At 43.7% G+C, this 57,671-nt stretch carries 50 protein-coding genes, 1 tRNA gene and 1 pseudogene (1 of these 52 running past the window's edge); 19 read left to right on the forward strand and 33 right to left on the reverse strand.

From position 1 onward, the window contains the following. Positions 1–432: 432 nt before the first annotated feature. The 3 genes from AAE02nite_RS22935 to cphA all read left to right on the forward strand — a co-directional run bounded on the left by AAE02nite_RS22935 (position 433) and on the right by cphA (position 4,338). Positions 433–503, forward strand: a tRNA-Cys gene (locus AAE02nite_RS22935). Between the two features lie 262 nt (positions 504–765). Next, entirely contained in the window at positions 766–1,644 is an 879-nt protein-coding gene (locus AAE02nite_RS22940) for a cyanophycinase (protein WP_146903902.1), read from the forward strand. Positions 1,645–1,710: 66 nt separating this feature from the next. After that, positions 1,711–4,338, forward strand: coding sequence for a cyanophycin synthetase (gene cphA / locus AAE02nite_RS22945; RefSeq protein WP_146903905.1), 2,628 nt, complete (start codon positions 1,711–1,713; stop codon positions 4,336–4,338). A gap of 125 nt (positions 4,339–4,463) precedes the next feature. Here the strand turns inward: cphA and AAE02nite_RS22950 are convergent, their stop codons facing one another. Further along, positions 4,464–5,405: a DUF8428 domain-containing protein gene (locus AAE02nite_RS22950; protein WP_146903908.1), complete on the reverse strand. Its 942-nt coding sequence runs from the start codon at positions 5,403–5,405 to the stop codon at positions 4,464–4,466. Positions 5,406–5,669: 264 nt separating this feature from the next. On the opposite strand from AAE02nite_RS22950, the gene kdsA reads away from it, so the two are divergent. Next, a complete protein-coding gene (kdsA, locus tag AAE02nite_RS22955) occupies positions 5,670–6,482 on the forward strand; it encodes a 3-deoxy-8-phosphooctulonate synthase (protein ID WP_146903911.1) in 813 nt (270 codons plus the stop codon). A 182-nt stretch (positions 6,483–6,664) separates the two neighbouring features. Here the strand turns inward: kdsA and AAE02nite_RS22960 are convergent, their stop codons facing one another. Beyond that, positions 6,665–7,450, reverse strand: coding sequence for an O-methyltransferase (locus tag AAE02nite_RS22960; RefSeq protein WP_246151224.1), 786 nt, complete (start codon positions 7,448–7,450; stop codon positions 6,665–6,667). Between the two features lie 15 nt (positions 7,451–7,465). Then, positions 7,466–7,852, reverse strand: a complete 387-nt coding sequence (gene apaG / locus AAE02nite_RS22965) for a Co2+/Mg2+ efflux facilitator ApaG/CorD (RefSeq protein ID WP_146903915.1) — start codon at positions 7,850–7,852, stop codon at positions 7,466–7,468. Between the two features lie 112 nt (positions 7,853–7,964). Here apaG and ung point away from each other — a divergent pair, with 112 nt between their 5' ends. Then, positions 7,965–8,627 (forward strand): uracil-DNA glycosylase, encoded by a 663-nt coding sequence (gene ung / locus AAE02nite_RS22970; protein ID WP_146903918.1) that lies wholly within the window; start codon positions 7,965–7,967, stop codon positions 8,625–8,627. A 175-nt stretch (positions 8,628–8,802) separates the two neighbouring features. Here ung and lepB read toward each other — a convergent pair whose 3' ends face one another. From lepB to AAE02nite_RS23000, 6 genes are read right to left on the reverse strand one after another with little or no spacing between them, the layout of a single operon-like run. Further along, positions 8,803–9,906, reverse strand: coding sequence for a signal peptidase I (gene lepB / locus AAE02nite_RS22975; protein WP_146903921.1), 1,104 nt, complete (start codon positions 9,904–9,906; stop codon positions 8,803–8,805). A gap of 26 nt (positions 9,907–9,932) precedes the next feature. Next, positions 9,933–10,652, reverse strand: a complete 720-nt coding sequence (dapB, locus tag AAE02nite_RS22980) for a 4-hydroxy-tetrahydrodipicolinate reductase (RefSeq protein ID WP_146903924.1) — start codon at positions 10,650–10,652, stop codon at positions 9,933–9,935. Continuing rightward, entirely contained in the window at positions 10,652–11,281 is a 630-nt protein-coding gene (locus AAE02nite_RS22985; RefSeq protein WP_146903927.1) for a DUF5683 domain-containing protein, read from the reverse strand. The genes dapB and AAE02nite_RS22985 overlap by 1 nt, the downstream gene beginning before the upstream one ends. Further along, entirely contained in the window at positions 11,278–12,201 is a 924-nt protein-coding gene (locus tag AAE02nite_RS22990) for a ParB/RepB/Spo0J family partition protein (protein WP_146903930.1), read from the reverse strand. Before AAE02nite_RS22990 ends, AAE02nite_RS22985 begins: the two co-directional genes overlap by 4 nt. 11 nt (positions 12,202–12,212) lie before the next feature. Beyond that, on the reverse strand, positions 12,213–12,992 hold the full coding sequence (locus AAE02nite_RS22995; RefSeq protein WP_146903934.1) for a ParA family protein: 780 nt from the start codon (positions 12,990–12,992) through the stop codon (positions 12,213–12,215). Between the two features lie 22 nt (positions 12,993–13,014). After that, positions 13,015–13,698 carry a metal-dependent hydrolase gene (locus AAE02nite_RS23000; protein WP_146903938.1) on the reverse strand — a complete coding sequence of 228 codons (684 nt, stop codon included), beginning with the start codon at positions 13,696–13,698 and terminating at the stop codon, positions 13,015–13,017. Between the two features lie 92 nt (positions 13,699–13,790). On the opposite strand from AAE02nite_RS23000, the gene AAE02nite_RS23005 reads away from it, so the two are divergent. After that, entirely contained in the window at positions 13,791–15,443 is a 1,653-nt protein-coding gene (locus tag AAE02nite_RS23005) for an ABC transporter substrate-binding protein (protein ID WP_146903942.1), read from the forward strand. A 354-nt stretch (positions 15,444–15,797) separates the two neighbouring features. Here the strand turns inward: AAE02nite_RS23005 and AAE02nite_RS23010 are convergent, their stop codons facing one another. The 7 genes from AAE02nite_RS23010 to AAE02nite_RS23040 all read right to left on the reverse strand — a co-directional run bounded on the left by AAE02nite_RS23010 (position 15,798) and on the right by AAE02nite_RS23040 (position 23,719). After that, positions 15,798–16,445: a hypothetical protein gene (locus tag AAE02nite_RS23010; RefSeq protein WP_170252674.1), complete on the reverse strand. Its 648-nt coding sequence runs from the start codon at positions 16,443–16,445 to the stop codon at positions 15,798–15,800. Between the two features lie 75 nt (positions 16,446–16,520). Continuing rightward, complete coding sequence (yidC, locus tag AAE02nite_RS23015) at positions 16,521–18,365, reverse strand: membrane protein insertase YidC (protein WP_146903950.1); 1,845 nt, start codon at positions 18,363–18,365, stop codon at positions 16,521–16,523. Between the two features lie 18 nt (positions 18,366–18,383). Next, positions 18,384–20,012 (reverse strand): CTP synthase, encoded by a 1,629-nt coding sequence (gene pyrG / locus AAE02nite_RS23020; RefSeq protein ID WP_146903953.1) that lies wholly within the window; start codon positions 20,010–20,012, stop codon positions 18,384–18,386. 223 nt (positions 20,013–20,235) lie between these two features. Further along, positions 20,236–21,105 (reverse strand): ATP-grasp domain-containing protein, encoded by an 870-nt coding sequence (locus tag AAE02nite_RS23025; protein WP_146903957.1) that lies wholly within the window; start codon positions 21,103–21,105, stop codon positions 20,236–20,238. Positions 21,106–21,186: 81 nt separating this feature from the next. Then, positions 21,187–21,963: an SDR family oxidoreductase gene (locus AAE02nite_RS23030; RefSeq protein ID WP_146903961.1), complete on the reverse strand. Its 777-nt coding sequence runs from the start codon at positions 21,961–21,963 to the stop codon at positions 21,187–21,189. A 66-nt stretch (positions 21,964–22,029) separates the two neighbouring features. Beyond that, entirely contained in the window at positions 22,030–23,085 is a 1,056-nt protein-coding gene (locus AAE02nite_RS23035; protein ID WP_146903964.1) for a patatin-like phospholipase family protein, read from the reverse strand. A gap of 166 nt (positions 23,086–23,251) precedes the next feature. Beyond that, positions 23,252–23,719, reverse strand: coding sequence for a hypothetical protein (locus AAE02nite_RS23040; RefSeq protein ID WP_146903967.1), 468 nt, complete (start codon positions 23,717–23,719; stop codon positions 23,252–23,254). A 778-nt stretch (positions 23,720–24,497) separates the two neighbouring features. Between AAE02nite_RS23040 and AAE02nite_RS23045 the strand changes: the two genes are divergently transcribed. Together AAE02nite_RS23045 and AAE02nite_RS23050 are read left to right on the forward strand one after the other, a co-directional pair. Further along, entirely contained in the window at positions 24,498–24,965 is a 468-nt protein-coding gene (locus AAE02nite_RS23045) for a helix-turn-helix domain-containing protein (protein WP_146903972.1), read from the forward strand. Further along, on the forward strand, positions 24,956–25,615 hold the full coding sequence (locus AAE02nite_RS23050; RefSeq protein WP_246151225.1) for an IS630 family transposase: 660 nt from the start codon (positions 24,956–24,958) through the stop codon (positions 25,613–25,615). The genes AAE02nite_RS23045 and AAE02nite_RS23050 overlap by 10 nt, the downstream gene beginning before the upstream one ends. A gap of 172 nt (positions 25,616–25,787) precedes the next feature. Here AAE02nite_RS23050 and AAE02nite_RS23055 read toward each other — a convergent pair whose 3' ends face one another. The 8 genes from AAE02nite_RS23055 to AAE02nite_RS23090 form a co-directional block, all read right to left on the reverse strand. After that, on the reverse strand, positions 25,788–27,914 hold the full coding sequence (locus tag AAE02nite_RS23055) for a dipeptidyl-peptidase 3 family protein (RefSeq protein WP_146903979.1): 2,127 nt from the start codon (positions 27,912–27,914) through the stop codon (positions 25,788–25,790). Between the two features lie 35 nt (positions 27,915–27,949). Then, positions 27,950–29,050, reverse strand: a complete 1,101-nt coding sequence (locus AAE02nite_RS23060; protein WP_246151226.1) for an AMP-binding protein — start codon at positions 29,048–29,050, stop codon at positions 27,950–27,952. A gap of 168 nt (positions 29,051–29,218) precedes the next feature. Beyond that, on the reverse strand, positions 29,219–30,043 hold the full coding sequence (gene menB, locus AAE02nite_RS23065; RefSeq protein ID WP_146903985.1) for a 1,4-dihydroxy-2-naphthoyl-CoA synthase: 825 nt from the start codon (positions 30,041–30,043) through the stop codon (positions 29,219–29,221). Positions 30,044–30,238: 195 nt separating this feature from the next. After that, positions 30,239–30,733, reverse strand: coding sequence for a DoxX family protein (locus AAE02nite_RS23070; protein WP_146903988.1), 495 nt, complete (start codon positions 30,731–30,733; stop codon positions 30,239–30,241). 70 nt (positions 30,734–30,803) lie between these two features. Beyond that, positions 30,804–31,241 (reverse strand): DoxX family protein, encoded by a 438-nt coding sequence (locus AAE02nite_RS23075; protein ID WP_146903991.1) that lies wholly within the window; start codon positions 31,239–31,241, stop codon positions 30,804–30,806. Between the two features lie 82 nt (positions 31,242–31,323). Then, a complete protein-coding gene (menD, locus tag AAE02nite_RS23080; protein WP_146903994.1) occupies positions 31,324–33,021 on the reverse strand; it encodes a 2-succinyl-5-enolpyruvyl-6-hydroxy-3-cyclohexene-1-carboxylic-acid synthase in 1,698 nt (565 codons plus the stop codon). Next, positions 33,018–34,232: an isochorismate synthase gene (locus AAE02nite_RS23085; protein ID WP_146903997.1), complete on the reverse strand. Its 1,215-nt coding sequence runs from the start codon at positions 34,230–34,232 to the stop codon at positions 33,018–33,020. The genes menD and AAE02nite_RS23085 overlap by 4 nt, the downstream gene beginning before the upstream one ends. 171 nt (positions 34,233–34,403) lie before the next feature. After that, on the reverse strand, positions 34,404–34,832 hold the full coding sequence (locus AAE02nite_RS23090) for a hotdog fold thioesterase (RefSeq protein WP_146904000.1): 429 nt from the start codon (positions 34,830–34,832) through the stop codon (positions 34,404–34,406). Between the two features lie 56 nt (positions 34,833–34,888). On the opposite strand from AAE02nite_RS23090, the gene AAE02nite_RS23095 reads away from it, so the two are divergent. The 5 genes and pseudogenes from AAE02nite_RS23095 to AAE02nite_RS27055 form a co-directional block, all read left to right on the forward strand. Then, positions 34,889–35,575 carry a histidine phosphatase family protein gene (locus AAE02nite_RS23095; protein WP_307725565.1) on the forward strand — a complete coding sequence of 229 codons (687 nt, stop codon included), beginning with the start codon at positions 34,889–34,891 and terminating at the stop codon, positions 35,573–35,575. A 381-nt stretch (positions 35,576–35,956) separates the two neighbouring features. Then, the gene (locus AAE02nite_RS23100; protein WP_146904003.1) at positions 35,957–37,681 is read left to right on the forward strand and encodes a pyruvate dehydrogenase complex dihydrolipoamide acetyltransferase; all 1,725 of its coding nucleotides are present in this window, start codon (positions 35,957–35,959) and stop codon (positions 37,679–37,681) included. A 328-nt stretch (positions 37,682–38,009) separates the two neighbouring features. Next, on the forward strand, positions 38,010–39,302 hold the full coding sequence (locus AAE02nite_RS23105; protein ID WP_170252675.1) for a serine/threonine-protein kinase: 1,293 nt from the start codon (positions 38,010–38,012) through the stop codon (positions 39,300–39,302). Between the two features lie 188 nt (positions 39,303–39,490). Continuing rightward, the gene (locus AAE02nite_RS23110; RefSeq protein WP_146904009.1) at positions 39,491–39,730 is read left to right on the forward strand and encodes a hypothetical protein; all 240 of its coding nucleotides are present in this window, start codon (positions 39,491–39,493) and stop codon (positions 39,728–39,730) included. Positions 39,731–39,777: 47 nt separating this feature from the next. Next, positions 39,778–40,011 (forward strand): annotated as a pseudogene (locus AAE02nite_RS27055) (type II toxin-antitoxin system RelE/ParE family toxin); the annotation flags it as partial. A gap of 22 nt (positions 40,012–40,033) precedes the next feature. Here AAE02nite_RS27055 and AAE02nite_RS23115 read toward each other — a convergent pair. Then, a complete protein-coding gene (locus tag AAE02nite_RS23115) occupies positions 40,034–40,615 on the reverse strand; it encodes a hypothetical protein (protein ID WP_146904012.1) in 582 nt (193 codons plus the stop codon). Between the two features lie 155 nt (positions 40,616–40,770). On the opposite strand from AAE02nite_RS23115, the gene hslV reads away from it, so the two are divergent. Then, positions 40,771–41,316, forward strand: coding sequence for an ATP-dependent protease subunit HslV (gene hslV / locus AAE02nite_RS23120; protein WP_146904015.1), 546 nt, complete (start codon positions 40,771–40,773; stop codon positions 41,314–41,316). 187 nt (positions 41,317–41,503) lie between these two features. Further along, positions 41,504–42,475: a deoxyhypusine synthase family protein gene (locus tag AAE02nite_RS23125; protein ID WP_146904018.1), complete on the forward strand. Its 972-nt coding sequence runs from the start codon at positions 41,504–41,506 to the stop codon at positions 42,473–42,475. Positions 42,476–42,550: 75 nt separating this feature from the next. Here the strand turns inward: AAE02nite_RS23125 and AAE02nite_RS23130 are convergent, their stop codons facing one another. Beyond that, the gene (locus tag AAE02nite_RS23130) at positions 42,551–43,114 is read right to left on the reverse strand and encodes a 2'-5' RNA ligase family protein (protein WP_146904021.1); all 564 of its coding nucleotides are present in this window, start codon (positions 43,112–43,114) and stop codon (positions 42,551–42,553) included. Between the two features lie 367 nt (positions 43,115–43,481). Here AAE02nite_RS23130 and AAE02nite_RS23135 point away from each other — a divergent pair, with 367 nt between their 5' ends. From AAE02nite_RS23135 to AAE02nite_RS23145, 3 genes are all read left to right on the forward strand, one after another. Further along, positions 43,482–45,425 carry an ABC-F family ATP-binding cassette domain-containing protein gene (locus AAE02nite_RS23135; protein ID WP_146904024.1) on the forward strand — a complete coding sequence of 648 codons (1,944 nt, stop codon included), beginning with the start codon at positions 43,482–43,484 and terminating at the stop codon, positions 45,423–45,425. 15 nt (positions 45,426–45,440) lie between these two features. Beyond that, positions 45,441–46,781, forward strand: a complete 1,341-nt coding sequence (locus tag AAE02nite_RS23140; protein ID WP_246151227.1) for a type IX secretion system plug protein — start codon at positions 45,441–45,443, stop codon at positions 46,779–46,781. 782 nt (positions 46,782–47,563) lie between these two features. Next, a complete protein-coding gene (locus tag AAE02nite_RS23145; RefSeq protein ID WP_146904027.1) occupies positions 47,564–49,315 on the forward strand; it encodes a DEAD/DEAH box helicase in 1,752 nt (583 codons plus the stop codon). A 353-nt stretch (positions 49,316–49,668) separates the two neighbouring features. On the opposite strand, the gene AAE02nite_RS23150 is transcribed toward AAE02nite_RS23145, so the two are convergent. The 7 genes from AAE02nite_RS23150 to AAE02nite_RS23180 form a co-directional block, all read right to left on the reverse strand. Beyond that, complete coding sequence (locus AAE02nite_RS23150) at positions 49,669–50,115, reverse strand: ferritin-like domain-containing protein (RefSeq protein WP_146904031.1); 447 nt, start codon at positions 50,113–50,115, stop codon at positions 49,669–49,671. Positions 50,116–50,227: 112 nt separating this feature from the next. Beyond that, a complete protein-coding gene (locus AAE02nite_RS23155) occupies positions 50,228–51,466 on the reverse strand; it encodes a BaiN/RdsA family NAD(P)/FAD-dependent oxidoreductase (protein WP_146904034.1) in 1,239 nt (412 codons plus the stop codon). Between the two features lie 17 nt (positions 51,467–51,483). Beyond that, complete coding sequence (locus AAE02nite_RS23160) at positions 51,484–52,305, reverse strand: SDR family oxidoreductase (RefSeq protein ID WP_146904037.1); 822 nt, start codon at positions 52,303–52,305, stop codon at positions 51,484–51,486. A 163-nt stretch (positions 52,306–52,468) separates the two neighbouring features. Continuing rightward, positions 52,469–53,824 (reverse strand): 4Fe-4S binding protein, encoded by a 1,356-nt coding sequence (locus AAE02nite_RS23165; protein WP_146904040.1) that lies wholly within the window; start codon positions 53,822–53,824, stop codon positions 52,469–52,471. A gap of 7 nt (positions 53,825–53,831) precedes the next feature. Next, entirely contained in the window at positions 53,832–54,062 is a 231-nt protein-coding gene (locus tag AAE02nite_RS23170; protein ID WP_146904043.1) for a hypothetical protein, read from the reverse strand. 39 nt (positions 54,063–54,101) lie between these two features. After that, on the reverse strand, positions 54,102–55,394 hold the full coding sequence (locus AAE02nite_RS23175; RefSeq protein WP_146904046.1) for an NAD(P)/FAD-dependent oxidoreductase: 1,293 nt from the start codon (positions 55,392–55,394) through the stop codon (positions 54,102–54,104). 183 nt (positions 55,395–55,577) lie between these two features. Continuing rightward, a complete protein-coding gene (locus AAE02nite_RS23180) occupies positions 55,578–55,967 on the reverse strand; it encodes a hypothetical protein (RefSeq protein ID WP_146904049.1) in 390 nt (129 codons plus the stop codon). A gap of 918 nt (positions 55,968–56,885) precedes the next feature. Between AAE02nite_RS23180 and AAE02nite_RS23185 the strand changes: the two genes are divergently transcribed. Beyond that, positions 56,886–57,671, forward strand: partial view of a M3 family metallopeptidase gene (locus tag AAE02nite_RS23185; RefSeq protein ID WP_146904052.1) — the start only. It continues 1,263 nt past the right edge of the window; 786 of the gene's 2,049 nt are visible here — the first part of the coding sequence; the start codon lies at positions 56,886–56,888; its stop codon lies off the right edge, out of view.

A 57,671-nucleotide genomic window follows, 5' to 3' on the forward strand; every position in this document is an offset into this window, starting at 1 on the left:
CGAGTATCTGTTACAAGTTCGTATTCAGCTACTCCCAAACAAAGCCCCTCACTAACATTAGTAAGGGGCTTTTTTGCTTTTGGGGTATGTGTTGATGCGGGTCTGAAAGAAAGTCAGAATAATCATCTTCTTCGCCTTTGGGTTAAATAAATGTATCGGGAAGCCATAAAACTATCTTTGACTGACAACGTAATGGCATGGATTATATTAAGTATTTCGATGTTTCTGCCATAGGTAAACAGAAAACGTTCAAATACAAACTAGAATTAGGTTTTTTTACGGAGTAATATGAAAGGTTGATAATATGCATTTTATAGAATGAGGTTATTATTTTTAGTAACTGTTATTGAAAATTTCTTTCCTTTTTTCTGATTAATCTGCTTTATCGTTTTGGAAGATATTTAAAAATAGTTATGTTTGCACTCGCAATCAGGTAGCGTGGCCGAGTGGCTAGGCAGAGGTCTGCAAAACCTCGTACAGCGGTTCGAATCCGCTCGCTACCTCTTGTTGCTAAGCCCGGCTTTTACAAATGCCGGGCTTTTTTGTTTCTTCATTTTAATGTACGTATTTACACTAATAATAAGTAAATACGTACTTATTGCCGGTGTAAAAACCTAATTACACCGTTCATCATTATTATTCCTTACAAGCTTTCATCCTTTTAAAAAGGCATACGTAATGCATCTAAACTTATGCAATAAGGAGTAGTGCGTTTAGATAAAACCTAATTTCTATAACCACAAGGCCCGTAGTAAATTGATTTTTATGTCCCAAAAGATTGGTAGGATTAAACCCGAAAGAAATGGAGGAATGCGAACTCCCAAAGGAATATTAATTGCTATTGGAGGGAAAGAAGACAAAGGAGATAAAAACAATCCCATACATGAAAGGAATGAACAATTTATTAAACTCGAAATATTAGAGCGATTTACAGTAGAACTTAAAGGGAATAATCCATTGATAGTGGTAATACCTACTGCTTCCACCGTACCGGAAGAGGTGGCTAAAGATTATATAACTGTTTTTGGCAAACTGAACTGTAAAAACGTAAAAGTAGCAGATATCAGATCCCGGGAAGATGCTGTTAAGCAGGAATATATTCAACTGATTAAAGAAGCAGATGGCGTGATGTTTACGGGAGGTGATCAACTTAGGCTTACTTCTATTTTAGGCGGTACCGAATTTCTATCTTTTCTTAAACACCGTTACTTGAAAGAACCAATTGTAATTGCCGGTACAAGTGCCGGGGCGGCCGCCATGTCTTCCGGAATGATTTACGAAGGACAGAAAGATAACGGCATGTTTAAAGGAGATGTACGGTCAACTTCTGGTTTAGAATTTATGAAAAACGCCGCCATTGATACTCATTTTATTGCCCGCGGACGTATGATAAGGATGGCGCATCGGTTGGCTTCAAATCCAGGTTGTATTGGAATTGGTTTAGAAGAAGACACCGGCATAGTAGTGAAAGAAGGGCAGGAAGCCGAGGTAATTGGTAGTGGTTTAATTGTCTTGATGGATGCCAGAGGATGTACAGCCTCGAATATTTATGATATAGAAAATGGGGAGCCGGTTACCTTGAAAAATCTTAAAATAGACCTATTAGGTAAGGGCGATACCTTTACTTTACCCAGTTTTAATTGACACCATTCTTATTAATTATTCCAGTTTTATAAATCAGTAGCTATTAAACATCAACCATACGGATATATGGAAATTGTAGACTTGCGCATCATGCGCGGACCAAATTACTGGTCGGTGGAGCATCCGAAAATTATAGTGATGAAGCTGGACCTTGAAAATTACAAGGAGACTTACACGAACGAAATTCCGGGATTTTTTGTGCGGCTCAAGAAGATGTTTCCGGGCATGCAGGCTCATCGGTCTGCGGAAGGCGTAGAAGGCGGCTTTTTCAGAATCGTCCGGAGAGGCACCAAGCTCAGCCACGTGGTGGAGCATATTGCTCTGGAACTGCAAAACTTATCGGGCATGGATTGTGGTTTTGGCCGCACCATTCCCACTTCGGAAGAAGGAATTGATAACGTTATATTCTCGTACTCAGAAGAACGGGCCGGAGAATATGCCGCTTATGCTGCCGTTAAAATTACCGAGGCATTGGTTAAAGATGCTAAGTATAATTTAAAACGCGATGTAGACCGATTGCATCAAATCCGGGAGGATGAGCATATTGGACCCAGTACTTACTCTATCGTGGCCGAGGCGGTAAGCCGGGGCATACCGTACATCCGACTTGATAAAAATTCCTTAATTCAGTTGGGTTATGGCGTGCATCAGAAACGCATACAAGCTACTATGACCTGCCGGACAGCCGCATTTGCAGTAGAACTGGCTGGCGATAAAAATGCCACCAAGGAAATACTGGCTGAGGCAGGTGTACCGGTACCACAGGGAACCACTGTTTACAATATAGAAGAACTTAAAACTGCTGTCCAGAAATTAGGGTATCCGCTGGTAACAAAGCCCCTGGACGGAAACCATGGTAAAGGCGCCAGTATTAATATCAAAAACTGGAAAGAAGCGCAAAAAGGGTTTTCCGAAGCGGTAAAATATTCTTCCGGTGTTATTGTTGAGCAGTTTATTCAAGGTTTTGATTTCCGGTTGCTGGTAATAAGCAAAAAGTTTGTGGCCGCCGCTAAACGCACGCCCGCCATGGTTACTGGCGACGGTGAATCGACCATTCAGCAGTTAATTGAAAAAGTAAATAAAGACCCGCGGCGGGGCATAGGTCACGAAAAGGAGCTTACCCAAATTAAGGTAGATAAATTTACCCGCGACATATTAAAAGATAAAAACTTAACCTTAAAATCGATACTACCGGCAGGGGAAATTCTATATTTAAAAAGCACCGCTAATATTAGTACCGGCGGAACCGCTACCGATGTAACAGACATTATTGACCCTTACAATGTGTTAATGGCCGAACGGATCGCCGGTATTATTGGCTTGGATATTTGCGGCATAGATGTAATGACTACCGACATTGCCATTCCTTTAAACGAAGCGCGAGGAGCTGTCTTAGAAGTGAATGCGGCTCCGGGTTTCCGGATGCATATTGCCCCCACCGAAGGTTTACCCCGCAATGTGGCAGAGCCGGTCATAAATATGTTATTCCCGCATGGTTGCCCATCCAATATTCCCATTGTAGCTATTACGGGTACCAACGGTAAAACCACCACCACCAGGTTAACGGCCCACATAATTAAATCAAACGGCTACCAGGTAGGTTTTACCACCACCGATGGTATTTACATACAGGATAAGATGCTGGAAAAAGGCGATACCACTGGCGCCCGCAGTACAGCTTTTGTGCTGAAAGACCCTACCGTTAATTTTGCTGTGCTCGAATGTGCCCGTGGGGGTATGCTCCGGTCAGGGTTAGGATTTGAACAATGCGATGTGGGCATTGTAACCAATGTAGCCGCCGACCATTTAGGCTTACGCGATATTAATACATTAGAAGATATGGCTAACGTAAAAGCCGTGGTTCCGAAAACGGTAAAGCCCGATGGCTATGCAGTGCTGAATGCCGACGACGAGTTGGTGTACCAGATGGCAAAAGATTTAGATTGTAAAATTGCTTTCTTTAGCCTGGACGAGAAGAACCCCCGCATTTTAAAGCACATCGGCAAAGGCGGCTTGGCAGCGGTGCTGGAAAACGGATTTATTTCCATTTATAAAAATAGTTATAAAATAAGGGTGGATCGGGTAGCTGATATTCCGCTAACTTTTGGTGGCCGGGCCCGCTTTAATATTGAGAATGTATTAGCCGCAACACTGGCGGCGTATGTGTCGCGTATTCCGGTAGAAGATATAAAAACCTCACTCCGGACTTTTTTACCATCGGCTTCTAAAACTCCGGGCCGCATGAACCTGTTCCGTTTCCCACACTTCGAGGTATTGGTAGATTATGCCCACAATGCGGCGGGCTTAAAAGCCATCGGCGAATTTGTGAATACTTCGGATGCTACCCGTCGGGTCGGAATTATTGCCGGCGTAGGCGACCGGCGCGATGAAGATACGAAAGAATTAGGCAGGCTGGCCGCCGAAATCTTCGACGAAATTATTATCCGGCAAGATAAAGATTTACGGGGCGCTTCTTCGGAACACATAAACCAAATGCTGCAGGATGGCATTAACTCGGTAGACCCCGACAAGCCGGTAATTTATATTCCACAAGAAATGCGGGCGATTGCTCATGCTTTGGAAAATGCTACCCGGGGCACGCTGATAACTATTTTCTCAGAAGATGTGTCGGAAGCCATTAAGTTGGTAGAGAACTTTAAAGTAATTCAGGACCGCCGGGAATTAGTAGATTAATTAATCAGCCTTTTATTACCTATAAAAGAGCTTAGAGAAGATTTTCTACAAAAAGAAAGGCCGAATATTTATCCGGCCTTTCTTTTTATGTGATACAAGTAAGAATCATTAACTATTACTAACCACTATTTTAAAGTAAAAGTAGTTTTACCAATTTGATTCCCATCGGCATATATTTCAACGGTATGCAGGCCTCTTTTGTATTCAGCGCCTTTGGAATAAACAAAAGAAACCGACTGTTGTGAGTTGTCGAATACAATGTCGCGTTTGGCCGTATAAAAAGTTTCTTCGCCGTTTAGCATAAAGGTGCCGGAACCGGTTGATAGGTTATATAAGGCAGAACCATCGGGTTCTATCAGGCGCATTAATATTTCTTTAGTTTCTTTGGCAGCCACTTCGTTTTTACCCAAGTTAAACGATACCCGAATTTTATCAACCTGACGGGCTTTAAATTCATCCTCTTTATCGTCTTTTTCTTTGCCGCGGTTATTAATAATATTTACTTGAATATTCTGCGCTTCGAGGCGTGAGGCCAGGGCTACTTTTTGCGTTAAATCCTGATTGTTCGATTTTAGGGTACTAATCGTATCGGTTAACTGGTTCTGAGTGGTTTTTAAAGTGGTATTTTCCCCAAAAAGCACCTCATTATCTTCTTTCAGCTTAGCAATTTCCTGGTCTTTCTTTTTAAGCTGATTCTCGAGGTTAGCGGCCCGGTCCCGGAATTTACGTTGATCAGCCAAAGAGAAGCTGGTTTTGCGGAAACCCTGCAGTTTAATCAGGTCAGCATTAATCTGGGTAATCTTAGCCTCCAGCGAATCATTGGATAAACCCATCGCCTGTAGTTCTTCGCTCTGCCGTTCAAAGTCGGATTTCAAGGCTTCGTAAACTTTAATCTGGTTTTCTAACTCGCTGTTTTTAACCCTAATAACCTCTTCTTGTTCTTCTACTTTCTGGGTTTTTTGGTGCTGCATATAAAACAGGATACCATTAATAGTAAGTAGAACGACAATCAGACCTACAACCAATAATTTTCGGTTATTATCACGTTCAGGATTATTTTCTGACATTTCTCTGAGTTTAGTTTAACTATTTGGTTTAGATAATATTTATAAAGTACAAAAATATACTTAAAACTTTTAGAGCCAAATTTTTTTATCCTCCGGTTTAAGTTTTAAGTACCGATAATTAGATAAATTTGCTGAATTTGTTTGGTCTTAAAAATAATTTTTGCGCCTGCGAATAAGCAGCGGTTCAAAGTTAGAATTTCCGGCCATAAGGCAAAGCATCAATATTACATTTTAAAATATTTCTTTTAAACACAACGCTAAAATATGATATCTATTCCTAACTTAAACCATAAAAATTCCGGTAATTTCTTCCTGATGGCCGGACCTTGTGCCATCGAAAGTGAAGAAATGGCACTGGAAATTGCTGAAAAGATAAAGAAAATTACCGACCGCCTGCAAATACCCTATATTTTTAAAGGCTCGTACCGGAAAGCCAATCGTTCGCGGATAGATTCTTTTACCGGCATTGGTGACGAAAAAGCGCTGAAAATCTTGCAAAAAGTGGGTGCGGCGTTTGAAGTACCTACCATAACCGATATACACGAAACTGAAGAAGCAGCCATGGCGGCCGAATACGTGGATGTGCTGCAAATACCGGCCTTTTTATGCCGCCAAACCGATTTATTAGTGGCAGCTGCCAAAACCGGTAAAGTGGTAAATGTTAAAAAAGGGCAGTTTCTATCGGGAGAGGCCATGCGCTTTGCCGTGGATAAGATTAAAGATTCCGGCAACAATAATGTTATTTTAACCGATCGGGGAAATTCTTTTGGGTATACCGATTTAGTGGTTGATTTTCGGAATATTGTAGCTATGAAATCTTTTGGTGTGCCCGTAGTAATGGATGTAACCCATTCGTTGCAGCAACCAAACCAGAACTCGGGCGTAACCGGTGGCCGACCCGCTTTAATCCAGACCATAGCCAAAGCTGCCATTGCGGTTGGTGCAGATGGTATATTTATCGAGACGCACCCCGTTCCCAGCCAGGCCAAATCAGATGCCGCCAATATGTTGCCCTTAGACCAATTAGAAGGATTATTAGAAAATCTTATTCGGATCCGCCAAGCAGTTGCTTTATAACTCTCTGTAGGTTAAAAATTAAATATTAAAAATTGAAAGTTAAAACTCTAATTGTTGATAAACGTGGTGGGAAATAGGAAAGGTAAAGCTTTGACAGATTTTACTTTTCTAATTCCTGCCTGAAAATATGAAGGCTTTAACCTTTGACTTTCCGCCTTCCAACCTTCTCAACTTTCAACCTCTCAGTACCAAAGCGTAAAGTGTTGTTTGGGCTGGGCTTTCCGGAAGAAAATTAGGCCAAGCTGGAAGAGATCAATGGAAAGGGTAACAGCCGGGTGGGAGCAAATCTCCTTCCATGCTTTTTCCATTTCGGCTGACCAATAAATATCGTCAAAGACAAAAACAGTGTTTTCGGTATGTTTTTCCAGGCAAAGCTGGAAATAACGGAGGGTGGGTTCATACCGGTGGTTGCCATCGAAATAAACGAAATCAACCTTACCTGTGTCCTGTAAAAATGCGGGCAGGGTTTGGTCTATATTGCCTGTAATCAGGTTAATATTACTTAATTTCAGTTTCCTGAAATTTACCTGGGCTTGTTGGGCAATCTTAGGGCAGCCTTCAAAAGTATAAACGGTACCTTTTGGCCTGGCGGAGGCTAAATATGCGGTAGTCAGGCCAAGGGAAGTGCCCAGCTCTAGCACCTGATTGGGTTGAAAATAATTTACCAACCGAAAAAGTAACTGGGCATATTTTGGCGGTTTAGCAGAAATTTTAGCTAGTTCACTGATTGGTCTGAGATAAGTGGGATTTATTTTGGAGCCGGCGCCCAGGTCCGTAATTTCTATTTTATTATGGTTTTGTTTTAGTTCTTTCCGTAGTTTTTCTATGGGTTTATAAGCGCCATAATAGCCATCGTGCTGAATAACGTGTTGGTACAGATCGAAAACAAAGGGGGAATGAACGCCGTGTAAACGAAAAGATTGAAGCCGGTAAACGAAGAATTTAAAACCTAAGCGCAGAAGGGACAAACGGAATGGATTGGATTAATTGAGGATGTAAGGTACAATGAGGACAAACTCCGGAATAACAACATTAAACTGTCTGCCATCTACCAACCGCTCCATTAAATAAGTGCCCCGCATCTTGCCAATGCCGGATTTTAAATTGCAACCCGAAACGTATTCGTGCGATTCGCCGGGTTCCAGTACCGGTTGCTGACCAACCACGCCTTCGCCTTCCACTTCGCGTACAATTCCGTTAGAATCATGAATAAACCAGTGCCGCCGCAACAACTTAACGGTAAATTCGCTGTTATTCTGAATATTGATTTTGTAGGCAAACACAAAGTGCTGTTGTCCCGGACTGGAATAGTCGGGTAGGTAATTGGTCGTTACCGTTACTTTTACGCCCTGGGTGGTTGTCGTGGCCATGATGGTAATTGCGGTTTAATCAGATAAACAGCCAATTTTAAGTAATAGTTTTGTTATACCAAGCATTTACGTTAAAAAAACTTTAATTTGTTACGATCGCTAATCTAAAACTATGAGTGTAAAAATAGAAGAAAGCTGGCACCGGGTAATGGCGCCAGAATTTCAGAAAGAATATTTTAAGAAGCTTATTTCTTTTGTAAAAGACGAATATGCTAACCACCAGGTGTTTCCGCCCGGCAGCCTGATATTTAATGCTTTCGATAAAACACCTTTCGATCAGGTTAAAGTAGTACTAATTGGTCAAGACCCTTACCATGGCCCCGGGCAGGCACACGGCCTGGCTTTTTCGGTGCAGGACGGTGTTACCCCACCACCTTCTTTAAGAAATATATTTAAGGAAATAAAAGACGATGTTGGTAAGCCAATACCTAAATCGGGTAATCTGGAGCGGTGGGCGGTGCAAGGCGTTTTACTATTAAATGCTACTTTAACGGTACGGGCCAATTCTCCGGGTTCGCATCAGAAAAAAGGATGGGAAGAATTTACCGATGCAGCCATTCAGAAATTATCTGAAGAGAAAGAAGGTTTGGTTTTTTTATTGTGGGGCGCATTTGCACAAAAGAAAGCGGCCTTGATCGATGCCAGCAAGCATCATATTTTAACCGCCGCGCATCCTTCGCCGTTTGCGGCAGATAAAGGTTTTTTCGGTTGCCGGCATTTCAGCAAAACCAACGAATTTTTAAAAGCACAAGGGCAAAAAGAAATTGATTGGTGATTTTCGTTAGTCGTTGCTCATTAATTGTTGTTCGAGAAATTACACCAAGTTTTAGTTTATTCTAACTTGGACTACTATACAAAAGCAGAAGCACCAAATTTACTTTGGTGCTTCTGCTTTAATTGAACCTAAAATTAAACCGTTAACGAAAATCGAATATCGAACAACGAAAAATCTATTCTATTATCTTAAATATTCGGTTCCAGCGGATTTTACCACTTACACCGCCATTGGGATCCGACGACATCCAGATTAAAACGGCTTTACCTACAATATGATCTTCGGGTACAAATCCCCAATACCGCGAGTCGGCTGAATTATGCCGGTTATCGCCCATCATAAAGTAGTAATTTTGCTTAAAAGTATATTGCGTTTGCGGTTTACCGCCAATGGTTAAAGTATTACCTTGTACCTCCACATTTTCGTTGCCTTCATACCGGCGAATAACCATTTCGTAAAGCGGGATAGTGGCAGAATCTAGCTTAATAGTAACGCCTTTCTTGGGGATATACAATGGCCCAAAATTGTCTTTATTCCATTTATATTGCGAAGGTACAAACGGGAAAATGGCCGGATCGGCATAACCGGCGGTGTCTTTAATTACTTCTACCCGTTTAATATAAGGCAAGGCCTCCAATGTTTTGGCCGTTGCTTCGGTAGTATAAACAGCATAGCCGCCCATGGCCGTATAAGGATCCGCAATATTATACTTCAGAAACTCTTTCGGAGAAATGGCGCTTTCGGATTGTAAATAGTAACTGAACTGAATTTTCTCTGGAACCGGAGCAGGTTCGCCATTAATATACGCTTTCATGTCGCGGATGGAGATGGTGTCGCCGGCAACGCCAATACACCGCTTAATATAATTGGTGCGTAAATCAACAGGGTGCTCTTCTTCTGGCGGAAAGTTAAAAACGACTACATCGCCTCTTTTTACTTCCGAAAACCCTGGCAGCCGGTATTGCTTTAGCTGAATGGCATCGGAATAGGAGGGAATATTAGTGCCCCAAATGGTTTGGTGGGTAAGCGGCACCTGCAAAGGGGTTTTTGGTGTACGCGGACCGTAGTGCAGTTTGCTTACAAACAAATAATCGCCTACCAGCAATGAGCCCTCCATCGAAGGCGTAGGAATAACGTAAGCCTCAAAAGTTGCCCACCTGATTAAAGTGGCGGCAACTACGGCAAATAATATTGCATCGCCCCATTCGCGGAAAAAACCTTTCCGGGCCAGGGTTCTGGATGGAGTAGAAGTCGCTGATTTCTTAAATTTTAATTTCATAAATGAGTGTTAGCACCAGCCATGGTTTACAAATTAAGCAAATCTTTCATGCCGTATATTCCTTTTTTACCGGGAAGCCATTCGGCTGCCATTACAGCACCTTCAGCAAAACCAATGCGGCTGTGAGCATTATGGGTTAATTCAATCGTATCGTGTTCCGAAGTATATTTTACCGTATGCAGGCCCACCACATCGGCGTAGCGCTCCGAAATTATATTTAATTCCTGCGGCCCCGGCGCAGCGGCATCACTTACCCATTTATTTTTAGCCGGGTAATTATTTAACAATCCTTCGGCCGTGGTAATAGCAGTACCACTGGGTTTATCTACCTTTTGCGTATGGTGTACTTCTTTAATTTCAACGTGAAAGCCCTCGTAGGCCTGCATTTTTGTGGCAATATATTCATTAAAATGGAAAAACAAATTTACGCCCACGCTATAATTAGAAGCATAAAAGAAAGAACCATTATTTTGCCGGCACAAGTCTTTAATTTCTTCAAAATGCTGCATCCAGCCCGTAGAGCCCGACACCACCGGTATGCCGTGCTGCAGGCAATATTTAATATTTTCCGGTGCCGATTCGGGGTGGGTAAATTCTATGGCTACGTCGGTATTGGTGTGGTTGTACTCTTTTAAAGAATCCCGATTTTGAATATCGATAATACCGGCCAGTTCATGACCTTTTTGTAAAGCAATTTGCTCAATGGTTTTACCCATTTTGCCGTAACCAATCAGTAAAATGCGCATTATTTTTTTAAGTTTAAACTAAGCGTAAAGGCTGGAACTACTTTATTATTTAGGGTTGGTAACATATCCGGCTGAACTCTTAAGGTTAGTTCATCGCTGATATCAAAATCTTTTAAGTGCGCATAAACATACGCTTCCGAAACGTTGATGCCATAAAAGAGTAAGGAATATAAGAAGGTATAATCGCGCCACCGACGGTACTGATCACGGCCACGGCTTAAAGTTGCCGCTTCGCGGTATTTATCTACGTATTCATCTAAGGTACTGTCGTTCCCGTCAGTCCGGATTCTATAAGCAGTACGGAAACTAAGATATTGCTTGTGATTGTAATGCAAAAAATAGCCCAGTGCCGCGCCTCCGGCATATATTATTGGTATTTTCCAGTAGCTTTTATTATAAGCCTGGCCTAAACCTGGAATAACAGCCGAAAGAAAAGCAGCTTTACCCGGTTGGCTCCACTTACTAAACTGGTAAAATGGTACTTTAGGCGTTTGGGTTTTGGTACTATCTGGTGTACGCACTACAACTGAATCCTTGCCTTCGGTGATTACCTGACCGTTCGCCTGAATACAGAAAATTGAAGATAAAAACAGTAAAAGCCCGAAAAGCCTTTGATGAATTATTTTCATCCGGAATAATTTAGAATTTCCAGTATGCGGTTTAATTCATCAACGGATAAAAATGGAATTTTAATTTCGCCTTTGCCCGATTTATTTGATTTTACCTGAATTTTAGTGCCGAAATAAGTAGATAACCGGGATTCTACCTTTTTAACCTCGCCGGATAATTCGTTTTGGGTAGCCTGAACGGCTGGTTTATTTACTTTTTCCGGATTATTCAGTTTACGGACTATTTCTTCTACTTTCCGTACCGAAAGTTCCTCATCCACAATCCGGCGGAAAACCTCAAGCTGCTGGTCAATATTTTCAATATTTATCAGCGCCCGGGCATGGCCCATCGTAATCAGGTTATCACGCAGCGCCACCTGAATGTCGGGGGGAAGTTTCAGCAACCGCAAGTAATTTGTTACGGTTGTTCTTTTTTTACCCACCCGTTCGCCCAACTCTTCCTGTTTCAGGCTGCACTCGCTTAGCAGGCGTTGGTAGCTCAAGGCTATTTCTATGGCATTCAGGTTTTCCCGCTGAATATTTTCGATTAAAGCCATCTCCAGCATTTGCTGGTCGTTGGCTTTTCTGATATAAGCCGGAATAGCTTGCAAACCGGCCAGTTTAGAAGCCTGGTAGCGCCGCTCCCCCGAAATAAGCTGGTACTGGCCCGAATCTAGTTGCCGGACGGTAATAGGCTGAATAATGCCCTGCACCCGGATAGACTCCGCCAGTTCTTCCAGCGATTCCTGGTCGAAATGGGTGCGGGGTTGGTAAGGATTGGTTTGAATCTGGTCTACCGGAATATCGCCAACCACATTGGCCGGATTAGCCGATACCGTTGGAGAAGGTTCTGTTTTTTTGTCGTAGCTGCCTTCAATTAAAGCGCCTAAACCCCGACCTAAACCACCTTTTCTCTTTAAAATATTTTTATTATCTGACATTTAATAAATCCTTACTGCGGCTGCAGAATACCATTCTTCTCCACTATCTCGCGCGCCAGGTTCAGGTAACTGATAGCGCCTTTGCTGTCGGCATCGTGCAGAAGCGCCGGTACACCAAAACTCGGCGACTCGCTTAATTTAACGTTGCGGGGAATAATCGTTTCGAATACCATTTGCTGAAAATGGAGCTGCACTTCTTCCACAACCTGGTTCGAGAGGCGCAAGCGCACATCGTACATGGTTAGTAAAATGCCTTCAATCTCCAAATCCTGGTTTAGCCGCGACTGAATAATTTTGATGGTGTTTAATAATTTACCTAATCCCTCTAAAGCGAAATATTCGCATTGCACCGGAATAATAACCGAATTGGCAGCGGTTAAAGAGTTAACCGTAATCAATCCCAGTGAAGGAGAGCAATCGATAATGATAAAATCGTAGCGGTCTTTAATGGGCGCCAGCGCTTCTTTCATTTTCACTTCCCGGTCGGGCAGGTTAATCATCTCTACTTCGGCGCCTACCAAATCAATGTGCGAGGGAATTAAATCTAAAAAATCTATATTAGAGGGCATGATAATATTTTCTGCTTTCACATTATCAACCATGCACTCGTAAATACTCTTCGAAATATCTTTGGGGTCGAAACCGACACCCGAAGTAGCATTGGCCTGCGGATCAGCATCCACCAAAAGTGTTTTGTACTCCAGCGCAGCCAGGCTGGCGGCCAGGTTAATCGCCGAAGTGGTTTTGCCTACCCCGCCCTTTTGGTTGGCTACAGCAATAATTTTTCCCATTGTATATTCTTAAACTAAAGTCTTAGAGATTAATTTTTTCACCGATTTGCATCAGCGTTAATTCTTTACCGGCTTGCCGCGCTGCTTCCAGTGCTTCTACGTGATCAATTTCTATATTAGGCCAGGTGTCGTAGTGCATGCCAATTATTTTACGCGCGTTTACCCAATTAGCCGCAATCAGTGCATCGTATACATCCATGGTTAAGGTGCCGCCAACCGGCAGAAATGCCAAATCTACCCGCTGGTACAACTCCGCAATTATTTTCATGTCGTAAGTCAGGGCTGTATCGCCGGCAAAATAAATCAGCTTATCGGCACTTTCAATTACATAACTAGCCGGGTTACCAGCATAAGTGCCATCGGGCAATACACTGGAGTGCGCCGCAAATACCATGCGAACGGTGCCAAAAGGCAAATTAACTTTGCCACCAATATTCATGTGCACCACATTTTCCACGCCTTTGCTTTTGTACCACTCGCATACTTCGTAACTGGCCACTATGGCGGCATTGTCTTTTTTGGCAAAATATTCGGCATCGGCCAGGTGATCCTGATGCGCGTGCGAAAGCAAAATGTAATCGGCTTGTATTGCTTCTTTATCTATGGAAGCAGCTAACTCGTTATACGTGATAAACGGATCAAATAATACTCGGGTACCACCTAAATTTAACAGAAAACAAGAGTGCCCTAAGTACGTTATTTCCATAGTTTTATTAGCTTTCGTTTAAACTGGGTTAAAGCCCTTTCAAAGGTTTAATATTAGGCAAAGATAAAGTATAATAAGTATTAATTTTCCACATGTTACCCACACGTGCCCTTTTTTTATCTCTATTTTTAGGACTTTTTACTGGTTGCCAACCGGGAACCGATAAGCTAACGGACAAAAAAATATTTAAGTATAACCAGCCCGAAGCGCTCAGTTCGTTGGATCCGGCCTTTGCCCGCAACCAGGCTAATATCTGGGCGACAACGCAGCTTTACAATGGCTTAGTAGAGCTTGATGATCAATTAAAACCTGCTCCGGCTATTGCCCGCACCTGGAAAGTTAGCCCCGATGGTTTAAAATACACCTTTTATCTGCGGCCGGATGTATATTTTCATGACCACCCGGTTTTTCCGAAGGGGCGGGGCCGGCGGGTAGTGGCCGAGGATTTTCGTTACAGCTTTCAGCGGCTGCTCAATCCCCAAACAGCCAGTACGGGAAGCTGGGTTTTTAAAGGCAAGGTGTTGGAGAATGCTCAAGGGATGGTTTCGGATACGTGTTTTAAAATTCAGAATGATAGTACCTTAATTATTTACCTAAAAGAACCTTTTATTTCTTTTATCGAGCTTTTGAGTATGCCCTATTGCTTTGTGGTCCCGCGGGAAATAACCGAAAAGTACGGCAAGGATTTCCGGGAACATCCCGTGGGTACCGGCCCATTTTTGTTTAAATTGTGGGATGAAGGTAACGCGATTGTACTGCACAAAAATCCGAACTACTGGAAAAAAGACCAGGCCGGCAACCAACTGCCTTACCTCGATGCCGTGCAGATTTCGTTTATCAACGACCGCAAAATGGAGTTCCTGACGTTTCAGCAGAAGAAGCTGGATTTTCTATCGGGCATCCGCGGCAGCTCCAAAGATTTAATCCTGAACAAAGACGGCACATTACAGGAAGAGTTTGCTAATAAGTTTAATCTGCAGAAAGCGCCTTACCTGAACACCGAATACATGGGCTTTCAGTTAGACCCAAAAAATTTGCGCGATCCCAATCCGGCTTGGCAGGACAAACGCGTAAGACAGGCCTTGAATTATGCCCTAAATAAAAAAGAACTGGTGGTTTATTACCGGAATAATTTAGGCATACCGGGCCACGCGGGCATGGTGCCGCCATCGCTTCCTTCGTTTAGTGCGGAGGAGGTGCGCGGGTATTCCTACAATCCTGGTAAAGCGCGGGAGTTGCTGGCCGCTGCCGGCTATACTCGCCAAAATCCTTTACATTTAACTTTAAATACCGTAGCCGAACACAAAGAAATTGCGGAGTTTATGCAGAAGAAGTGGTCGGAGGTTGGCGTAGTTGCTCAAATTAATATCAGCCAGGCCGCTGCCCACCAGGAAGCCGTAGATAATGGCCGCTACGGATTTTTTATGAAATCCTGGTTTGGCGATTATCCCGATGCGGAAAACTTTCTGGCTCTCTTTTACAGTAAGAACTTTTCGCCGGCCGGACCCAACAAAACTCATTTTAAAAATGCCCGTTTCGATGCGCTTTACGAAAAAGCTAAACTGGAACAAAACACCGAAAAACGGTACCGGCTTTACCGCGAAATGGATAAAATTGTGGTAGAAGAGAGCCCGGTAATTGTACTCTTTTACGACGAAGTAGTAATGCTAACCCAGAAAAATATTGTAGGGATGAAAGCCGATCCCATGAATACTTTACGACTGGAAAGCGTGAGGAAGCTTTGATTATTATTTGCTGCGCAACATAGCCCAGATTAGCTGGGTTTAAGTTTAAATATTGTTCATTAATCTATTTGAATACAAGACCTAGCCAAACTAATAGAATTTAGACTTACGCAATCCTGAATTCCCAACTAAAATTAATACCCTTAAACTAATACTATAGCCAACGTACGGCTGGTGATTTTTTTTGCCGGCCCCTGGAGGCTTTAAACCCGTAGGCTTAATATCTATCAATAGGGGTAGGGGCTAGGCCGGATGAGGAAAATACAGCAAAGGTGACGGAGGAAGTATTCCTGAAACTTTAAATATACATTTGGTTATTACCAGTAGGTGTAGTCTTGGGAAGTTATGGTTGATTTATCTGATTAATTTGGCTGTGTAAAGCAGTCCGTTTTCCATTACATAAACGGCCGGCCGACATTCCGGACAGGCCTCATAATTGGTGGTTTGGGAGGGCGGATTAACCAGGAGTAAACGGCTATCCGGCCGATAAGAGATACCGGCGTTGCTTTGTACTTTATCAACGACTTTACCCGTTTGCGTCTCTATAATGTAATTATTTAGGCAGGGGCTGCCGCAATCGATGCTTACCAGGGTATATTTCCCGGCAAAGTTGCTGCCGGTGGCTAAGCCGCGGGTTAAGGTTTTGCGGTAAAGCCGGGCGTCTTCGTGGCTGACCAAATCCAGCGGCGCGGCCTGTCCCTGGTATTTATCTTTAACCGCAAATGCTTCAAATTTAAATCCGGCCAGTTGCCGTTGGAGTAATTCATAAGTTTTATTTTCCTTCTTTTTGCCAGCACCGGATTTAGCCAGGACTTTAGTTTTACCAGCTATGGTTGCAGGAGCTGTGTTCTGTGCTTTGGTAGTTTCACTTGGTAATGGCGCAGGAGTATTTAAAGTTGCCGGTTCTTTTTCTTCTGTTTTCTGTTGCGGCGAGCAATTAAACATTAAAAGCGGGAGCAAGGATAGCAACAATAACTGCCTGAATTTTAATCTGAGTACCATATCGTAAAACTCATAAAAAATGCCTGATGTTTTTGTACACCAGGCATTAATATTATAAATTAATAATTTTCAAAATTACCTTTTCCGTTTTTTTGGAGCTTCCCCGGCACTTTTCTGTTGCGCTTCGCGATCGGCGGCGGCTTTCATGGCATCCTGTAACCGTTTCTGGAAGCCACCTGGCTTTTTGTCCTTGTTCTTAATTTTGTTCTCTTCCAGTTTGGCCCTGATTTTATTATCGTCTACGAAACGACGGATAATGGCCTGCTGAATAAAGGTTACAATATTTGAAACGAAATAATAGAAGCTTAAACCTGCGGCAAACGAGTTAACTACAAACATGATCATAAAAGGCATCAGGTAAGAGTAAAACTTCATAGGGCCCTGAATGGTAGTCATCTGGTTGTTAGACCAGGTATACAGGATGGTAGAGAGCGTCATGAGCACCGTAAACATACTAATGTGGTTGCCATAAAACGGTATGGTAAACGGCAGACGGGCAAAAACATCGTACGTCGATAAATCGTGGGCCCATAAGAAAGATTCCTGGCGGAGTTCAATCGAATTCGGGAAGAAGTTAAGCAATGCAAACAGGATAGGGATCTGCAACAACATGGGAACGCAGCCGCTCATGGGGTTTACGCCCATGGTAGAGTACAGCTTCATGGTTTCCTGCTGCGTCTTCTGCATATCGTCCGGGTGCTTTTCTTTAATGGCATCAATTTCCGGCTTCAACACCTTCATTTTTGCCATCGATAAATACGATTTATAGGTTAAAGGCGTTAGCAGGAGTTTGATAAACACCACTAATAAAATTATGATAATACCATAATTGGTGAAGTAATGCTCCAGGAAGTTAAAGATGGGTATAACAATTAACTTATTAACCCAGGCAAATACACCCCAACCCAAATCCAGGTTTTTCTGGAAATCGGCGGGCAATTGCTTCAGAATCTGGTAATCATTCGGGCCAAAGTAAAAGCTAAAATCGCCTTTGCCGGCTAAAACATCCTGCGCAGGTATTTGCAGTTGCGAAGAGAAGGTTTTTACCTCAGTGGTGTCGAGGGCGCTAAAAGAGGCTTTAAAAGTACCTTTGGTAAAACTATTATCGGCTAAGATAGCGGCTGTAAAGAAGTTTTGTTTGTTGGCCACCCATTTAAGTGGTTCTTCTACCGTAGCTACTTCGGGCTCATCGGCACTACCGGCAATATGATCAAAATCTTCTGCCGCGGTCATATAATTTAGCCGCGAACGTTCCCGGTTCTGGTTCAGGTCCTTCTCTACCTTTTTTAACTGGTCGTTCCAGGTAAACTGCAAGGGAGCATTGGCTACCAAATCGTTTAAACCGGCAAAATTTAACTTGTAATCTACCAGGTAAGAATCAGCGGGTAAGGTATAAACCTGCTCAATGTACTGGTTAGTCGCTAGCTCGGCCCGGTAAGCCAGCACTTGCGACTGGCCTTGCTTGGTATTAATGGTTTTTACAGGTTGGGCCTGAAAGTATAAGTCTGAAAGTTTAATAACCCGGTTGTCCTGGGTTCTGAAGCTGATTTCGGTAGAACTGCTGGTCTGGTCGAACAGGATTAAAGGTTTTTTATTCCAGGTTTTATATTTTTTCAGCAATACCTCATCTACCTGGCCGCCTTTGCTGTCGAAAGTAATTTTGAGATTTTGGTTTTCCAGGACTTTTTTTTGCGCCGTACCCGTGGCAACATTGCCAAAGGCGCCTAAGGCGGCCCGCTGCTGTGCCTGTTGCACCGAATCTACCGGACCACTAACGGGCGTTTGCGACGGTTTTACGGTAGCGGTAGGCGTGGCTTTAGGTTTGGGTTGTTCCTTGGGTTTTTCCGGCGAAAAGAAAGTCATGTACACAATCAGCATAACTGATATGAGTACTAAGCCAATGGCTTGATTTTTATCCATTTTAAGTATTCTAAAAAATTAAATAAGTACTTGGGTTTTGTTTTTCTGGTGATGAATGGCCGCTTTAATAAATTTTACAAATAAAGGGTGGGGGGATTGCACGGTACTCTTTAATTCCGGGTGAAACTGCGAGGCCACAAACCAGGGATGATGCTGCAACTCAATCATTTCTACCAAGTTGGTGTCGGGGTTTATGCCGGAGGCAATCATGCCGTTTTGTTCATATTTTTCTAAATAGTCGTTATTAAACTCGTAGCGATGGCGATGCCGTTCACTAATCCGGTTTTTACCATAAACGTTGTGCGCCCGGGTTCCTTTTTTAAGCTCGCAAATATACGCGCCCAAACGCATGGTTCCGCCTTTTTCGGTAACTTCTTTCTGGCTGTCCATTAACCCTATAACCGGATGCGGGGTGTCCGGGTTCATTTCGGTAGAAGTTGCTGCGGCCAGGCCCAGTACATTACGGGCAAACTCTACCACGGCACACTGCATACCCAGGCAAATGCCTAAAAACGGAATATTATTTTCGCGCACGTACCGGATGGCTTCTAATTTCCCTTCGAAACCGCGTGAACCAAAACCCGGCGCAACCAGCACGCCATCCAGGTGGTGCAGGTACTGGTGTACATTATCTTCGTTCAGGTGCTCCGACTGAATGGTGTGAATATTTACTTTGCACTCGTTGTGAGCGCCGGCATGAATAAAGGCTTCGGTAATAGATTTGTAGGCATCGGGTAATTCTACGTATTTACCAACCAGCGCAATGTGTACTTCGGCGGTTGGGTTTTTCAGCCGGCCTAAAAACTCTTTCCAGCTATCCAGGTTCAGGTCTTGCTTAGAAGTAAGCTTTAATTTTTTAATTACCCGCTCGTCCAGTTTTTCTTTCCGCATCATCAGGGGCACGTCGTAAATCGTATCGGCATCCAGCGATTCGATAACCGAGTTTACTTTAACGTTGCAGAACAATGCTATTTTCTGGCGCATTTCTACCGGAATCGGGTACTCGGAGCGGCATACCAGAATATCGGGTTGCACCCCGGCTTCGGAAAGCGAGCGTACCGAGTGTTGGGTAGGCTTGGTTTTTAATTCCCCGGCCGCTTTTAAGTAAGGCAGTAAAGTTAAGTGAATTACCACGGAGTCGTTGGCCGGTAATTCCCAACGCAATTGCCGCACGGATTCAATAAAAGGCAATGATTCAATATCGCTTACCACACCGCCTATTTCGGTGATAACAATATCGTATTCACCGGTTTGCCCCAATAGTAAAAGCCGGCGCTTAATTTCATCGGTTATATGCGGAATAACCTGAACGGTTTTGCCTAAGTAGGCGCCTTTGCGTTCCTGGGTAATTACGTGGTGGTAAATTTTACCGGTGGTAACATTGTTAGCCTGAGAGGTGGGCGTATTCAGGAAGCGCTCATAATGACCTAAATCCAGGTCGGTTTCGGCGCCATCGTCGGTTACATAGCATTCGCCGTGTTCGTAGGGGTTCAGGGTTCCCGGGTCGACATTGATATAAGGGTCAAATTTTTGGATGGTAACGGAGAAGCCTCTCGCTTGTAATAATTTAGCTAAAGAGGCGGAAATTATTCCTTTGCCCAGAGAGGAGGTTACACCTCCGGTAACGAAAATATATTTGGAAGCCATAAGTTGAGTAAGTCTTATGGAATACAAAGGTACGATATAAAACCAGATTTAAGAATTTAAAATAAATATTCGGATTTACTTCTCTCAAAAAAATAGGCTAGTGTGGCAAAATCTTTTCAGAATTAGCCAATATTTATTATCCCAAATTTAAAAATGTGCAATATTTCTGTAATTGCCAAATTAGCCATCGTACTTCTATAAACCACCATTCAGGCTTTGCTATTTATAGCATTTGCCGCAATGCTAGGTAATAATTTTTATAGGCTTGTTCGCTATAATTCAGGTAAAGCATGGGCTCAATTAATTCCAGTTCCATTAACCGGAATTCACCGTTACTTTCTACCCCGTCTACCCGCGCATACAGACAGCCGGGGGCAAATTGCTGCAATAATTGTTGGGCATAATGCATAACATAAACAGGTGGTGTAGTCGGGATAATAGCTCCGCCAAAATAATGCTGCACCCGAAAATCGCCGCTGCGGGGTACTTTTAACACGCTATGACTAAACTGGCCGTTAAAAAATATTAAAGACCATTCGCCTTTGTTTTGAATCTCCGGCATAAAGGGTTGCACCAGGAAAGCTTCTTCCTGCAGGAGTTGATTTATTTGGGTTTCGTACAGTTGATTATTGGCTTGAGAAATTGAAAAAGTGTTTTTAGCACCCCCGCTTACCGCTGGTTTTAAGATTATATTTTTGGTATTCCAGGTGCTAAAATAGGAAGCTGCGGTAAACTTACCGGCTTGCTCTATTAATTGGGTAGGCACAATGGTAAAGCCAGCTTCCTCCACTGCCAGTAAATATTCTTTATTCAGATTCCACCGAACCACCGAAGTAGGATTTAGAACCCGGACGCCTAAATGATCCAACTCATTTAACCAATTCTGGAAAAGATTTACTTTGTCAAAATAATCCCACGGCGATTTTAAAATGATGGTGTCATATTGTTGCCAGTTTACTTCCGGGTTGGTCCAGATTTCATACTTTACTTCTAATTCTTTTTGGCTTAAATAATGGTGCAGATGCGTATCTTCCCGGGAGCCCTCGCCGGGATATTTTCCTTCGTCGTTGTACGTAACCAGCGCTAGTTTCATGTTTTGGTTTATAAGGCAGGAGCAAAGCGCCCACCTATATATTAAATGCTTGGGTATAATAATTTCACAAATATCTGTCAATCAGCTAAAACCCTGCACCGAAAAACCACCGTCTACCGCCAGGCACTGGCCGGTTATATAACTGGCTGCCGGCATACACAAGAAAGCGGCGGCCGCCGCCACCTCTTCGGGTTGACCGATGCGTTTTAAAGGGGTGCGGTCTAGTACGGCCTGCAAATATTCCGGATTTTTGAGTACACTTTCGGCCAGAGGTGTCTGGATATACCAGGGCGCAATGGCATTAACCAATATACCATCGGGCGCCCATTCAACGGCCAGGTAACGGCTCAGGTGGTTCAGAGCCGCTTTGGTCATGCCGTAAATAGCGCCGGTGCGCACGTGGCGCAAGCCCGCTACCGAAGAAATATTAATGATGCGGCTCTGGGATTGTTGTTTCAGTAAGGGGTAAGCCAGTTGGCACAAATGAAAAGCCGATTTTAAATTGGTTTCGAGTAACTGATTATAGTCATTATCGGAATAGGCATCGGTGCTTTTGCGAATATTGGTACCAACGTTGTTTACCAGAATATCCAAATTACCCCAGGTCTCCGAAATACTTAAAATCAAAGCTTTGCGGTCTTCGGCTTTACTCATATCGCCGGTAAACCCGGTGGCCGGTAGGTTTTGGCTTTGCCATTGGGCCAGTACCTGCTGCATATCTTTGGTTTTGCGGGCCACTATCAGTACTTCGGCGCCTAATGCCAGAAATTCTTCGGCAATCGCTTTGCCTATCCCTTTGGTGCCGCCGGTTACCAGCGCTCTTTTATGCTGCAACGACCATCGTTCGGCTATATTCATTTGGGTAAATAGCTAGGTGAAGAAAAATAAACTTTGTTTACTGCTTAACGGGAGAAAAAGATTTTTTTAAGGCTTAAGGGCTTGTTTTTGCAGGAAGGCTTGTACCCCTTGCCGGCCGCTTTCCAGCAGTATGTCCTTGTCTTTTTCGGTGAGCCGCCGGATGCGCTCGCCGTAGCCCTTCGTACTGACCGAAATGGTCCGGTTCCAGTCTTCGGGGGCTAATTGCTGCCGGTTTAATCCTTCTAACACAATGGCGTAAAAGGCCCGTACATAATCTTTAAAATTATTAATCTGGTAAGGCGCCAAACCGGCTCCTTGCTGGTCGTATTTTATTTGTTCGTCGGTATCGAGGCGAATACCTAAGGTTTGCGCATTAAATAGTTTAACCGAGTCCGGCGCCGGGATACCCATATACCGGGGATGATCAAATAGACTGATGGGAAAGTTAGCCAAAATGCCACCATCCACCATAACATCTACATCGGAACGATTACCCGGCTTTTTTACCAGGTTGCCAGCCTGGTCGAGGAAAACCGCCCGGAAGTAGAGGGGAATGGACATAGATATACGTACGGCATCACTGACTTTCATGTGGGGGTAGGTTTCGTACGAAAATACTACCGGTTCTTGTTTGGTAAGATTAGTGCCTAGTACATATAAATCGCGGGCTTTGCCCTGGGTGTGCAAGTTATGCAGTTGTTCGAAAGTTATATGGGGAGTGCCGGTTTTCTGGTGTAGCCGTTCTTCCAGCCATTTCCGGAACTTTTCGCCCCGGTACCAGCCAAATTGATTAATCAAACGCGAAAATCCACCTAAAAAGAACAAACGTCCATCGGTAAACTGCTGCACCGGGGTTTTAAAGGTGATGCGGGTTATTTCTTCGGGTGAGTAGCCCACGGCAAACAACGCGGCCTGAATGGCGCCGGCAGAAGTGCCACCTACCCGCTGAATGGGCACTAACATTGCTCGGTCGTTCAATTCAGCTAATGCACCGCCATAAGCAATACCCCGAATGCCTCCTCCTTCCAAAACCAGATTTTTGTAAATAGGGGATTGGGCCATAATCGACTCGAAAGCAGCAATTAAGTAGAGTAGAACTACCAACAGGCCATATTTTTTCATCTGGGGTAAGAGATTACGAAGTATTTTATTTTACCCGAATAGGAGCGAGTATGCGCATATTTAAATTTAATGGAACTTGATTAATAACATGAAGTTGTAGTAGAAGAATAGCAAATAGAAACAGGGTTAAAAGCAATTCGTCCTGGGAGAAGATATACAATATTAATTAATGATCAGCTTGCAGCTCACCGGCTGCTCTTTTAAAATCTTCAAAATTAATCTGACCGAATTCCTGGTCGTATAGTTGAAAGCCGCCGGCTTTAAAATGGAGTTCTCCGGCTTCAATATTATGCAAGTACGAATTACAGAAAATAATAAAATCCTGGTTATTTATCTTATCGGCGGTTTCGCGGTTGCGTAATTGCAAACCTTGTATTTGGAGGCCAATGCCAAAAAAATATTCCGGATCATTCTGTGCAATTCGTTCTTCCAGGGTTTGCGTATAGCTGAGGTAAAATAATTTAGTACAGTCTCGTAATACCAAATGCAAGGTATCGGTGTTTGCCAACAATTGAGAAGCTACCGGGGTTTTAATCTGGAGGCGAAGAACTTGCTGACCATAAGAATAGTCAACGATTTGGGTGCCTTGTAACCGGATAAAAAGATCTTCAAGAGCATAAGGGTTTTGGTTCATATTTCACCATAATAAAACTTCAGGGTTTACGGATTTTGTTTAACAAAAAGTTTTAAAAATTTGTATTCCCTGTAATAAAATAAAGAAAGTAAAAGTAGCAATGAAGGGCCGGTACTTGTATTTTTTGATGCTAATTTTTTTATTTTTTTCAGAAAATGTTTTCAGTCAGACCCGCACCTGGGAAATTGCTGTAGCTGGTGGGATTGCCGGAAACATCAAATCTCCCTTAAAAATTTACCAGCATAACCAACCTTCGCTGGCGATTAAAGCCAGGTATAAAACAGAGCCTTTACATTCGCCTATTTATTATGATATACGAATAGCTACCTGGCAGAATACCAGGGGTAGGGTGCTAACTCATAGCAGGAACCTAAGAAGCCTCCCGGCCGGCGGTCCCCGTTTGGCCACTCGGGCTGCTCATCTTTCCTTTCCTCCTCTCGTCGGAATGCTGCGCACCGGAAAGCTGAAAGGCCCTCGCTGTCCAAACTGCTGTAGTATGCGCTTAGCTGATGCCTTACTAGGTTCAATCAATATTAAATTCTAAACCTTCCCAGCAAAGCTATTTCATACTGTTCCGGTTCAGCCGACTCCTTCCCTAGTTTAGGGAAGGTGCCCGCAGGGCGGAAGGGTTAACCTCATCCAGGAGAAAAGGTAAGGCCCGCCGCAGAGGCGAAAGCCAGCCAACAAAAAAGCTAATGATCGACCAGATTGCCTAGTGCTTGATAAAGAATTAAATGTCTGTTGATTTTGTTAATCTGACAAATAAAACAGTGAAAAGATGGCCGAGCGGTATAGGTTAAAATTAACCGAAGAAGAGCAAACGTATTTGATGGGGATACTCAGCAAGAAGAAAGCCTCAGCTAAGCAAGTCGTACGAGGCCAGGTTATATTGGCCGTAGCCGAGAACGGGTTGAATAAAGTTGATACCGAAGTATCAAGATTATATGGACTAAGCACCAAGAGCATTGAACGTTTGCGTAAGCGTTGTTGTCAGGAAGGGCTTCAGGTGGCTTTAGCAGGTAAGAAGCGGGAAGTATTTAAAGAAAAGAAGCTCACCGGCGAAGTGGAAGCCAAGCTTTCGATGTTGGCCTGTATTACTCCTCCTGCCGGTCATGAACGCTGGACCCTGCAGCTTTTGGCCGATAAGATGGTGGCCCTGAACTACATTGATGCCATCAGCCATACGAGTGTGGGCGTACTGTTAAAAAAAATGAACTTAAACCCTGGCGCGAGAAGATGTGGGTGATACCGGCAGCATCAGCGGAGTTTGTCTGCCAGATGGAACAGGTGCTGGATGTCTACCAGCGTCCTTATGCCGAGCACTACCCGGTAGTATGCCTGGATGAGTCGCCCAAGCAGCTCATCTCCGCAAGCAGAACACCCCTAAAGAGCAGCAAGGGCACTACCTTGTATGACAGCGAATACGTACGCCATAGTCTGGTGCAAATCTACATGCTCTTTGAACCTTTGGCGGGCAAAAGAACCGTGGAACTGCGCCAGAGCAATAATCGGCTGGAGTGGGCAAAGGTAGTAGCGGATATGGTAGAAAAGCAATATGCTGCTGCTACCAAGATAACCCTGGTGCAGGACAACCTGAAGGCCCACAAGCCAGCGGCCTTGTATGAAGTCTTTGAACCACAACGCGCCAAAGCCATTTTGGACAAAATAGAATTTGTCTTCACGCCCAAACATGGCTCTTGGCTCAATATGGCGGAAATAGAGTTCTCCGTGCTTAAAAGGCAAGTCACCAAACACAGAATGGCGGATAAACAACTCCTGGCACAGCATATAGAATGCTGGCAAAGGGAACGCAACCAAAAACAGGTAAAAGCTAACTGGCACTTCCAAACGAATGATGCCAGAATAAAACTTCGTAAACTTTACCCGACTATCTAACCTTTATCAAGCACTAGAGATATAATGTTTATTTGCATTGGTATTAAGCAGCAAAATTTGGGCCTGTTCCTGGAGTTATACTTTAAAAAAACATTAATAAAAGTTCTGGTAAAAAGGCATGAAAAAACCGCCACTTCTTTCGGAGTGGCGGCTCTATTTCATTAAAAAGCAATTAATTATAATTTGGCAGGAAGCTGTAATCTTTACCGTATTCTACCATTTGTTTAACAAAATCGGTGGGATAAGAAATTTTTACATCCTGTATTTGGCCATCCTGCATTACCGGCGTTAGTTTAGGCTGAATAAAACCTGAGTAAGGCGCATTATTTAGTTTGGCATAGCGCTCCAGTACTTCTTTGTGCAGGGCCGCGTCTACTTTCACGCCATAATTTTCGATTAGGTTTTTCGCGCCTTCAAAATCACCCTCCGAGGTAATACGCTGGGTCTCGCGGAGTAGTTGACCGAACAGGTTACGCAATTTGGTGTAATCATTTATCCGGAAATAAGTTTTGCCGTTGTGTTTAACTTGTTCAATCACGTTGTCGGCTTTGCCTTTTTCATAAGCCCATTTGGCCACCATCTGGCGGTTGCGCATGTGGGCCTCTTCAATATTTTCACCTAGTTCAATCCGGGATAACTGTGTCATTAAACCATTCCGAATGTAGCCATCGTATTCTGCTTTACCTACTTCCAGCGAAGGCATTACCCCCAATTCCACCAGCTTCGGATCCATCATGAAATAAAGAGCTACTAAATCGGCGCGGCCTTCTTCTATGGCCGAAGCGTAACTTTTTAAGGTTTGTTTAGGCGTACCTACCCCGGGGTTTATCTGTCCGGAAGCATGACCAATTACTTCGTGCATATCGGTGTGCAGGTTGCCCGATAAAGCGCCGTATTGCCGCGATCGGGCTGCCTCCTCCGGCGAAAAGGCAAACTCATCCAGCGCCGAACTTTTGGCCGCTGCCTGGTTATAAGCGTACACAATATTACCCAGGTTTACCGATTTGGAGCCGTGTTCTTTCCGTATCCAGTTGGCGTTGGGCAGGTTTATACCAATGGGAGTAGGTGGCGCGGCATCGCCGCCTTCTACAACCACCGTAATCACTTTTGCCGAAATACCAGTTACATTCTTCTTTTTGTGCTCATTCTGAATTGGTGCATTATCTTCGAACCACTGGGCCTGATCGCCGATGGCTTTAATGCGTTTGGTGGCATCCAAGTCTTTAATCGAAACCACCGATTCGTAAGAAGCCTTGTAGCCCAACGGGTCGCCGTACACTTCAATAAAACCGTTTACCACATCAATCCGGGAATCGGTATCCTTTACCCAGGCAATGCTGTATTCGTCGAATATTTTCAGGTCGCCGGTTTTATAATATTGAGCTAACTTATTCAGGGCCAGTTTCTGCTTGGGATTTTCGGCTACGGCCGAGGCTTTCTCGAGCCAGTAAACAATTTTGGAAATGGCCGGTGAATACATGCCGCCTACTTTCCAAACCTTCTCCACTATTTTGCCATTTTCCTTTACCAGTTTCGAGTTTAAACCATGAGAAATCGGGCGAAGATCGTTTTTGTTTATTTGTTTGGCCAGGTAAGCTTCTACTTCTTTTTGGGTTAAACCTTCGTAAAAATTATTGGCCGAAGTTTTAACCAAATCTGCGCCCTCCGCTAAATTAACCCGTTTGGCCGCAATGGCCGGGTCGAACATGATAGGAGTAAGCGTAGCAATCAGTTTATCCGGGGTTTCGCCTTTTTGCAGTGGGAAATCACCATTAGGCGAATTTTTTACCAAGGTGGCAAAATAGGCTTTGCTAAATTCCGGCGTAAATTTATTGTTGGAGTAATGGTGGTGAATGCCGTTGGAAAACCAGACGCGTTTGGTATAAGTCATGAATTTCTGGAACTCCTGGCTTTGACGGTCGCCGTTATAGTTTGCCACAATGGCATCTAAAGTGCGACGAATGCGCAGGTTGTGCTTAAAATTCTGGTCGTAAATAATATCGCGGCCCGATAGCGCAGCTTCGTACAAATAATAGAGTAGTTCTTTTTGTTTAGCAGTTAATTCTTCGAAACCCGGTACCTGGTACCGCAGAATGCGCAAATCGGCAAACTGGTCGGTAAAGTATTTAAAAGTATCGGCCGGCGTTTCTATTTTCTGCGGCTCGGAAGCAACCGATACAGTATTTTGAGTATTATTTTCGGTAACGGTGTTGTTGGTAGTAGCAACTGGTTTGGCGCAACCACCCAAAAGTAAGGCGGCCAGGGCAAAGGCCGATAAATATTGATGATTTTTGTTCATGAAAGGATAATAAGAAAATAAACTAAAAAGCATTGTTACTGCTGCTGCAATTGTTGTAGGGTAGCAGCCTTATCTGTTTTACCGGAGGCAGTACTTTTAAAATTTTTAGTGTAAAGATACTGCTTGGGCAGCTCGTATTTATGCAAAAAATGCGCCAACTCCTTTTTAATATTATTTTCAATTTCTTCCGGCAAAGTTTTGCCTTCCAGCACTGCCACTAATTTACTGCCTAATTTTACTTCCGGCACTGCTGTTACAAAAGACCGGCACCCGATATTTAGCTTAATTAAAATTTGGGCCAAGGCTACTTCTACTTTTTCCAGCTGCACTTTATAGCCACCAGTATTGATGGTATTATCAGCCCGGCCCAGCCATTCAAAAGTATGCGCATCGTGTAAGGTTACCAAGTCATTCGTAACAATGGTTTGGTTATTTGTAATATCGCCTTTAATGGTCAGGCAACCCCGCTCGTCCAGACTCAGCTTAATATCCGGAAAAGCTTTGTAAAATAATTCCGGCTCCGGGCCATTCAGGCGGCGCAAGGCAATATGCGAAACAGTTTCGGTCATGCCGTAGCTGTGGTAAACCGGTGCTTTTACAGTTTTTACGGCTTCGGCTAATTCGGACGTTACCGGCGCTCCGCCCACCAGAATAGCTTTGGCCATATCTAAAATTAACTTTTTGGCCGGCGATTCGGAAATGATGGTTTGTAATTGATAAGGTACCAGCGAAATAAAATCGAACGGCTGTTCGGGTTTGGAGAAGGCCAATGGGTTGCCAATGGGTTCAATAATAGTCAGGTGTAAATCGGCCACCAGGCCTCTTACCACCATCATCATACCCGAAATGGCTTCTACGTTCAAACTCACCAATACCCGGTCGCCGGCTTGTAGTTGCAGAAAAGCTATGGTCCGGCGGGCGCTGGCTTCCATTTGGGTCCGGGTAAGGGTAATATTCTTAGGTGGCCCCGTAGAGCCGGACGTATGCACTACAAATTCCTGCTGCCCGTTCAGCCAGTTCCGGCAAAATTCCAGCACCTTCGCCTCATAGCCGTTTATCGGGATACTGTTCCGAAAAGAGTAGGCCGCAATTTCTTCGTAGTAAAACTTCTTGCCGTTCAGTTCCAGGTGATCCATTTTAGTTATTAGTAATTAGTAGTTAGTTATTAGATTTTAGTGGTTTGTAAATAATTCCGTTTGAAGTCTTTCAGCCAGAAATTAGGTTTATATATGTCCCGCTTCCATATCTAACAAATTAATTTTACCCTTACTTCTTCCAAATACTAACAACTAATCACTTTAAACTCACGGGAATTTCGGATATTTCGAAAAGTCGGGTTTGCGTTTTTCCAGGAAAGCGTTTTTGCCTTCTTTGGCTTCGTCGGATAAATAATAAAGGAGGGTGGCATTGCCGGCAAGTTCCTGAATACCGGCTTGCCCGTCGAGTTCGGCGTTAAAGGCCGATTTCAGCATACGCAACGCCATGGGGCTCTTCTCCAGTATTTTCTGACACCAGGCTACGGTGGTTTCTTCCAGTTGTTCCAGCGGTACTACTTTATTAACCAAACCCATTTGCAACGCATCCTGGGCATCGTACTGGTCGCAGAGGTACCAGATTTCGCGGGCTTTTTTCTGCCCCACAATCCGCGCCAGGTAAGAAGCACCGAAACCTCCATCAAACGAACCTACATTGGGGCCGGTCTGCCCGAAGCGGGCATTTTCAGCCGCAATGGTTAAATCGCAAACTACATGCAGCACGTGACCGCCGCCAATAGCCCAGCCCGCTACCATGGCTACCACTGGTTTCGGTATTCGCCGGATCTGCATTTGTAAATCCAGCACGTTCAGGCGCGGAACGGTGTCTTCACCCACGTAGCCACCATGCCCGCGCACGCTTTGGTCGCCGCCGCTGCAAAAGGCGCGGCCACCTTCGCCAGACAACACAATTACACCTATTTCGGGGTTCTGGCGGGCCAGTTCCATGGCCTCACTCATTTCCTGCACCGTTAAAGGGGTAAACGCATTGTGTTTTTCGGGGCGGTTGATGCTGATGCGGCCAATGCCGTTGTACTGCTGAAATAATATTTCTTTATATTCTTTAATGGTTTGCCAGGGATATTTTAACTGCATATTTTAGTTCAATAAGGTTAATGCTATAGGGTTTCGAAGGTAGAGCATCTTACGGGAAAATAAAAATCAGGATTAGATTTGCTCTAAAATCAAAAAACACGGAGTAGGCTCCGTGTTTTTATAGTTGTTTTATTAGAATTAAAAATTTGATGAAGTAGGCCGGTTTTTAATTAGGGGCTATCAATATTAAAAAAATTACTCTTCCTCGTACGATTTAATATAACGATCCACCGACCAAGGGCCGGAACCGATAATGAGAAAAATTATCAGCAGCACGAGGGTTGCTACCGAAATCCACCATTCTGCGGTAATGGCCGAAGTATCTTTGCCTGACCACACAAACATTACCCCACCCGGAACCATCTGGTTAATATTATCGGTCGAAAAACCGGGCCAGATAAAAAAGACCGCCCCAATCAGGATAGGAATCTGAAAAAGTGCTGCCAGCCGGGTTTGAAAGCCAATAGCGATCAAAAATCCACCCACAATGTGTACAAAGGCAATAATATAGGCCAGTTGCAGGGAGTTCCAGTCGATGTTTACATTTTGTAGTAACCTTTGCAGCGCCCATATGTCATTTAAAAAGGCAATACCTTTACCCAGGAGAAAAATACCCAATGCCATCCGGAAAATGTCCATCCAGGCCGGATGGCTTGCCGACCAGTTGTCAATTCTTTGTGTTAATTCCATTGATTTACTGTTTTGTAATAGAAAACAAAAACGTATTAATCAATTGCAGCCCTTGTGCTAAAGGCTGGCTTTAACGCTCCCGGTGGGTACGCATGTACTGGTCCAGCGACCAAGGGCCGGAACCATAAATATAAAATACTATTAACAACAAAAGGGTAACGGCTGAAACCCACCACTCCGTGTTAATGGTACGCATGCTTTCATCGGGATGAACGAAGAGGACAGCGCCCAGCAAAATGGGAAGCTGAAACAAAATAGCCGCGCGGGTTACCAACCCCAAGGCTATGAGAATGCCGCCCACCAAATGAGCAAAAGCAATATAATGCGCGAAGATAAAAGAGGACCAATCGAGGTTAATATTTATCAGTAATCTTTCTAAAACACTAATATCACTGATAAATACCAAGCCTTTAAACAAAATGAAAGTACCTAATCCCATACGGATGAGGTCGAGCCAGGCCGGGTGATGAGTGTCAGCCCAGTGGCCAATACGATGTGTTAACTCCATAGCCAAAAATTTTATGTAACCTTTTTATTTTTATACGATTCTCATAAAACTTAGGACCTAAAAAACTTGCTTATTTTTAAAGTTAAGTAGCCTTAAAAGGAGATTCTCTTTTGAAACGGTCGAAAAAGGCAGCATTTTCGGGGCTGGAAGTAAAGATTTCCAGAATGCCGGGGCCGGCTTGCCAGAACAAGAGCAGGTTTTTAGTTAAATCCGGTAAGCTGTGGCACGGGAAATAAGCCATTTTAAAATCTTTGGCGGTCTGTTCCGCATTTAAGTACTGGTAGGTTTCAAAGAACTCGGCCAGCTCGGGTTGTTGCCGGGGGCCATCAATCAGCCGGAAAATGCCGCCGGCTTGGTTATTTAAAAGTACAATTCTAAGATTAGCGGGTAAATAATTGTGCCACAAACCATTGCGGTCGTAAAAAAAGGCCAGGTCGCCGGTAATTAATACAGTTAAATTTGGTGAACTAAGGGCCGAACCCACCGTTGTACTGGTACAGCCATCGATGCCGCTGGTGCCCCGGTTGGCAAAAACAGTTACCTGCTGCCTGGGCTTCAGCCCAATAATATTGGCATACCGCACCGACATACTATTGGCTAAATGCAAATTAACCAATTGGGGCAAATGCTTTAATACCTGGTAGTAAGCCGTAAACTCGTTATATGCTGGCCCGGATAAGAAGTCTGTTAAGTATTTTTTTGCCTTTTTTTCCTCTTGTTGCCAAACCTGTTGGTAATTGCGCTCAGTCCGGTAGTGGGTGCTGCCTAATGCATTAAAAAAGCTGATCGGCGTAGTCCGGATTATTTGGGTTAAAGATTGAAAAGGGTCGGCTACTGTGCCGGCGGGTTGCAGGTGCCAATGGGCGCGGGGCGGAAATGCTCTTAAAAATAATTTGAGATTTTTAGAAATATTTGATAAACCAAAAGTAATTAATAAATCAGGCTGCACGTCCGGTGCTATAGCCGTATTTTTACCCGACAGGTAAGTATCCTGGTAGCGACAAACACCCGGTATTTCGTGCAGGTTAGAAATAACATCGGCCACGATAACGGCACCCGTGTTGCGGGCAAATGCCTGTAATATTTGCGTTAGTTCCTCCTCGTAAGGCCCTTGACCAGCCACAACCAATATTTTCTGGTAACCGGCACTGGCAAATTTTAATAAATTAATATGAGAAGATGATAAATCGTAATCGATTGGCAATTCCCGGATAACTTTTACATTTTTCTGAAAATGGATCGGCTCCTCGGGTTTTGGGTAAAAAGGCTCGCGCAAAGGCACGTTCAGGTGTACCGGCCCGGGCGGGTAAGCCTCCGATTCGAGCAGGGCTTCGGAAACAAGGCGCTGACCATACCAGATAGCATCGGGGTATTCGCCTTCGGAAGGAAATGAAAAACTCTTTTTGATATGGCGGCCGTAAATATTTTCCTGCCGGATGGTTTGCCCGTCCAACTGATCAATCCATTCGGCGGGACGGTCGGCGGTAATTACCAATAAAGGTACTTGCTGGTAAAAAGCTTCGGCTACCGCGGGTGCATAATTTAAGGCAGCGGTGCCGGAGGTGCATACCAAAACCACAGGCCGGCGGGTAGTTAAGGCAATACCCAATCCAATAAAAGCAGCCGCCCGCTCGTCCGATATAGTCCGGACCTGGATTTTGGGATGCCGGACAAAAGCCAGTGTTAAAGGCGCACACCTGGAACCCGGGGAAAGAACTACCTGCTGCACGCCGTACTGGGCGCAAATTTCCGCAATATTAAAAACCGCCTGTAAATTCATTTCTTTTTCTTAACCATAATTTCCCGCATGGTTTCCATTTTTAGTTTGGTTTCCTGCCACTCTTTTTCAGGTTCCGACTCGGCGGTAATACCAGCACCGGCGTACAATAACGCTAAATCTTCGAAAAGCTGCAGGCACCGCAGGTTTACAAAAATATGTGATTCGCCGTCTACCTGCACCGGACCCAGAAAACCGCTGTAATAAGCGCGATCATAGCCTTCGTTCTGATAAATAAATTCGGTAGCGGGTTGTTTGGGCATGCCACAAACGGCCGAAGTAGGGTGCAGCAAAGTCAGCATATCGGTTCCTAACTTCGGAAATGGCACCTGGGTCATATCCACGGTAAAATCGGTGCGGAGGTGCATTAAATTACCGGCTACCACGGTACGGGGCCCGGCTTCGGTGTATTCGCGCAGCCGAATGCTTTTAAAACAATTTAAAATATAACGCTCTACCATCGATTGTTCTTCAATCTCTTTCTGCCCCCAACGGGCTTTGGCCGGATTAATTTCGGGCGTTAGAGGTTGCGTACCGGCCAGCGCTACGGTTTTAAAGAGCTTTTTACTATTTATCTGCACCAGTATTTCGGGCGAAGCGCCCATCCAGGTGCCTACTTCCGGAATAGATACCAGTGAAACAAAGGCGTTTTTATACTTCGCTTGCAATTGGCAAAATCCCTGCAGCACATTAAAATCCGTTTCCAGTGGGTAAGCCTTGGTTCGGGAAAGCACCACCTTTTCAAATAAGCCATCTTCAATAGCCCGCACGGCTTTCGCAACCACCGTCATAAAATCGGGTTTATTTGTTTCGGTGGGTAAAACGTGGCGGTTTACGTGCCAGGTAGTAGCGGACCGGGTATCTTTAATTTTCTGAAAATATTCCTGCAGTCTTTTAACCAGCGCTACATACTCCGGATTTTCATTCAGTTTAAAATTGAACTTAAGTTTAGAAGAAAGGCTGCTGAACGTTATGTCGGCATTAATAAAGGCCGCCGGGTTATTGCCGGTAATTTGAAAAGGATAGAAGGCAAAACCGGAAAGGCCACCCTCCAAATGGGGTACAGTGGCCAGCGTTTGTACCCCTCGCAGTGAGAGACATAATTTTATCTCGGCTGAATCGGGCAATCGCCAAACCGCTACCGGCAAGTTAAAACGCACCGCCGTCGCAAATAAAGCTTCTAATGTATTTCTATAATCTCCTTCTAGGGTCACTTAAATAGTCTGCTGCAATTTAAATACTGGATTAGTAGCCAGCCTGTTCCGATATATTTTAGCTTATAACTCGTTCTAAACCTCAATTCTTATTGTTTTCCTCAAAGAGAATTAAAAGCCTAAATTCCAGATACCTCTGCCGAAGGAGATGGTTAGGGTAAGGTCTTACGCTTAAGCTTGCTTGGCCCGGTCCAGGACGGCTACCGTTAACCGGCTAATACAAACCAGATCTCCGGCATCGTTGTTTATTTTTATTTCCCAAACCTGGGTTTTACGGCCTACGTGCAGCGCAGTTGCCCGACCGTGCACAAAACCATTGCGCACCGCTTTAATATGATTTGCGTTTATATCGAGGCCTACGCAATTTTGCTTTTGGGTGTCTATCTGCAAAGAAGCCCCGATGCTGCCCAGCGTTTCGGCCAAAGCCACCGAAGCACCGCCGTGTAAAATGCCAAAGGGCTGGTGGGTGCGATGGTCGACGGGCATTTTACCGCACAAAAAATCAGCACCAACTTCGGTAATTTCCATACCCAAAGTTTCAGCCAGTGTATTTTTGCACAAGTCGTTTAGTCTTTGCAGCGTATCTTTCTCAGCGGACATATGGAAAAAGTTAAGGCTAAATTCAGGCACATTAACAGACTTGCTTTTCGGTTTAAATGAAACTTAAACCAGAAAAATCACCTTTATTGCTTAAATTCGTAGCCGAAAACAAATTTAGAGCAATTTTGAGTACTAAAAAAATATACCTGCTCCGGCATGGCCAAACCGATTATAACCTGCAGGGAATTATTCAGGGTAGTGGTGTTGATTCTTCTTTAAACGAAATGGGTCAGTGGCAGGCGCAGCGGTTTTACGAAGCTTACTACGACGTTCCTTTCGATAAAATTTATACCTCGGCCTTGCAACGGAGCATCCAATCGGTACAGAAATTTATAGATAAAGGTATACCCCACGAAAAACATCCCGAACTGAACGAAATTTGCTGGGGAAACCGCGAAGGTTCTTATGTGTCGCCGGAAACCGATCATTCTTATTTTGAAGTATTGCGGAAATGGCAGGAAGGTGAATGTCATTTGAGTATTGAAGGAGGTGAAAGCCCCGAAGACGTGGCGGCCCGGCAGCGCCAGTTTCTGGATGTTTTACTATCCCGGCCCGAAGAAGAAACCGTTTTAATTTGTATGCACGGGCGCGCCATGCGCATTCTGCTTTGCGTTATGCTGAATTACCCCTTGCATTGTATGGATATTTTCGAACACCATAATCTTTGTCTGTATGTTCTGCACCATACCGGCAGTATGTTTTCGGTGCACCGGAACATGGATATTGCCCACCTGGGAGAATAAATACTTTTTAAGCCGGGCAAATCAGCTGCTTTCAGGCAAAAATTATTTGTCGGAATAACCAGAAAATAAATGTCATAAGTTCTCCGGGTTCCAGGTAGGCTCATAAATTGTGCGCTGAAAAAGATACTGGAATAATTTTACTCGTTCAGTGTCGGGGAAAGGATGATTATTTGGCTGATGCCCACGGTTACCCACGGCTACCTAAACTAATTGCCGGTTAAATTATTGGCTTTAAAAACAGTTTCAACCCCGACCAACAGAATGACGTTAGGTCAGAAACAGGAATTACCTGTTTTTAAATTCCTATATTGCATCTTAAATCTTTTTGGTATTTGATATTTCAATATTTTAAATCAATTTTGAGCCTCAAACGAACTATTTATGGCTGAAATCATAAAAATGCCCAAGATGAGTGACACCATGACCGAGGGTGTAATTGCGTCTTGGCTTAAGAAGGTAGGAGATACCGTTAAATCTGGTGACGTCTTAGCAGAAGTAGAAACCGATAAAGCTACCATGGAGCTGGAGTCTTACGAAGATGGCACCTTGTTATATATTGGTCCGAAAGAAAAAGAATCGGTGCCGGTAGATGGTGTACTGGCCATAATTGGCAAACAAGGAGAAGATATTTCGGGTTTACTTAGCCAGGCACAAGGTGGGGGCGCTGCTGCGCCTGCTGAACAACCAGCCCCTGCGGCCGAACCGGCAAAAGCCATGAGCCAGGAAGCCCCGGCGGCCGCTCCGGCCCCACAAGCCACCCAGGCCCCAGCGGCCAATGTAAACGCCACGGTTATCCGGATGCCTAAAATGAGCGATACCATGACCGAAGGCACTATTGCGTCGTGGCAGAAAAAAGTAGGCGATAAAGTAAAATCGGGCGATATTCTGGCCGAAGTAGAAACCGACAAGGCTACCATGGAACTGGAGTCTTACGAAGACGGTACACTATTATATATAGGCGTTGAAGCCGGCAACTCAGTGGCGGTAGATGGCATTTTGGCCATCATCGGCGAAGCCGGTGCTGATTACCAGCAACTATTAAGCGGCAATACCGGCGGTGCCCAGCGCTCCGACCGGCAGGAAGCCGAAATTGCTGATTCGCGTGTCGAAAATTCTAAAACCGATACCCAGCTACAGGAACAAGCCGCACCCGCCGAAGCCAAAAATGTGCAGGTGCCCGGCCCGAACGGACAAGGTCAGCAAGCGGCTACGCCTGCCGCCGCCAACACCGGCGGACGTATTCTGGCCTCACCTTTAGCTAAAAAAATAGCCGAAGAAAAAGGCATCGATTTAAACCAGGTAAAAGGTTCCGGCGATAACGGCCGCATTGTGGTTAAAGATGTAGAGAACTTTGTGCCGGCCGCCAAACCAGCTGCTGCACCCACGCAAGCTGCTGCACCTGCTGCCGCTCCGGCTCCAACTGGTGCGCTTTACTCCGAGGTGCCGGTATCGCAAATGCGCAAAGTTATTGCCAAGCGCTTATCCGAAAGCTTATTTACCGCGCCGCACTTCTACCTGACCATGGAAATTGACATGGATAAGGCCATAGAAGCCCGGAATAGCCTGAACGAAGTAAGCCCGGTTAAAATATCTTTTAACGACTTAGTAGTAAAAGCTGCTGCTGCCGCTTTAAAACAACATCCGGCTGTAAACTCTTCTTGGTTAGGCGATAAAATCCGGTACAACAACGTTATTAATATTGGTATAGCCGTAGCCGTAGAAGAAGGTTTATTGGTACCGGTGGTACGCAACGCCGACCAGAAAACTTTATCGCAGATTGCCGCCGAAGTAAAAGATTTAGGCGGCAAAGCCAAAACAAAAAAATTACAGCCCGCCGATTGGGAAGGCAACACCTTTACCATTTCTAACCTGGGTATGTTTGGCATCGACGAATTTACCGCCATTATTAACCCGCCGGATGCCTGTATTATGGCCGTAGGCGGTATTAAGCAAACGCCGGTTGTAAAGAACGGACAAATCCAGATTGGCAACCTGATGAAAGTAACTTTAAGCTGCGACCACCGCGTGGTAGATGGTGCCGTTGGTTCTGCTTTCCTGCAAACCTTCAAGAAGTTACTCGAAGATCCGATACGGATTTTAGTTTAAATAGATTTTAGTTTATAAAACAAAAGGCCTTCCGTTAAAAGAAGGCCTTTTGCTTTTATAAGGGTTAGCGGCTCTTATTATTTTCTCTATATTTAAATTATGGAGGTTCTTCTGAGGTGTGTAAGCTTGTAAACTAATCTTTTTGCGGGAATCTTTACCCGCATACCTTAGATATAACTACTAAGATTATATTATATTTATACTTAAATTTATATATAGTATATTCATTACTCTAAGTGCATTAATATTATTATATTAGCTATATAAATACCAGTGGTGCGTAAATCTTGTAGTTGATAGCAATATATTAAAACAAAAAATTAGAAGTTTGGACTGGAGAAATAACTGGAAACCTACTGATGAAACACCTAAAGAAGGTGGTCAGGGAAAGGTAATTCAAATACAAAATATCAATTGTACAGATGAATTTGGAGCGTTAAAAGTAATGCACGATAGCCAAGCTCAAAATTCTTCTAGAAGAGAAAGATTCCATCAAGAGATTGAGGCTTTAAATAATTTAAATCATAAAGGGGTTCCTAAAGTAAAGGAGTATAAAAGTGATGACGAAAAAACAAATCCATATTTTATTACAGAATGGATTGACGGACAAGATTTAAACGAAGCTGTTCAGAAATCAAAGTTCACAATTATTGAAGCTTTAAAATTTACAAGAAACCTTGCATTAATTGTAGACGCTTGTCATCAAGCAGGAATAATTCATCGCGACATAAAGCCGCAAAATATTAGAATTAGGGATGGAAACCCCATATTAATAGATTTTGGAATCTGCTGGATTATCGATGAGAATGAAAAGAAAAAAGGAAATACTCCTCTTGGTGAAGAATTAGGTAATCGATTTCTAAGACTTCCAGAGTTAACTGCTGGTAGCCTAGATAAACATCAAAAAATTTGTGATGTAACGTTTATCGTTGGAATCTTGTTTTTTCTAATAACAAATAAACATCCTAGACAGTTAAAGGATGCCGATAATAAAATGCCGCACGAAAGGTTAACAGACCTCGAACTTTCATCACTTTCTGCTGATAGTTTGTGGGATAGAACCAAAAGAATATTTAATATAGGTTTTCAACAAAGTTCATCCTTAAGATTTAATAGTTGTATTAAATTAATAGAATATATAGATAATGTTCTTCAACCACCAGCAGAAAAGGACATAGATGATGAATTGAATGAATACCAAACTGAATTAGCAGAACTTATTAATACAGATGAGTTACAACAAAGAAGAAAAAGTGTTAATTATTTTAAAAAGATAAATGATATGCTTAATAAAGATTTTATGGATGCTTTAAATAAGAATGGAACAAGTGTGTCGAATAACGAAAACTCTGCGAGTTCCTTCCATAAAAAGAATATGTATATCAGTAATAATATGTTCGAAGGTATTCAAACAATTGTAAGTCATAAAATAGAATTAAAGGATAATAAAATTTTAAGTTCATATTCAATTAAAGAAAAGCAAAATTCAGTTGAGAATTACAACTATTATTATCAAGGACATATAACAGATCACGAAACATTGAAAGAAGCAGTTGATAATCATAAAAAGCTGTTTATAGCTAAGGCTCTCGAAAACTTTACGAATCAACTAAAAAAATAATGCTGCCAACAATGAATAAAAACAATACGGAAACCTGTTTCGAATCGAAAGTCTCTACTCGTTTGCTTAGTTGATTGTACTGTGAACAATCAAGCTCGTCAGCTCGCACTATTTTTATACAGGCCTTTTAGGCAAATAAATGAAAGCTCTACGAGAATTGTTCTTATTCGTATATTTTAAAAATAGCTATGGCAATTTTGAAAGAAGATTTACATAAACTTATTGATACCACGCAAGATGAAAAGCTACTGGAAGAAATATTTATGATATTATCCAGTAGAAACAGCTATGTAGAAGGGGATTTGTGGAATAATTTATCGGAAGAGCAAAAGAAAGAAGTATTAGCCAGTAATAGCGAAATTGAAGACGACTCGGCCTGGATTTCTAATGAGGAAATGAAGCTTAAGAATGCGAAATGGCTGGAGTAATCTGGAACAAACGAGCAAGTAAGCAGCTATAGGAATTACAAGAATATTTAGAGCAAGAATTTGGTGCTAAAACGGTAAAAACCTTTACTGGTAGATTATTCAAGTTTTTAGACTTGTTAGTTAAATATCCGCATATCGGAACTTTAGAAAATAAAGCGGAAGATATTCGTGGATTTCTGCTTCATCGGCATACCACCATTATTTATACAGTTAAGCAAGATTCCGTTTACATATTAGCCTTGTTTGACAACCGACAAAATTCTGATAAAAAGAAAGTTTAGAAAATTGCTTTGCCCAACAATTCTAAAGCAAGTAATACCATTTGTCATCAAAGGTCTTAAAGCCAATCAAGCCAATATTTTTGGCGTATAAAATATCCGCAAATAATAAATTACCAGTTCTCCGGTCACCGTAAACATGCAGCACCTGCTGGTAGGTTTTCCCATCCATTTGTGCTTCCAGAAAATATTTATCCCGGAAATCATCCGAAATAAACAGCTCCGAAACGGTATTGAATTTAATATTTAAATTGGATCTTTGGTTAACCGGATTATAAACTTTAATGCCAACTACTACTTCGTGGCTGACCGATATTACTGTTTTAACCGTGGAGTCTGATGGTGAAGTTAAGGTTGTTTGGATGGTCTGAATATTGTAGGTGCCGCAAGCTTTATCATTGCCTTTTTCGTTGAATTCTTGGGTGGTGGCTAAAAAAGATATAGTATCGCCAGCTTGACTTTTAAATTTGATTTCCTGCTCAGCGCTATAAGGAAGCCAGGCCATTATGGGTAGTTTTAATTTTAAATCGGCATCGTCGCAGCAGGAAAATAGCAAAAAGCAGCAACCCCAAATAGCGGCCCGGACAGAAGTATTGAAAATATTCAAAAGAAATAAAATTTAAAATACTGTATTTTTTAAGATAGCTTTGCGTTTCTTTTCGACTAATAGGTGGCCACCAGCAAAAAATTAAACAAAGGTAAGGCTGCTTAAAGTTATTAGAATAATTAATACGGTATTAAAAGGAAAAAACTGATTCAGATATGTCACTACCCAAAGTAAGATCGACTACGGTGTTAGGCGTTTTTCATAACGGCGAAGTTGCCCTGGGCGCCGATGGGCAAGCCAGCATGGGCAATACCATTGCCAAAAGTAATGTTAAAAAAATTCGGAAGTTACAGGACGGTAAAATTGTAACCGGCTTTGCCGGCTCTACCGCCGATGCCTTTACCTTGCTGGAAAAATTCGAAGAAAAACTGGGTGCCTACGCCCACAACATGAAACGGGCCGCCATTGAACTGGCCAAAGATTGGCGCAAAGACCGTTATCTGCACAAACTGGAAGCCATGATGGTGGTAGCTAATAAAAGTGAACTGCTGATTATTTCGGGTACCGGCGATGTGCTAGAGCCCGATATGGGCATAGCTGCGATTGGCTCCGGCAGCATGTATGCACAGGCCGCCGCCACCGCCCTTAAAAAGCACGCGCCGCATTTATCGGCCGAAGAAATCGTGCGCGAGGGCTTAAATATTGCCGCCGATATTTGCGTTTTCACCAATCATAACCTGATTGTGGAGAAACCGGTATAACCGAATAGTATTATATTATTTGAATTAATTCAGTCGCTTTTAAGTTTAGAGGTAACTATAAATAATATAATCCGGAAAGCCCGAAATTAGGTTTTCCGGTGGATTTAAAGGTAAATAATTTTATTTGTTTAACGCTTCAGGAGAGCATAATGCCTGTTGCAAATTGATAAATCGCTAAAAAGAAAAAATGCAGGTAACTCAATTTTTAAAACATCACTTCCGTCATTTTAACGCGGCTGCTTTGATAGATGCCGCCGAAGGTTATAAAACGCATTTGGCTAACGGCAACAAAATGCTGGTAACATTAGCCGGCGCTATGTCAACGGCCGAGATGGGCATTATTCTGGCCGAAATGATCCGGCAAGATAAAATTCATGCTATTAGCTGTACCGGGGCTAACCTGGAAGAAGATATTTTTAACCTGGTTGCACACGATTTTTACGAGCGTATTCCACATTACCGCGACTTAACGGCCCAGGACGAAGAAGACCTGCTGAACCGCCACATGAACCGGGTAACCGATACGTGTATTCCCGAAATGGAAGCCATGCGGCGCCTGGAAAACACCGTGCTGAAATTCTGGGAAAAAGCCGACCAGGAAGGTAAAGCTTATTTCCCGCACGAGTTTTTCTACCAGATTTTGCTTTCCGGCGAGTTGGAGCAATATTACCAGATAGACCCGAAAAACAGCTGGATGCTGGAAGCGGCTAAAAAGAACCTGCCAATTTTTGTACCGGGCTGGGAAGACTCCACTTTGGGTAATATTTATGCCGGTCACGTAATTTCGGGCGATATTAAAAATGTGCATACCATGCGCACCGGTATCCAGTACATGATGGAACTGGCCGATTGGTACACCCAAACCGCGAAAGAAGAATCTACGATGGGCTTCTTCCAGATTGGCGGTGGTATTGCCGGTGACTTCCCGATTTGCGTGGTACCCATGCTGCACCAGGATTTACAACGGACCGGTGTGCCGTTGTGGGGTTATTTTGCCCAGATTTCGGATTCCACCACCAGCTACGGTTCTTATTCCGGTGCGGTGCCCAACGAGAAAATTACCTGGGGTAAATTAGGAAAAGATACACCTAAGTATATTATTGAGTCGGATGCTACTATTGTAGCTCCGCTGATATTTGCGATAGTGCTGGATATGTAATTTAAGGAAGAGTAAATAATTAAAATGCCTCCCGAACCAGATCAGGAGGCATTTTTACTTTTATGGGCTTATCATTTAAGACAAAGCCGGTTCCGGTTGCCTTTTAAAATAGTACACATCTTCTTTCAAAAACTTGTTGTCGCATTTGGTCATAATAGCCAGATTATCGATGCGGATGTTCCAGTTAAAGTTATGCTCGTTCAGCCATTGCAGTATTTCGGCTACTATTTCGGGATTGGTATCGGACAGCGCCAGCGAGAAATGGGGCACCCAGCAATCGGGGTGGTAATATTTCGGAATCTCCAAGCTAAATTTCGATACTTCCTGGAACAACCGGTAATGAAAAGAGTTGGTTACCTGGTTGCGCACAACCGGAATGTGCAGGACCGGGTGTTCGCCGGTAAATATTCCCAAACCAGTAGTCTGGATGGTAAACGGCGCGGCCACGGCGGCAGTTTGTTCTAAACATTTCCGCAACATGCTTTGGTTATTTTCCGGCACCTCGGTTAAAAGCCAGGTTATATGCGGGTAGGGCGTCATCTGCACGCCGGTCAAACCAAAATGCTCATCAATCTGGTCAATCAGAGACTTCACCTTCCGGCTATGCTCTTCATCTAATAAGGATACAACTGCTAACACCTGGTTTAATGTAATTAAAAATTAATGGGTTATTTCGTTTTGGCTTTTCAGCACACGCGGCGGGTGCCTGTCACAGCTTTTTCCGCCAGCTTAATCGTTATTCCGGGCTATCGGCCAAACCGATAAGTTTAGCTCACCTAAAAAAGAACAGAAAACATTGAAATTAGTTATTCAAAAATATACTGACTTGAAATTTAAGCATTATTTAAACGGATTAGCTCTTTAAGTTAAATATTTTTCCGAAAGTATAAATATAGTTTGGCTCTAATATTTTTTAGTTTAAACGATATTGCTGTTTTAATGCTCCGGCTGATTATATTGTTCGTTTGTAAAACCGTATCTTTGCCGTTTAATACGTTTTTAATTCATGATCTCAATTAATAACCTGAGCTTTCATTTTGGCAGCCGTACCTTGTACGAGGATGCCAATTTGCATATAAAACCAAAAGATAAAATAGGCCTGATTGGCCTGAACGGTACCGGCAAGTCTACCTTGCTGCGCGTGTTGGTAGGGGAGTACAAACCCGATAGCGGCTCTATCCAGATGAGCCGGGAAACCTCGCTTGGCTTCCTGAACCAGGATTTACTCTCGTACGATACCCACGAAAGTATTTTATCGGTGGCCATGCAGGCATTTGCCGAAGCCCTGGAACTGCAGAAGAAGACTGAAGAAGTGCTGGTGGAGTTCGAAACAGATTACCGCGACGAACTGGTAGATAAACTGGCTAAATTGCAGGAGCAGTTTGAAGCGCTCGACGGTTATAATATTCAGAGCAAAGCCGAAGAAATATTAGAAGGCTTAGGTTTTACGACGGAAGAACTACAAAAGCCGCTGAAAACTTTTTCGGGTGGCTGGCGCATGCGGGTAATGCTGGCGAAAATATTATTGCAAAAACCTTCGCTGTTGTTACTCGATGAGCCTACCAACCACCTGGACTTACCTTCGATTAAGTGGCTGGAAACTTACCTCGAAAACTACGAAGGGGCGGTGGTAATTGTATCGCACGACCGGGAATTTTTGGACAAGACTACCAACATGACCGTGGAAGTGGCCCAGCAGAAATTAAATGTGTATGCCGGTAACTATAGTTTTTATTTAGAAGAAAAAGAACTGCGCAACGAAATACAGAAAGGCGCTTACGAAAACCAGCAGGCCCATATCAGGCAAACCGAACGTTTTATTGAGCGTTTTAAGGCCAAGGCTACCAAAGCAAAACAGGCGCAATCGCGCATGAAAGCTTTGGAACGCATGGATCGGATTGAAGATGTAGCGTCGGATGCCCCCAAAGTAAATTTCAAATTTCAGTTTAGTATTCAGCCCGGCCGCCATATTTTGCGCCTGGAGCACGTGAGCAAGCGCTACGGCGACAAGCTGATTTTCCGGGATACCAACGTAAATATTGAGCGGGGAGATAAAATTGCTTTAATTGGGGCCAACGGTAAAGGTAAATCTACGCTGATGCGCATTATTGCGGGTACGGAGGCCGTAGACGGCAAACGCCAGTTGGGCCACAACGTAGTTATGGCCTTCTACGCGCAACACCAACTGGAATCGCTGAATGTGGAAAACGAAATATTGCAGGAGTTAACCGAAGCCGGCAGCAAACGCAACGAAATGGAATTACGGACCATCCTGGGTTCCTTTTTGTTTACCGGCGATGCCGTTTTTAAAAAAATAAAAGTATTATCCGGGGGCGAAAAATCGCGGGTAGCTTTGGCCAAAACCCTGATCTCAGAAGCCAACTTTTTGCTGCTCGATGAACCAACGAACCACCTGGACATGCAGTCGGTTAATATTCTGATTCAGGCTTTGGAACAGTACGAAGGTACATTTGTGGTTATTTCGCACGACCGTTATTTTATTGAGAACGTGGCAAATAAAATCTGGTATATCGATGATTATCAGCTAAAAGAATACCCGGGCACTTACCACGAGTACGAATATTTTATGGAGCAGCGGGAAAAAGACGCCCGTAAAAATGGCGTGAAAATAGAAAAACCCACTCCTAAAACCATTACGGAAGAAAAGCCGAAAACGAACCAACCGGCCAACGGCAACCTGCAAAACGATTTAAAGCGCCTGAATACCCAATTAAAACAGGTAGAACAGGAAGTACAAAGCCTGGAGGAGGAGTTAGCGGCTTACGAAAAGCAACTGGCGGACCCTAAGATTTACGCGAACGTGGCTTCTCTAAAAGATACTACTTTAAAGTTTGAAGCCATTAAGAAAGCTTTAGACGACAAAAACAGCCAGTGGGAGGCAGTGGTTGAATCGATTGATAGCCTGGAAGCAAAAATTAAATCATTTTAAAAAAATTAGTTAGACTTGGGAGCCGGCACTTTAAAAGCACTTGTTATATTTTCGGTTATACTATTAGCCTTTATCTGGTATAGCTGTGTTCCCCTTGCGCAACAAACTACCGGCGGTACTACCGAAGGTGCAGCCGAATATTACGCCGATACCCAATTGCGGTCCGAAGATTTTGTGTATGACAACAATGTAAAATCAGTGCAGTGTTATGTGCGCAGCGGCCACCCCGAAGAAGTACTGAATCCGCCGGTCGTGCCGCTGTCGCAGGAGCAGCCCATGGTGCTGGAGTTCGACCAGCTTAACAGTCCGCAGCAACGCTTTTTGGTAAAATTTATTTATTGTAACGCCGACTGGACCGAAGCCCGGATTACCCAGGCGCAGTTTATGCCGGATTTTAATGAGTTTTACATTACTGATATTACGCCATCGTTTAATACCAAAGTTAAGTTTTTTCATTACCGGTTTGTGGTGCCGGCCGTTAAGCTCAGCGGCAATTATTTAATGGTAGTATCCGACCAGCGCGGCCGTAATATTTTATCCCGGCGATTACTGGTTTACGAGCAGCGGGTAACCGTGGGCGCTCGGCCGGTATTACCCGCCGGTGCACAGGAGCGGCAAACTTATCAGCAGATAGATTTCGAAATCCGGTATAACCAATATCCGCTGGTAAACCCCAGCCAGGAAGTTAAGGTAACGTTGCGGCAGAATAACCGTTGGCACAATGCCAAGCTGAACCTAAAGCCGTTGTACGTGCGCGATACGGAGCGCAAGCTGGAGTTTACTTATTTTAACCTGGAAAACAGTTTTCCGGGCCTGAATGAGTACCGCTATTTCGATACCCGCAGCATGCGCTCGCTGGGGGCTAATGTTGCCACAGCCAACCGGGAGGCGGTCCCCGAAGAAATACTGCTGTTGCCGGATAAAAGCCGCGCCCGCGATGCCTTCAGTTCTCAAGAGGACATCAACGGTAAATATTTAATTGGTAACCGGGAGTACGGCAACGGAGCCATCAACGGCGATTATAATTGGGTAACGTTTAATCTGGCCTCGCCGCAGCCGGCAGCCGGCAATGTGTATGTGTTTGGAGAGTTATCTGATTGGCAACTCAAAAAAGATTTTCAGCTGAGTTATGATGCCGCCAACCATCGTTATACCGGTCGCGCCTTATTAAAGCAAGGGTACTACAACTACGATTACGCCGTACAAACCAGCGGTATCCCCGACGAGCGTTATTACGAAGGCAGTTTTAACCTCACCGAAAACCAGTACGATATCATTGTTTACTACCGGCCACCCGGTGCCCGCACCGATTTAATTATTGGCTACCAACCGGTAAACTACAATGCCCGCCGGTAATAAATAGGCACTGTTGTTTTTAAGCGCTTTTGTTTTCCTTAGAGTAAAACCTTTGCAAAAAATCAGCCATTAACTTATTATTTCTGCGGGGAACTTGTCTGATAGACAGGATTCATTTGCAGTCAAAAATTAACCTTAACAATAGCAAAATTAAAGCCTCCGAACATGAGAGGGCTTTGTTTTTGTAGAACTTTCGTTTTTAGGCTTAAACCTTCCGGATTTTCGAAAAGTCTATTGGGTAAGTTCTAACACTTTCTTGGGTAAGGCTTGTACCTCGTAGTTCTGATGACTGTGCGCCATTTTAGCTAAGCATTGCTGCAAATCCGGGCAGGTGTTTACCAGGGCGGCCGGGTAGATGCGGCTACCCCTTGATTGGTAAAAGATAAAATGTTGAATATTTTGTAGTAACCTTTAAATTCCGTGATGAAGCCACCTGTTAACTGTTAAATAGGAACCTTCTAAATGACAGTAAATATATTAGGGTAATTCTAAAATACATCAGTTTTTGGTAGCGGATTTAAAGTCTTAAAGATAAAAGAACCTTCAGCTAAAATATTTTATCATTTTATACCTATATATTATTTATTCTTGGTATAAAAGCGTACTTTTGTGCATTATTTTGAAATCAGCAGTCGAATTTCTGTTTACGGCTTAATATTAATAGCCACGTTTCCGTTAGCATCTATTTTCTCCTCGTCGGTAATTTTCTTACAAAACGTAGTTAGAATAAGTATCTGCTCATTTCAGATAGCGTATAACCTATTTTTAACAAAACAATTTTTATGAACAAATTACGATTTGATGAGCTTTCGCTTTCCCCGGAAATGCAGCGTGCTATTGCCGACATGGGATTTGAAGAAGCTTCTCCAATACAAACCGAAGCCATTCCGGTTATTATGCAGGGCCGCGATGTAATTGGCCAGGCGCAAACCGGTACCGGTAAAACAGCAGCTTTTGGTATTCCAGCCATCGAAAGCATCGACCCAAAAGATCGTCGGGTACAAACCCTCATTCTTTGCCCTACGCGCGAATTAGCCGTGCAGGTATCAGAAGAAATAAGCAGATTAATTAAATATAAAAACGGTATAAGTGTGGTGCCTATTTACGGTGGCCAATCTTACGACCGTCAATTACGTGCCCTGAAACAAGGCGTGCAAATAGTTATTGGTACTCCCGGCCGGGTGATGGACCACATTGAGCGGGGAACCCTGCAACTGGATGCGGTGAAAAAAATAATCCTGGACGAAGCCGACGAAATGCTGGACATGGGTTTCCGGGAAGATATTGAATTCGTACTAACCAAAATACCGGCCGAACGCCAGACCATCTTTTTCTCTGCTACCATGTCGAAACCGATAATGGAGCTGACGAAGAAATATCAGCGCGATCCGCAATTGGTAAAGGTAGTGCACCAGACTTTAACGGTTACCAATATTGAACAGGTGTACTACGAGGTTCGCAACAACATGAAAATGGAAGTGCTGTCACGAATTATTGACATGTACAACCTGAAGTCGCTGATTGTGTTTTGTAACACCAAGCGCATGGTAGACGAACTGGTGAGCAACCTGCAAGCGCGCGGCTATTTTGCCGATGGCTTGCACGGTGACATGAACCAAACCCAGCGTACCAATGTAATGGCCAAATTTAAGGCAGGTACCCTGGAAATATTAGTAGCAACCGACGTGGCAGCGCGGGGTATTGACGTGGAAGATTTGGAAGCCGTATTTAACTACGATTTACCGCAAGACGAAGAAGCTTATGTACACCGTATTGGCCGGACCGGCCGGGCTGGTAAATCCGGTAAAGCTTTTTCCTTCGTATCAGGCCGCGACATCTACAAACTGAAAGATATCATGCGGTTTACCAACGCCAAAATTAAACTGGCAGCGGTACCAAGCTACGAAGACGTGGCCGAAATCAAAACCAATTTATTTCTCGATCAGATTAAAGAAGTTATTCAGCAAGGTAAGTTAGAAAAACACATTGCCCGGATTGAGCGTTTGTTAACAGAAGATTTTACCTCTTTGGAAATTGCGGCGGCGTTACTTAAAATGAACCTGAAAGAAGCCAAAGCACAGGCTGCTTCCGAAGAAATGAAAGGTCCGCGGGAAGGTTACAACCGGTTGTTTGTAACCATGGGCAAAAAAGATCGCATTCATCCAAAAGATATTATTGAAGCCCTGACGGAGAATACCAGCATTCCGAGCAGCAAAATCGGCGACATTGATTTGTACGATAAATTCAGTTTCGTGGAAGTTGCCAAAGAATATACTTCTGAAGTACTGGATCGGCTGGGCCGCACCACCTTATTGGGCAAACCAGTAAGTTTTGAGAAAGCGCAAAGCAAAAACGCCATGGGTGGTGAAAAAGAAAGAGATCGGGATGGCGGTGGAAGAGACCGTGACAGAGATGGCGGCGGAAGCCGTGGTGGTTTTGAAGACAGACCTCGCGGTGGCGGTGGCTTCCGGGAACGGAACGACCGCGAACGCAACAGCCGTTTCGGAAAAAGAGAAAAAACCAGAAGGTGGTAACTTTTTAATTGTATGCTCGTATAAGAAATTATTAAAAGAGCATAAGGATTAAAAGAGGAACTGCTCTAAAAAAATAGCTTAACTATAAAAGTTAAGCTATTTTTTTTGCCCTCCCCGGTTTAAAATTTGATAGGAATATTTTCTAATATGGCCGGAGGCTCGGTCTCGTGTTTTTTCTCTCAGGCCGCTGGCCTGTTTGATATGATAATTGACTTTAGTATTTAGTTGAAACAATATAATGGATAGAGGCAGGAAAAAAACTCGAAAGCGAGACGCTACTAGAAGAATATTTAGACTTGCCTGAATAAAAAAAGGAGCTTACAGGCTCCTTTCTTCATTTTGAAAAACAAAATTTATTTTGTCTGATCCCGCAGATCCCGTACCGTATCGTGGGCTTCTTTTACCTGCTGGTATTGCTTCTGCACAATGGTCTTTAATTGGCCGGGCAAATCGGCTTTTAAGGCTTTATCGTAAGCGGCTACTGCGTAGTCTTCGCCGCGTTCGCATTCGTTCAACACTTGTTTGCGGTCTTTACTCAATAAAGCTGAAGATAAGTCCATCCAGGTCCGGTGCACTTTACCTTCCAGCGAAGGCGATTCACTCTGGGTCTGGCCCATCTGGTGCAAGGCATCCTGCAACTCGGTAATCATGGTATCGCGCTGAACCGCGTATTGCCGGAATAATTGTTTCAGGTCCTGATCTTCCACATCGTCGGCAGCATGTTTGTAGCCAACCGATCCGTCTTTGCAGCGTTCTATCAGGTGGCTCACCACCGATACGTATTCATTATTTCTTTCCATAGGTTTATAGTGACTAATGACACATTAAGGTTATGGCCTATTTTACTACGGAAAGCTGTATTTTGTTTTAACGGTAAGCAAATTAATATATTAAGCTATTATTCCTCCCGTTTTATCCTGCCATGGCCTGGCCGGCGAGGTAGCCGGTTGTCCAGGCAGCCTGAAAGTTGAAGCCACCGGTAACGCCATCAATATCCATTACTTCCCCGGCAAAATATAAATTGGGCAGCACTTTGCTTTCCATGGTTTCGGGTTTAATCTCATTCAGGTCAACGCCCCCGCAGGTTACAAACTCTTCTTTAAAGGTGGTTTTACCTTTTACCTGAAAAGGCGCGCGCAGCAGTTGTTCTACCAGTTTATTCTGGTTTTTAGCCGGTAATTCGGCCCAGATTACCTTCTCCGGAATGGCCGCCAATTCGGTAAGTGCTTTCCAGAGCCGCTGGGGTAAATTGAACAACGGGTGTCCGGATACAATCCGTTTAGGATATTGCTTCCGGTAATCTGCCAATTGCAGCCGCAGCGCATCTTCAGAATAAGCCGGCGCCAGGTTGATTAATACCTGAAACTGGTAGTTCAGCTGGTGCAGGGTACGGGCCGACCAGGCCGATAATTTAAGTACCGCCGGTCCGCTAAAGCCCCAGTGGGTAAAGAGAAAAGGTCCCTCGTTTTCGAGGTGATGACCCGCAATTTTTACTTTGGCCTGGCCCACCGAAATACCTTGTAATTCTTTTAACGGCGAATCGGGTACGTTAAAAGTAAATAAAGAGGGTACCGGGTCTAAGATGGTATGGCCCAGTTTCTTTAGCCAGGCATAACTTTCGGGTTTGGGATTGCCGCCGGTACTAACCAGTACTTTATTAACAGCTAATTCCTGCCCGCCAGATAGCCTTAGCCGGAATCCGGCCAGGCCATTTTCTACCGGAATAATTTCTTCTACGGCCGTATTGGTATTTATTTTCACGCCAGCTTTTTGGGCTTCGTTTAATAAACAGTTTACAATGGTAGCTGAATCGTCGGTAACCGGAAACATGCGGCCATCCCCCTCGGTTTTTAATATTACGCCTCTTTCCCGAAACCAGTTGACCGTATCTTCAGCGCCAAATTTTTTAAATCCGGTTTTCAGGAATTTGCCGCCGCGCGGGTAATATTGAATAAGCTGATGGGGATTAAAACAATGATGCGTTACGTTGCAGCGGCCCCCGCCCGATACTTTAACCTTTGCTAATAATTTAGAAGTTTTTTCGAACAGATAAACCGACAAACCCGGATTTTGCTGGGCGCAGGTAATTGCGGCAAAAAAGCCCGCCGCTCCGCCGCCAATAATGGCAATACTTTTATTCTTTTCCGGCATTAATATTTTCAGACAGATTATATAAAGAACATCGGGTCCGGATAATTAAATCGGTATCCGAGGTCTTTTTTAATTTTTTGATTACTGATAATTTTAAAGCCATCGGCCGGGGAGACTGGCGCAAAATGGGGCAGGGGAAGGTTCAGTTTTTGGGCTGCTGCTGTATAAAAATCTTTACGGGTGGGATGTTCGTCGGCACAGCCATTATAAATTTCGCCCCATTTCTCCTGTTTGAAAATAGCCGTAACCAGACCAATGCAATCATTCAGGTGAATAAGGTTAACCGGTGCCTCTGGGTTAGGAATATTTTGTTTTCCCGCTAAAAACCGCCCGGCCTGCCGGGCGCCACCAACAAGTCCTGCCATGCGTACGATAGTCGTGCTTTTTCCGGAAAACTGGCGCAGGAGGGCTTCGGCCTGCAGCAAAATATTGTGCGCCTGGTACGTTTCCAGTTCTTCTGCCTCGGTAACTACCCGGTTTACATCCGGATATACGGCCGTAGAACTGATAAAAAGAATATTCTGAACCGGTGAAACGGCTATCGCCTGACCTAATATTTCTATTTGTTGGCGGTAGTTTTCGCCATTGCCAGCCCGCAAGCCCGGCGGAAAAGAAACCATTAAATATTGACTGTTCAGGAAGGTGGGTAGGTTCTCTAAAGTTGACGCGGCAGCCAGATCGATCAGGAAGGGTTTAATTCCTTTATCAGCTAATAAGGTAAGTTTGGTTGGCGTAGTGGTAGAGCCGTTTACCTCATAGCCACTGGTGAGCAGCTTTTCAGCGACGGGCAGGCCCAGCCAGCCGCAGCCCAAAATACTTACCTTTTTTTCGTTTGCCATAGTGCCGTTAAATTTACAACAGGAATCCTTAATAAATTGAGTTTTATACCAGCGCCTTACAGACAATGTATTTGCCGAAGTAAGCCCGCTGGGTTGTTTTAGCCCGATTAAGGTTTAATTGCTATTTATTGGTAGTTAAATAAGTAAAAGCGGTGGGGCCTCATTAATCTAAAATGCGTAGGTTTTCGGGGGATATGAGGGTTGTTGGCTGGTAGCGGCCTTCGCGCGGGCCGTTTTCGAGGTTAAGCACGCCGCGCGGGCACACGGTAGCACACATGCCGCAACCCACGCACGACGACCGGATTATGGGCTGGCCCTGCTGCGCGTACCAGCGCACATCAATTCCCATTTCGCAATAAGTAGAACAATTGCCGCAGGAAATGCACTGGCCACCGTTGGTTGTTATCCGGAAGCGGGAAAAATGCTTTTGCAGTAAGCCTAAATAAGCCGCCATGGGGCACCCAAACCGGCACCAAACGCGGCTGCCCATAATCGGGTAAAAACCTACGCCTATTACGCCCGAAAATATAGCCCCGATAAAAAAGCCGTACGTTTGCGCAAAACCGTTGGATAAGGAGCCCAGCAAGCCGCCACCCATAATGGAGTTTAACCAGAGCAGTAAAGTGGTAAGCACAATAAACCCCAAAACCGGGTAGATAATGGCAACTTCCCATTGCCAGGCTGCCCGCGATTTATTGGATAATTGACGGTACGGATCGCCAGCCGTTTCGGCCAGGCCGCCGCAGCCGCACACCCAACTGCAATACCACCGCTTGCCAAAAAAATAAGTTAATATCGGCACACCTACCAGCGAGATAACCGCCGTCCAGAAAATCATGAATACACCCAGGGCACCCGGTTCATTTATTAAATAGCTCACCGTGCCCGGAAACAGATAATCATACTTCAGAGGCCAGAAGTAACTGAAATAAAATTCGGGTTCGTTTAATTTTTGCAGGGTATAAGGAATCAGGTAAGCTAAGCCCAACTGGAAAAACATCACCGAAATGGTCCGGATAACCTGGTAAGGGCTGTGGCGGTATTTCAGCATCGCCCGCACACCCATTAAAAGAATTGCCAGGGTATAAAAAGTGCCATATAGCAGCCAGTGGTCGGCGGGTTTGCCCCGCAGCCATTGGCTAAACGTGTCGAGGGCTCGAATCTGACCTTCGAGTAGGAAAGGAAACCAATATAAAATTATATAAAAGCCGGTGAGGCCCACTGCGGTAACCCAGGCTATATTGCCCCGAGATGTAGAGCCACGCAGCCAAACACCGTTGTTGCGTACCCCCGGATGACTTTTACGGTAAGTTTGTCCAAAATAGAGCCCAAGCCCCAACAGCGAAAGGCAAATGCCACTCCACAATAAACCCTGCCGGAGCGCCGCCTCTATCGGCAACGAGGGCAACAGCAGCAAAAGCAAGCCCACCGTAAACAGGGTTAAGCCCGCTTTTTGCAGTAAATCTGTTTGGTCCTGATAATTATACCCGATAGCCAGGCTTTGGTCCGAAGTAGGCATAAGTTATTTAATGATGGTGATGATGATGGTGCCCCTGGCCGGGTTTACTGCGCAGGTTAGCGATGCTGCCCAAAATAAATAAAACCGTCCAGCAAACGTATAAAGCCCAAAAAGTGGCTACTTCTTTGGCCTGCACCCACAATATCAGGTGCGCCGCCACTGTCATTATGAGTCCGACCACGGCAATGTACTGGTAGGAGTTCATTTCTTTAAAACTATATATTTTCGACCACTTCATTTGCTTAATATTTTTAAATCTCACCGGGCGCTTTCCCTTTTACGGTATTACGGCAGAAAGCTGCCGGCTAAACGCCTGGATTATTTCTTTTTCGTAGCGGCGGTAAAATTCCGGATCGAAATTGGCTTCGCGCAAGTGCTTTAAAACGTAGGAAATGGGCTTTTCTTCCCTTATCCAATTTTCGCAAACCTCGTGCCGGTACCGGATGCCCAACAAATTAAATCCTAAAACTTTACCGGTAGGCTGGTGATAATTTATCCGGAGCAGCTTTTTACGCTTAGGGTGTTGCCACACCAGCGTTTGGGTTTCGGAATCGGGCTTAACAGGTACTTTTCCGTAGGTCTGGTATTCAATATCAAAAAACTTGGCTGAGTTAAACCAGATTCCCCGGCTATAAGCGGTGCGTCGGTTGCAAATGCTGTGGGCTACGGTTTCGCCCTGCATCCGGCCCGTGTACCATAACTGTTCTATATACGTATTCTTATCCTTGTCTGGCACAATTTCGGCACAATCGCCGGCGGCATAAACATCGGGTAAATTAGTTTCCAGATACGGATTAACCAATATGCCGCGATTTAGTTTAAGTGGGCTGCCTTTTAAAAAGCTTACATTAGGCCTTACGCCAACCGCGACGCCCACCAAATCGGTTGGTATTTCTTCGCCCTGGCCGGTTACAATAGCTTTTACCTTGCCGTCGCTATCGCCTTTTATTTCCTGTAGGGTGGTATTCAACCGCAAGTCCACACCGTGTTCCCGGATGTGTTCCTGAATTAGGTTTCCCTCTTCCGGCGGCAATACATTTCCCCAGTAATAATTTTCCCGGACCAGAAAGGTTACCGGAATGCAGCGGGTATAAAACATTTCGGCTAGTTCTATTCCAATCAGGCCGCCGCCGACAATAACGGCCCGTTTAATTTGCTGGCTATATTTTTCGAGGTTCTCCAGGTCCGGCAGGCTGTAAAAGCCTTGGACCCCGGCCAGGTTTTCGCCGGGTATCTCTAAAGCCCGGGGGATGGAGCCGGTAGCCAGCAGCAGTTTATCGTAGGGTACGCGAACCTGACTGCTCAGGACTACTTCTTTGGCCGAAAAATCAACGGAGGCTACTGAGGCCTGCATTAAATTGAGTTTATGCTCGGTCCAGAACCAATCTTCGTAGGGTTTTATATGCCGGTACTGCATGTGCCCCATGTACAAGTACATAAGCGCCGTCCGCGAAAAAAAATGAGTAGATTCAGAGGAAATAAGGGTGATGAGGGCAACCGGATTGAGCTTACGGATAGTAATAGCGGCAGTAACCCCGGTAACTCCATTGCCCACTATTACTACCTGCATACTTTTTTACTTTATAACCGCGTAAAAATAAGAAAAAACCAGCACTATTATTTTTCTGTTCGGGGTAGGTTAAGTTTATGTGCTTATTAGCAGTATTCGGAATAAAGTATTCCGGTTTGTAGGAGGCTGAAAAAAAGAAAGCAGCTTAAAGCTGCTTTCTTCCGGTGAATTTTTTAAAATTTATTATTTCTGGTTGTTGGTAGCAGTTTTAGCTTTTTCTTCCAGCGCTAAGTCCGAGGTTGGATCGTGTTTGTAGGCAGCATAAGCTGCTAACTGAGTAGGATTTAACATGGTTTTAAACTTTTTGTCGAAGTTCGCTTCCAACTCCAGCAGTTTCTTCGTTTTCATTTCGGGATTGTTTGCATAGAATTCCGAAATCTGATCGCCTTTTACAATTCTTTCCCGGTTAAAGGCTTTTAACCGAATGTATTCCGATTCGTTTAAGCCCAATTCGGCGGCCATTACTCTGGTGATCAGAGCAACTCTTTTTTCAGCAGATTCGGAAATTTGCTGCGCTTCGGCGGAGTAAGCTAATATTAATATAAAAAGTAAAGAGAGTAAGAACTTCTTCATAAGTAAGTGTTTTAGGGTTATAGATTTCTGGTTAGGATAATTTAACGGTTAAAGTAGATTGTGGTTCCCATAAAAGCTGAGATAAAAGTTTTTAAAACAAAAATATTAAACACAACATTTTAACATTGGAATATATAAATAATATAATGATTTAATATACAAATAATTTTGGTTCTTCCATACAAATTAGAATTATTTTCAAACAGTAGTAATTCCGGTTTAAATAACTATAATTTATATGCAATTTTAAATGGTTAAATCTGAATATCCAAATATTTGTTGAAGAAAAAATAATAATATATGTGTAAATTTTAATATATGTGTTAAGACATTAATTATTAGCGGATTACAAAACAGCAAAAAAATGGCTTATTGATATGTTTAAATTTGGCTAGATAAAATTGTATTAGGTTTAAGCCAAGTATTAAATAAAGTTAATACAGTTATAGTTAATAGTTAACTTCTGGACTATGGCAATATGCCTTTTGGGGCGTAAAAAAAAATTAAAACCCGAAACCCCTAATGTTACCAACCAATATTTCACCGGTCGTATACGATTAATGAAAACTAAGAGACTAAGCGTTTTTACCTGAATAAAATTGTAAAATTTTGACCTGTTATGAAGAATTCGTTCCTTTTTTGCAGTTGCTAGGGAATAGTTGCTTCACCTCATCAGGTTTAATAAAGAACTAAACAGTTAGTTAAAGATGATGGATGCCTGAACCAGGATATTAGATAAATACTTCCATCATTAAAATAAACAAGCGGGACTCATCGCAATCATTCGGAATATTTCTGTTTTTTAGTACTCTGGGGCAATTGGTAAAGGTTTTGTCCTTAATTTTAGAATTTTATAACTTAAATAACCTTCTCCTTGCGTAGAGGTAAAACCATTAAAAGCCAAGCGATAATTATTAGATGAATATTTTACTGGAAGAATTTGCCACTCCTTTTAATACGGTCCCTTTTAACCAGATTCAAAAGGAATACTTCCTGCCAGCCTTAAAAGAAGCCATTCAGATAGGCACGCAGGAAATAAACGCCATCAAAACCAATCCCGAAACGCCCAATTTCAGTAATACCATCGAAAAGGTGGAACGCAGCGGGGAACTGGTCGATCGGATTTCGCGGATATTTTTTAACCTGAATGCCGCCGAAACCAACCCGGAGATTCAGCAATTAGCGAAAGAAATTTCGCCGCTGTTAACCGCTTACGCCAACGATATTACCTTAGACCAGGAATTATTTAATCGCGTAAAAGCTGTTTATGACCAGCGCGATAGGCTAAACTTGAATACCGAACAGCAAACGTTATTAGATAAATTATACAAAAGTTTTATCCGGAACGGGGCTAACCTAAACGAGGCCGGCAAAAACCAATTACGCCAGATCGATCAGCAACTGGGGCAGTTATCTTTAACCTTCGGCGAACACGTTTTAAGCGAAACCAATGACTATTATTTGGCCATTGATAACCCAACGGATTTAGAAGGCTTGCCCGAAAGTGTGGTAGAAGCGGCAGCGCTGGCCGCCCAGGAAAAAGGTTTGGCCGGGCAATGGGTTTTTACCTTGCAAGCGCCCAGCTACCTGCCTTTTATAACTTATGCACAAAACCGGATGCTCCGCGAAGAATTATACAAAGCCTACGCTACCCGTGCCTGCAAAAATAATCCGAATGATAACCGCAGCATAATATTGGATTTG

The organism is Adhaeribacter aerolatus (assembly GCF_007991635.1).
GTDB classification, from domain to species: Bacteria; Bacteroidota; Bacteroidia; order Cytophagales; family Hymenobacteraceae; genus Adhaeribacter; species Adhaeribacter aerolatus.

Coding starts and splice junctions, on each gene's coding strand:
- AAE02nite_RS22940 (WP_146903902.1), top strand. CDS start 766: ATGTCCCAAAAGATTGGTAGGATTAAACCCGAAAGAAATGGAGGAATG.
- cphA (WP_146903905.1), top strand. CDS start 1,711: ATGGAAATTGTAGACTTGCGCATCATGCGCGGACCAAATTACTGGTCG.
- AAE02nite_RS22950 (WP_146903908.1), bottom strand. CDS start 5,405: ATGTCAGAAAATAATCCTGAACGTGATAATAACCGAAAATTATTGGTT.
- kdsA (WP_146903911.1), top strand. CDS start 5,670: ATGATATCTATTCCTAACTTAAACCATAAAAATTCCGGTAATTTCTTC.
- apaG (WP_146903915.1), bottom strand. CDS start 7,852: ATGGCCACGACAACCACCCAGGGCGTAAAAGTAACGGTAACGACCAAT.
- ung (WP_146903918.1), top strand. CDS start 7,965: ATGAGTGTAAAAATAGAAGAAAGCTGGCACCGGGTAATGGCGCCAGAA.
- lepB (WP_146903921.1), bottom strand. CDS start 9,906: ATGAAATTAAAATTTAAGAAATCAGCGACTTCTACTCCATCCAGAACC.
- dapB (WP_146903924.1), bottom strand. CDS start 10,652: ATGCGCATTTTACTGATTGGTTACGGCAAAATGGGTAAAACCATTGAG.
- AAE02nite_RS22985 (WP_146903927.1), bottom strand. CDS start 11,281: ATGAAAATAATTCATCAAAGGCTTTTCGGGCTTTTACTGTTTTTATCT.
- AAE02nite_RS22990 (WP_146903930.1), bottom strand. CDS start 12,201: ATGTCAGATAATAAAAATATTTTAAAGAGAAAAGGTGGTTTAGGTCGG.
- AAE02nite_RS22995 (WP_146903934.1), bottom strand. CDS start 12,992: ATGGGAAAAATTATTGCTGTAGCCAACCAAAAGGGCGGGGTAGGCAAA.
- AAE02nite_RS23000 (WP_146903938.1), bottom strand. CDS start 13,698: ATGGAAATAACGTACTTAGGGCACTCTTGTTTTCTGTTAAATTTAGGT.
- AAE02nite_RS23005 (WP_146903942.1), top strand. CDS start 13,791: ATGTTACCCACACGTGCCCTTTTTTTATCTCTATTTTTAGGACTTTTT.
- AAE02nite_RS23010 (WP_170252674.1), bottom strand. CDS start 16,445: ATGGTACTCAGATTAAAATTCAGGCAGTTATTGTTGCTATCCTTGCTC.
- yidC (WP_146903950.1), bottom strand. CDS start 18,365: ATGGATAAAAATCAAGCCATTGGCTTAGTACTCATATCAGTTATGCTG.
- pyrG (WP_146903953.1), bottom strand. CDS start 20,012: ATGGCTTCCAAATATATTTTCGTTACCGGAGGTGTAACCTCCTCTCTG.
- AAE02nite_RS23025 (WP_146903957.1), bottom strand. CDS start 21,105: ATGAAACTAGCGCTGGTTACGTACAACGACGAAGGAAAATATCCCGGC.
- AAE02nite_RS23030 (WP_146903961.1), bottom strand. CDS start 21,963: ATGAATATAGCCGAACGATGGTCGTTGCAGCATAAAAGAGCGCTGGTA.
- AAE02nite_RS23035 (WP_146903964.1), bottom strand. CDS start 23,085: ATGAAAAAATATGGCCTGTTGGTAGTTCTACTCTACTTAATTGCTGCT.
- AAE02nite_RS23040 (WP_146903967.1), bottom strand. CDS start 23,719: ATGAACCAAAACCCTTATGCTCTTGAAGATCTTTTTATCCGGTTACAA.
- AAE02nite_RS23045 (WP_146903972.1), top strand. CDS start 24,498: ATGGCCGAGCGGTATAGGTTAAAATTAACCGAAGAAGAGCAAACGTAT.
- AAE02nite_RS23050 (WP_246151225.1), top strand. CDS start 24,956: ATGTGGGTGATACCGGCAGCATCAGCGGAGTTTGTCTGCCAGATGGAA.
- AAE02nite_RS23055 (WP_146903979.1), bottom strand. CDS start 27,914: ATGAACAAAAATCATCAATATTTATCGGCCTTTGCCCTGGCCGCCTTA.
- AAE02nite_RS23060 (WP_246151226.1), bottom strand. CDS start 29,050: ATGGATCACCTGGAACTGAACGGCAAGAAGTTTTACTACGAAGAAATT.
- menB (WP_146903985.1), bottom strand. CDS start 30,043: ATGCAGTTAAAATATCCCTGGCAAACCATTAAAGAATATAAAGAAATA.
- AAE02nite_RS23070 (WP_146903988.1), bottom strand. CDS start 30,733: ATGGAATTAACACAAAGAATTGACAACTGGTCGGCAAGCCATCCGGCC.
- AAE02nite_RS23075 (WP_146903991.1), bottom strand. CDS start 31,241: ATGGAGTTAACACATCGTATTGGCCACTGGGCTGACACTCATCACCCG.
- menD (WP_146903994.1), bottom strand. CDS start 33,021: ATGAATTTACAGGCGGTTTTTAATATTGCGGAAATTTGCGCCCAGTAC.
- AAE02nite_RS23090 (WP_146904000.1), bottom strand. CDS start 34,832: ATGTCCGCTGAGAAAGATACGCTGCAAAGACTAAACGACTTGTGCAAA.
- AAE02nite_RS23095 (WP_307725565.1), top strand. CDS start 34,889: ATGAAACTTAAACCAGAAAAATCACCTTTATTGCTTAAATTCGTAGCC.
- AAE02nite_RS23100 (WP_146904003.1), top strand. CDS start 35,957: ATGGCTGAAATCATAAAAATGCCCAAGATGAGTGACACCATGACCGAG.
- AAE02nite_RS23110 (WP_146904009.1), top strand. CDS start 39,491: ATGGCAATTTTGAAAGAAGATTTACATAAACTTATTGATACCACGCAA.
- hslV (WP_146904015.1), top strand. CDS start 40,771: ATGTCACTACCCAAAGTAAGATCGACTACGGTGTTAGGCGTTTTTCAT.
- AAE02nite_RS23125 (WP_146904018.1), top strand. CDS start 41,504: ATGCAGGTAACTCAATTTTTAAAACATCACTTCCGTCATTTTAACGCG.
- AAE02nite_RS23135 (WP_146904024.1), top strand. CDS start 43,482: ATGATCTCAATTAATAACCTGAGCTTTCATTTTGGCAGCCGTACCTTG.
- AAE02nite_RS23145 (WP_146904027.1), top strand. CDS start 47,564: ATGAACAAATTACGATTTGATGAGCTTTCGCTTTCCCCGGAAATGCAG.
- AAE02nite_RS23150 (WP_146904031.1), bottom strand. CDS start 50,115: ATGGAAAGAAATAATGAATACGTATCGGTGGTGAGCCACCTGATAGAA.
- AAE02nite_RS23155 (WP_146904034.1), bottom strand. CDS start 51,466: ATGCCGGAAAAGAATAAAAGTATTGCCATTATTGGCGGCGGAGCGGCG.
- AAE02nite_RS23160 (WP_146904037.1), bottom strand. CDS start 52,305: ATGGCAAACGAAAAAAAGGTAAGTATTTTGGGCTGCGGCTGGCTGGGC.
- AAE02nite_RS23165 (WP_146904040.1), bottom strand. CDS start 53,824: ATGCCTACTTCGGACCAAAGCCTGGCTATCGGGTATAATTATCAGGAC.
- AAE02nite_RS23170 (WP_146904043.1), bottom strand. CDS start 54,062: ATGAAGTGGTCGAAAATATATAGTTTTAAAGAAATGAACTCCTACCAG.
- AAE02nite_RS23175 (WP_146904046.1), bottom strand. CDS start 55,394: ATGCAGGTAGTAATAGTGGGCAATGGAGTTACCGGGGTTACTGCCGCT.
- AAE02nite_RS23180 (WP_146904049.1), bottom strand. CDS start 55,967: ATGAAGAAGTTCTTACTCTCTTTACTTTTTATATTAATATTAGCTTAC.